At 40.5% G+C, this 57,671-nt stretch carries 52 protein-coding genes (2 of these 52 cut by a window edge); 25 read left to right on the top strand and 27 right to left on the bottom strand.

Annotated elements, in window-relative coordinates:
- The 3 genes from J4E76_RS08375 to J4E76_RS08365 form a co-directional block, all read left to right on the top strand.
- A protein-coding gene (locus J4E76_RS08375; protein WP_208503061.1) for an ATP-binding protein crosses the window boundary here: on the top strand, window positions 1–2,043 show its 3' portion. It extends 1,641 nt beyond the left edge of the window; only the last 2,043 of its 3,684 coding nucleotides appear in the window; the start codon falls outside the window, past its left edge; it ends in the stop codon at window positions 2,041–2,043.
- 2 nt (window positions 2,044–2,045) lie between these two features.
- Window positions 2,046–5,495, top strand: a complete 3,450-nt coding sequence (locus tag J4E76_RS08370) for a hypothetical protein (RefSeq protein ID WP_208503059.1) — start codon at window positions 2,046–2,048, stop codon at window positions 5,493–5,495.
- Between the two features lie 87 nt (window positions 5,496–5,582).
- Window positions 5,583–6,479: a sulfurtransferase gene (locus tag J4E76_RS08365; RefSeq protein ID WP_208503057.1), complete on the top strand. Its 897-nt coding sequence runs from the start codon at window positions 5,583–5,585 to the stop codon at window positions 6,477–6,479.
- Window position 6,480: 1 nt separating this feature from the next.
- On the opposite strand, the gene J4E76_RS08360 is transcribed toward J4E76_RS08365, so the two are convergent.
- Both J4E76_RS08360 and J4E76_RS08355 read right to left on the bottom strand, forming a co-directional pair.
- Window positions 6,481–7,233 (bottom strand): ABC transporter ATP-binding protein, encoded by a 753-nt coding sequence (locus tag J4E76_RS08360; RefSeq protein ID WP_208503055.1) that lies wholly within the window; start codon window positions 7,231–7,233, stop codon window positions 6,481–6,483.
- Window positions 7,233–7,964, bottom strand: a complete 732-nt coding sequence (locus J4E76_RS08355) for an ABC transporter permease (protein WP_208503053.1) — start codon at window positions 7,962–7,964, stop codon at window positions 7,233–7,235. Before J4E76_RS08355 ends, J4E76_RS08360 begins: the two co-directional genes overlap by 1 nt.
- Window positions 7,965–8,123: 159 nt before the next feature.
- Between J4E76_RS08355 and J4E76_RS08350 the strand changes: the two genes are divergently transcribed.
- The 4 genes from J4E76_RS08350 (at window position 8,124) to J4E76_RS08335 (ending at window position 11,471) form a co-directional block, all read left to right on the top strand.
- Window positions 8,124–8,831: an SDR family oxidoreductase gene (locus J4E76_RS08350; RefSeq protein WP_208503051.1), complete on the top strand. Its 708-nt coding sequence runs from the start codon at window positions 8,124–8,126 to the stop codon at window positions 8,829–8,831.
- Window positions 8,832–8,894: 63 nt separating this feature from the next.
- The gene (gene ispG, locus J4E76_RS08345) at window positions 8,895–10,862 is read left to right on the top strand and encodes a (E)-4-hydroxy-3-methylbut-2-enyl-diphosphate synthase (protein ID WP_208503049.1); all 1,968 of its coding nucleotides are present in this window, start codon (window positions 8,895–8,897) and stop codon (window positions 10,860–10,862) included.
- Window positions 10,863–10,865: 3 nt separating this feature from the next.
- Complete coding sequence (locus J4E76_RS08340) at window positions 10,866–11,093, top strand: DUF6728 family protein (protein ID WP_236017337.1); 228 nt, start codon at window positions 10,866–10,868, stop codon at window positions 11,091–11,093.
- Between the two features lie 24 nt (window positions 11,094–11,117).
- Window positions 11,118–11,471, top strand: coding sequence for an MmcQ/YjbR family DNA-binding protein (locus J4E76_RS08335; protein WP_208503047.1), 354 nt, complete (start codon window positions 11,118–11,120; stop codon window positions 11,469–11,471).
- Here J4E76_RS08335 and J4E76_RS08330 read toward each other — a convergent pair.
- The 7 genes from J4E76_RS08330 to J4E76_RS08300 form a co-directional block, all read right to left on the bottom strand.
- On the bottom strand, window positions 11,468–12,037 hold the full coding sequence (locus J4E76_RS08330) for a hypothetical protein (RefSeq protein WP_208503045.1): 570 nt from the start codon (window positions 12,035–12,037) through the stop codon (window positions 11,468–11,470). The genes J4E76_RS08335 and J4E76_RS08330 overlap by 4 nt on opposite strands.
- 22 nt (window positions 12,038–12,059) lie before the next feature.
- Entirely contained in the window at window positions 12,060–13,112 is a 1,053-nt protein-coding gene (locus J4E76_RS08325; RefSeq protein ID WP_208503043.1) for an aromatic ring-hydroxylating dioxygenase subunit alpha, read from the bottom strand.
- A gap of 48 nt (window positions 13,113–13,160) precedes the next feature.
- A complete protein-coding gene (locus J4E76_RS08320; protein WP_208503041.1) occupies window positions 13,161–13,727 on the bottom strand; it encodes a cysteine hydrolase family protein in 567 nt (188 codons plus the stop codon).
- 28 nt (window positions 13,728–13,755) lie between these two features.
- A complete protein-coding gene (locus J4E76_RS08315; protein ID WP_208503039.1) occupies window positions 13,756–15,012 on the bottom strand; it encodes an ectonucleotide pyrophosphatase/phosphodiesterase in 1,257 nt (418 codons plus the stop codon).
- A gap of 91 nt (window positions 15,013–15,103) precedes the next feature.
- Window positions 15,104–16,897: an acyl-CoA dehydrogenase gene (locus J4E76_RS08310; protein ID WP_208503037.1), complete on the bottom strand. Its 1,794-nt coding sequence runs from the start codon at window positions 16,895–16,897 to the stop codon at window positions 15,104–15,106.
- A 10-nt stretch (window positions 16,898–16,907) separates the two neighbouring features.
- Entirely contained in the window at window positions 16,908–18,362 is a 1,455-nt protein-coding gene (gene cls / locus J4E76_RS08305; RefSeq protein ID WP_208503035.1) for a cardiolipin synthase, read from the bottom strand.
- A 13-nt stretch (window positions 18,363–18,375) separates the two neighbouring features.
- Complete coding sequence (locus J4E76_RS08300) at window positions 18,376–19,509, bottom strand: lycopene cyclase family protein (protein ID WP_208503033.1); 1,134 nt, start codon at window positions 19,507–19,509, stop codon at window positions 18,376–18,378.
- 151 nt (window positions 19,510–19,660) lie between these two features.
- Between J4E76_RS08300 and J4E76_RS08295 the strand changes: the two genes are divergently transcribed.
- From J4E76_RS08295 to J4E76_RS08285, 3 genes are all read left to right on the top strand, one after another.
- On the top strand, window positions 19,661–20,509 hold the full coding sequence (locus J4E76_RS08295) for a hypothetical protein (protein ID WP_208503031.1): 849 nt from the start codon (window positions 19,661–19,663) through the stop codon (window positions 20,507–20,509).
- 241 nt (window positions 20,510–20,750) lie between these two features.
- A complete protein-coding gene (locus J4E76_RS08290; RefSeq protein ID WP_208503029.1) occupies window positions 20,751–22,046 on the top strand; it encodes a hypothetical protein in 1,296 nt (431 codons plus the stop codon).
- 115 nt (window positions 22,047–22,161) lie between these two features.
- Window positions 22,162–23,067, top strand: a complete 906-nt coding sequence (locus J4E76_RS08285) for a hypothetical protein (protein ID WP_208503028.1) — start codon at window positions 22,162–22,164, stop codon at window positions 23,065–23,067.
- Window positions 23,068–23,126: 59 nt separating this feature from the next.
- Here J4E76_RS08285 and leuS read toward each other — a convergent pair whose 3' ends face one another.
- Complete coding sequence (leuS, locus tag J4E76_RS08280; protein WP_208503026.1) at window positions 23,127–25,910, bottom strand: leucine--tRNA ligase; 2,784 nt, start codon at window positions 25,908–25,910, stop codon at window positions 23,127–23,129.
- Between the two features lie 129 nt (window positions 25,911–26,039).
- On the opposite strand from leuS, the gene J4E76_RS08275 reads away from it, so the two are divergent.
- The gene (locus J4E76_RS08275; protein WP_208503024.1) at window positions 26,040–26,294 is read left to right on the top strand and encodes a hypothetical protein; all 255 of its coding nucleotides are present in this window, start codon (window positions 26,040–26,042) and stop codon (window positions 26,292–26,294) included.
- 35 nt (window positions 26,295–26,329) lie between these two features.
- Here J4E76_RS08275 and J4E76_RS08270 read toward each other — a convergent pair whose 3' ends face one another.
- Together J4E76_RS08270 and J4E76_RS08265 are read right to left on the bottom strand one after the other, a co-directional pair.
- Window positions 26,330–26,695 (bottom strand): VOC family protein, encoded by a 366-nt coding sequence (locus J4E76_RS08270; RefSeq protein ID WP_208503023.1) that lies wholly within the window; start codon window positions 26,693–26,695, stop codon window positions 26,330–26,332.
- A gap of 119 nt (window positions 26,696–26,814) precedes the next feature.
- Complete coding sequence (locus J4E76_RS08265) at window positions 26,815–27,489, bottom strand: hypothetical protein (RefSeq protein ID WP_208503022.1); 675 nt, start codon at window positions 27,487–27,489, stop codon at window positions 26,815–26,817.
- A 212-nt stretch (window positions 27,490–27,701) separates the two neighbouring features.
- Between J4E76_RS08265 and J4E76_RS08260 the strand changes: the two genes are divergently transcribed.
- Window positions 27,702–28,406, top strand: a complete 705-nt coding sequence (locus J4E76_RS08260) for a DUF4197 domain-containing protein (RefSeq protein ID WP_208503020.1) — start codon at window positions 27,702–27,704, stop codon at window positions 28,404–28,406.
- 57 nt (window positions 28,407–28,463) lie between these two features.
- On the opposite strand, the gene J4E76_RS08255 is transcribed toward J4E76_RS08260, so the two are convergent.
- The 3 genes from J4E76_RS08255 to J4E76_RS08245 form a co-directional block, all read right to left on the bottom strand.
- Complete coding sequence (locus tag J4E76_RS08255; protein ID WP_208503018.1) at window positions 28,464–29,099, bottom strand: peroxiredoxin; 636 nt, start codon at window positions 29,097–29,099, stop codon at window positions 28,464–28,466.
- A gap of 131 nt (window positions 29,100–29,230) precedes the next feature.
- Entirely contained in the window at window positions 29,231–29,815 is a 585-nt protein-coding gene (locus J4E76_RS08250) for a hypothetical protein (RefSeq protein WP_208503016.1), read from the bottom strand.
- Window positions 29,816–29,819: 4 nt separating this feature from the next.
- The gene (locus J4E76_RS08245; protein WP_208503014.1) at window positions 29,820–30,200 is read right to left on the bottom strand and encodes a GtrA family protein; all 381 of its coding nucleotides are present in this window, start codon (window positions 30,198–30,200) and stop codon (window positions 29,820–29,822) included.
- Between the two features lie 96 nt (window positions 30,201–30,296).
- Here J4E76_RS08245 and J4E76_RS08240 point away from each other — a divergent pair, with 96 nt between their 5' ends.
- Window positions 30,297–32,003, top strand: a complete 1,707-nt coding sequence (locus J4E76_RS08240) for a glycosyltransferase family 39 protein (RefSeq protein ID WP_208503012.1) — start codon at window positions 30,297–30,299, stop codon at window positions 32,001–32,003.
- On the opposite strand, the gene J4E76_RS08235 is transcribed toward J4E76_RS08240, so the two are convergent.
- From J4E76_RS08235 to J4E76_RS08220, 4 genes are read right to left on the bottom strand one after another with little or no spacing between them, the layout of a single operon-like run.
- Entirely contained in the window at window positions 32,000–32,383 is a 384-nt protein-coding gene (locus J4E76_RS08235; RefSeq protein ID WP_208503011.1) for an SdpI family protein, read from the bottom strand. The two genes, J4E76_RS08240 and J4E76_RS08235, sit on opposite strands and share 4 nt — an antisense overlap.
- A 1-nt stretch (window position 32,384) precedes the next feature.
- Window positions 32,385–32,555, bottom strand: coding sequence for an Arc family DNA-binding protein (locus J4E76_RS08230; protein WP_208503009.1), 171 nt, complete (start codon window positions 32,553–32,555; stop codon window positions 32,385–32,387).
- A 1-nt stretch (window position 32,556) separates the two neighbouring features.
- A complete protein-coding gene (locus J4E76_RS08225; protein WP_208503007.1) occupies window positions 32,557–32,703 on the bottom strand; it encodes a hypothetical protein in 147 nt (48 codons plus the stop codon).
- 4 nt (window positions 32,704–32,707) lie between these two features.
- Entirely contained in the window at window positions 32,708–33,562 is an 855-nt protein-coding gene (locus J4E76_RS08220) for an SPFH domain-containing protein (RefSeq protein ID WP_208503005.1), read from the bottom strand.
- A gap of 118 nt (window positions 33,563–33,680) precedes the next feature.
- On the opposite strand from J4E76_RS08220, the gene J4E76_RS08215 reads away from it, so the two are divergent.
- The 6 genes from J4E76_RS08215 (at window position 33,681) to J4E76_RS08190 (ending at window position 41,854) form a co-directional block, all read left to right on the top strand.
- Window positions 33,681–34,778, top strand: coding sequence for an alanine racemase (locus tag J4E76_RS08215; protein ID WP_208503002.1), 1,098 nt, complete (start codon window positions 33,681–33,683; stop codon window positions 34,776–34,778).
- Window positions 34,779–35,070: 292 nt separating this feature from the next.
- Window positions 35,071–37,491, top strand: a complete 2,421-nt coding sequence (locus tag J4E76_RS08210; RefSeq protein WP_208503001.1) for an ABC transporter permease — start codon at window positions 35,071–35,073, stop codon at window positions 37,489–37,491.
- A gap of 113 nt (window positions 37,492–37,604) precedes the next feature.
- Window positions 37,605–38,606, top strand: a complete 1,002-nt coding sequence (locus J4E76_RS08205) for an endonuclease/exonuclease/phosphatase family protein (RefSeq protein WP_208502999.1) — start codon at window positions 37,605–37,607, stop codon at window positions 38,604–38,606.
- 24 nt (window positions 38,607–38,630) lie between these two features.
- Window positions 38,631–38,828, top strand: coding sequence for a PspC domain-containing protein (locus tag J4E76_RS08200; protein ID WP_208502997.1), 198 nt, complete (start codon window positions 38,631–38,633; stop codon window positions 38,826–38,828).
- A gap of 37 nt (window positions 38,829–38,865) precedes the next feature.
- Window positions 38,866–40,485, top strand: a complete 1,620-nt coding sequence (locus J4E76_RS08195; RefSeq protein ID WP_208502996.1) for a hypothetical protein — start codon at window positions 38,866–38,868, stop codon at window positions 40,483–40,485.
- Window position 40,486: 1 nt separating this feature from the next.
- A complete protein-coding gene (locus tag J4E76_RS08190) occupies window positions 40,487–41,854 on the top strand; it encodes a DUF5723 family protein (protein ID WP_208502994.1) in 1,368 nt (455 codons plus the stop codon).
- Here the strand turns inward: J4E76_RS08190 and J4E76_RS08185 are convergent.
- Window positions 41,835–44,159 (bottom strand): RND family transporter, encoded by a 2,325-nt coding sequence (locus J4E76_RS08185; protein ID WP_208502992.1) that lies wholly within the window; start codon window positions 44,157–44,159, stop codon window positions 41,835–41,837. The genes J4E76_RS08190 and J4E76_RS08185 overlap by 20 nt on opposite strands.
- Before the next feature lie 29 nt (window positions 44,160–44,188).
- On the opposite strand from J4E76_RS08185, the gene J4E76_RS08180 reads away from it, so the two are divergent.
- Window positions 44,189–44,983 carry a thymidylate synthase gene (locus tag J4E76_RS08180; protein ID WP_208502990.1) on the top strand — a complete coding sequence of 265 codons (795 nt, stop codon included), beginning with the start codon at window positions 44,189–44,191 and terminating at the stop codon, window positions 44,981–44,983.
- On the opposite strand, the gene J4E76_RS08175 is transcribed toward J4E76_RS08180, so the two are convergent.
- On the bottom strand, window positions 44,961–45,785 hold the full coding sequence (locus tag J4E76_RS08175; protein ID WP_208502988.1) for an aminotransferase class IV: 825 nt from the start codon (window positions 45,783–45,785) through the stop codon (window positions 44,961–44,963). The two genes, J4E76_RS08180 and J4E76_RS08175, sit on opposite strands and share 23 nt — an antisense overlap.
- Before the next feature lie 83 nt (window positions 45,786–45,868).
- Between J4E76_RS08175 and sdaAB the strand changes: the two genes are divergently transcribed.
- The 3 genes from sdaAB to J4E76_RS08160 are packed head-to-tail and all read left to right on the top strand — an operon-like array spanning window position 45,869 to window position 49,400.
- A complete protein-coding gene (gene sdaAB, locus J4E76_RS08170; RefSeq protein ID WP_208502987.1) occupies window positions 45,869–46,546 on the top strand; it encodes an L-serine ammonia-lyase, iron-sulfur-dependent subunit beta in 678 nt (225 codons plus the stop codon).
- 9 nt (window positions 46,547–46,555) lie between these two features.
- Window positions 46,556–48,010: a TolC family protein gene (locus J4E76_RS08165; protein WP_208502985.1), complete on the top strand. Its 1,455-nt coding sequence runs from the start codon at window positions 46,556–46,558 to the stop codon at window positions 48,008–48,010.
- 4 nt (window positions 48,011–48,014) lie between these two features.
- Window positions 48,015–49,400 (top strand): efflux RND transporter periplasmic adaptor subunit, encoded by a 1,386-nt coding sequence (locus J4E76_RS08160; RefSeq protein ID WP_208502983.1) that lies wholly within the window; start codon window positions 48,015–48,017, stop codon window positions 49,398–49,400.
- 45 nt (window positions 49,401–49,445) lie between these two features.
- On the opposite strand, the gene J4E76_RS08155 is transcribed toward J4E76_RS08160, so the two are convergent.
- Genes J4E76_RS08155 through J4E76_RS08145 form a run of 3 tightly spaced genes read right to left on the bottom strand, consistent with a single transcriptional unit; the run spans window position 49,446 to window position 52,787 of the window.
- The gene (locus J4E76_RS08155; RefSeq protein WP_208502980.1) at window positions 49,446–50,015 is read right to left on the bottom strand and encodes a Maf family nucleotide pyrophosphatase; all 570 of its coding nucleotides are present in this window, start codon (window positions 50,013–50,015) and stop codon (window positions 49,446–49,448) included.
- Complete coding sequence (locus J4E76_RS08150) at window positions 49,981–51,288, bottom strand: DUF1015 domain-containing protein (protein WP_208502978.1); 1,308 nt, start codon at window positions 51,286–51,288, stop codon at window positions 49,981–49,983. Before J4E76_RS08150 ends, J4E76_RS08155 begins: the two co-directional genes overlap by 35 nt.
- A 2-nt stretch (window positions 51,289–51,290) precedes the next feature.
- Entirely contained in the window at window positions 51,291–52,787 is a 1,497-nt protein-coding gene (locus J4E76_RS08145) for an acetyl/propionyl/methylcrotonyl-CoA carboxylase subunit alpha (RefSeq protein ID WP_208502976.1), read from the bottom strand.
- 162 nt (window positions 52,788–52,949) lie between these two features.
- On the opposite strand from J4E76_RS08145, the gene J4E76_RS08140 reads away from it, so the two are divergent.
- Window positions 52,950–54,200: a pyridoxal phosphate-dependent aminotransferase family protein gene (locus J4E76_RS08140; RefSeq protein WP_208502975.1), complete on the top strand. Its 1,251-nt coding sequence runs from the start codon at window positions 52,950–52,952 to the stop codon at window positions 54,198–54,200.
- A gap of 98 nt (window positions 54,201–54,298) precedes the next feature.
- On the top strand, window positions 54,299–54,472 hold the full coding sequence (locus J4E76_RS08135; RefSeq protein ID WP_208502973.1) for a histone H1: 174 nt from the start codon (window positions 54,299–54,301) through the stop codon (window positions 54,470–54,472).
- Between the two features lie 56 nt (window positions 54,473–54,528).
- On the opposite strand, the gene dapA is transcribed toward J4E76_RS08135, so the two are convergent.
- The 3 genes in view from dapA to ligA are tightly spaced (each overlapping or abutting the next) and all read right to left on the bottom strand, a layout consistent with a single transcriptional unit that may run on beyond the window.
- Window positions 54,529–55,392, bottom strand: a complete 864-nt coding sequence (gene dapA, locus J4E76_RS08130) for a 4-hydroxy-tetrahydrodipicolinate synthase (RefSeq protein WP_208502971.1) — start codon at window positions 55,390–55,392, stop codon at window positions 54,529–54,531.
- Window positions 55,392–55,904: a hypothetical protein gene (locus J4E76_RS08125; RefSeq protein WP_208502970.1), complete on the bottom strand. Its 513-nt coding sequence runs from the start codon at window positions 55,902–55,904 to the stop codon at window positions 55,392–55,394. The genes dapA and J4E76_RS08125 overlap by 1 nt, the downstream gene beginning before the upstream one ends.
- On the bottom strand, window positions 55,904–57,671 hold the 3' portion of the coding sequence (gene ligA, locus J4E76_RS08120; RefSeq protein WP_208502967.1) for an NAD-dependent DNA ligase LigA. The gene runs 284 nt beyond the window's last position; the window shows 1,768 of its 2,052 coding nt (coding positions 285–2,052); its start codon lies off the right edge, out of view — the gene reads right to left on this strand; it ends in the stop codon at window positions 55,904–55,906. The genes J4E76_RS08125 and ligA overlap by 1 nt, the downstream gene beginning before the upstream one ends.

Here is a 57,671-nt window from a genome sequence, read left to right as displayed (position 1 = left end):
GAAATACTACTATTCAATGGAGCCGGTAGACCTATTAATAGTAATACCTCCATTGACTATGAGGGATTGAGAGAAACCTATGCTAAGGCATCAAATGCTACTGAGTTTGATGGGCTCTATTTCTACAGAGAAGATTATCCGGTACAGCTAAACCAATACTACTTGTTCAATGAAATTCAGCGATATAATACAACTGTTGGCTATGTTCTAGTGAGGCTAGACAGGAAAGAGCAGCTGAACAATAGCATTCTACCGAGATTGTTACTGGATGATAATTTTGAGGAGAATGAGCTACACTTTGACTATGCGGTGTTCAATCAGGGCGTACTTGAGTCAGTAACTGGAGACTTTAATTACCAGAGGAGCTTTAATGTGAGCTTGTTGTCAGATTCGCTTTTATATCAAAATGGAATTTTTGTTCAGGGCCACCATCATTTAGGCATTCCAGGTACAGGTGAAAATCAGGTTTACGTGATTAGTAACAGGCTTTACCCGCCAAAGTATCTGATCACCAACTTCGCGATTTTCTTTCTGTTTATGGTGGCCGCTATCATTCTGATTTTTGGCGTGAGTGCCATGTTTTATAACCTTCAAAAGACCAGTACCACACTTTCTGCCAAGATTCAAATACTACTCAACTTTGCCTTCTTCCTTCCACTGATCATTGTGAGTATAGTAGTACTGAGATTGGTCAACCGAACGGTAGAAGAAAAAATTGATACCCAATACCTGTCTATTACAGAAAGCGCAGCAGCAAATCTTGCCAACCAACTGCAAGACTTTTTGGAAGGCCAAAATGAAAACAATGAAAGTCTGGAAGATAGGATCACTGAGATTAGTTTATATGCCCAGGCCGATATCAACCTTTTCAATACAAATGGCAGACTGATAGCGACAAATCAGCGATTGATTTTTGAGAATGAAATACTAGCCCCATTCGCCAACCCGAGTGCTATGGCGAACATTGTGGAGGCGGGAAACAAGGAACAACTGAGCATTGAAAGGGTAGGTGAACTGGCCTACCGATCTACATTCTATGGCATTAGGTCTAATGAAGACAACCGTCTTCTAGGAATTCTGACAATGCCTTTTTTCGATTCAGAAGAGCAGTTAAAGGCAGAACAACGCGACATACTCTCGAACATTCTCAATGCCTTTACTTTCATATTCGTGATCTTCGTGGTGCTCTCTTTCCTGGCCTCAAGAATATTGACCTACCCATTTAAGTATTTGACCCAAAAGATTAAATCGACTACACTTTCTACTTTGAATGAGCCACTAGAATGGCAAGCCAATGATGAAATAGGTCTAATGGTAAGAGAGTACAACAAGATGCTCCTCAACCTTGAGAAAAGTAAGAAGGCACTGGCCTTGAGTGAAAAAGAAAGCGCATGGCGTGAAATGGCGCAGCAGGTGGCACATGAGATTAAGAATCCATTGACACCAATGAAATTGAAGCTGCAACATTTGAAAAGAGTATTGAGTGAAGCTCCGGATGTCGGGACCGAGTTCAATATGCCGATCGATAGCTTACTTAATCAAGTTGAAACGCTAAGCGATATCGCCACCTCGTTTTCATCTTTCGCCAAAATGCCGATACCTATCAGTGAGCGTCTTGACTTAGTAGAAGAATTACGAAAGTCGGTAAGGTTATTCAAGGGGAATAAAGCAGAAATAAAAACAAATATTCCAAAGCAGCCGGTATGGGTTATGGGAGATACCAAATTATTGGGAAGGATCTTTAATAATTTAATTCTAAATGCTGAACAATCTCTTGGTGAAGAAAGATCAGGTGAGCTTTCCATTGAGCTCTTAGTCACTCATAATAAAGCGCGAATTAGCTTTCAAGATAATGGTAATGGTATCCCTGAAGACATCAAGGAAAAGATATTTATCCCTAAATTTAGTACAAAGGAAGAAGGTTCTGGTATTGGATTAGCCATTGCCAAACGTGGGGTAGAACATGCCGGTGGGAGTATTTGGTTTGACTCAACTCTTGGGAAGGGAACAACCTTCTACCTGGAGTTTCCGCTAACCGATTGATTGTGCTTCGTGGTTCACTTGTTTTCTTGGTCACACTTATGCTTAGTGTCTCACTAAAGGCACAGACTGAAGAAGTATGCAAATGGGTATCTGAGTTTGACAGTGAGGTTATTCTTGATTCTCTGACAGTTTATCCAGAGTCGGTTAGGATCACAAAACCCAATTCGAAAATTCAATTCGAGTTTAATCTCAACACCAATAGTATCTTAATTCCTAAACAAGGAGTTGACTCCGTTCTCGTATGCTATCGCACATTGCCCTTTGACCTGCATACGCCTAAAGCGAATAGAACTTTAGATATTTATGATTCTACTGCTCTTTTCAAAGATGCTGTCCTTTATCAAGAAGCACTGGCGCTACCTACACGAGAAGAGGTAATCTCTACAGAGAGCATCACCAAAACAGGAAGCATTACCCGAGGAGTGTCCTTTGGTAACCGCCAAGATGTATTTGTTAATTCTACACTGAATTTGCAAATGGAAGGACAACTAACCGAGAGTGTAAACTTACGTGCTGTTATAACCGATCGCAATGTCCCTTTTCAACCTGAAGGGAACACACAACAACTACAAGACTTCGATAATGTATTCATAGAACTTTATAACGATAAGTTTTCATTGAAGGCAGGAGATGTAGTACTGAGAAATCAAGAGTCGAATTTCCTACGATATTATAAGAATGTTCAAGGAGCGCAATTCAAGGTCGACTATGATTTGCCCAATGGTTTTAAAGCACAGACGTCACTGGCGGCCTCTGTGGCCAAGGGTAGGTTTGCATCCACGACTATCGATCCGATTGAAGGTGTTTTAGGACCTTACAGGGTGAGAGGTCCTCAAAATGAGAGATTCTTGATCATTCTCGCAGGCTCGGAAAAAGTGTTTATTGATGGCGAGCAGAAGACCAGAGGCTTTGAGAATGACTATATCATTGACTATAATTTAGGAGAGATTACTTTCACGAATAAGGTGCTGATTACTCAGTTTACGCGTATCAGAGTTGATTTCGAATTCTCAGATCAGAACTATACGCGATCGATTTTTCAGGCGAGTCACTACCAACAGAATGATAAGCTCAACTTTTCGCTCAACTACTATAGCGAAAAGGATAATAGAAATCAGCCTTTGGCTTTTGACTTGAGCAACGAAGAAAAGCGTATTCTCGCGGATGCCGGGGATAACTTGGACCAAGCATTCACAAGTCGAGTCGATAGCATAGGGTTTACGCCCGATTTGATTCTTTATCGCAGAACGGTCGGAAGTGACGCCAACAACCAGACTTATGATATTTTTCAATACTCCACTAATCCAGATAGTGCCTTCTTTGACGTGCAATTCAGTGATGTGGGTTTTATGCGAGGAAATTATCGTTTGCTGAGCACCACTTCTAATGGTCGTATTTATGAATGGATACCACCGGTTAATGGTGTAGCCCAAGGTAACTTTGAGCCCATCTCTATACTTAACGCTCCCAACCAGAAGTCAATGTTTACTGTTGGTGGCTCTGCAAAGCTAAATAGTCATGATGTTGTAGAAGCAGAGATTGCATTGTCTCAAAATGATCTTAATCTTTTTTCAGAGGTAGACTCGGAGGATGATAATGGAACGGCTTTTAAATTGATTCACAGGACCACCGATCGTCAAGTCCAGTTTTTGCCCAAGTACCTCTTCAATTCGGAGCTTTCCTATGAGTACAACAGCGAATCTTTTTCGTTCATCGATCGATTGCGATATATAGAGTTCGATAGGGATTGGAGCTTCAATCCCAACGATTTTGCACAGAGTTTCTCAGAAAATATTCTCAACGCCAAGTTGAACCTGACCAAAGATCCATTGAATAGTTTCGATTATCGATTGGTAAGACGTAAGCGCGGAGAGGCAGTAGATGGGTTTCAACATTACTTTAATTTCTCCAAGCGGATAGGAAGGCTTCAGACCAGGCTTGATGCTTATTTAATGAATAATGATCAGGCCGTTTTGAGCTCCGAATGGAATCGACTGAAGTTTGATGTCTCCTATGGTAGTCGGTGGTTTATCCCTGGTTATCGATATCAACAAGATCGAAATGCGGTAAGAAGCCAATTGGACAACCTTGTTGTGAGTACGGCCATGAACTTCTCCGAGCACACTTTTTACTTGAAAAATGCAGACACCCTTAAGACGACTTATGGTATTGACTACCAGGTCAGGGAAGATCGACTACCTGTAAATGGTGTGTTGCTGGACAACAATCAATCAGAGACTTGGAATGCCTTTTTCAGAACCAACTTTGATGATAATAATAGGCTCTCTTTGCTGTTTACCTATCGAAATCTTGAGAACCTCAACGAGAGCGGCATCGATAGAAATGACGAGACTATAATGGGACGTTTGGATTGGGTGGGTTCATTTTTTGATAGGATAGTACGTTCCGAGCTGAACTATAACCTTTCCAATAGCCGTGAGCTGAGAAGGGAGTTTATTTTTATTCTGGTAGCAACAGGTCAGGGTACACATACATGGCGTGACGATAATGGTGATGGTATTCAGGATCTCAACGAATTTTATCTGGCCATAAACCCTGATGAGAAGAACTATGCAAAGATCTTTGTGCCAACCGATACTTTTGAAGAGGCCTTTAATACCATTATTTCATATCGTTTTAACCTCAACTTCCCAAGAGTATGGAATCGTGAAACAGGGTTTAAGAAGTTCATTTCTCACTTTTCTAACAATACCGCATGGTCTCTAAATTCTAAAATCATTGATGATGACTTGGGGAGTAGGCTATTGCCAACCAACGTTCCAGACTCTGTGGTTTTAGGTTTGAATGAGAGTGTTCGTTCGACTTTATTCTTTAACCGATCCAATACCAAGTTTGGAGCCGATATTGGCATCGCTCAGATTCAAAATAAGCAACTGCTTCTCAATGGTTTTGAAAGAAGGGCTAATCGAGATATCAGAACACACTTGCGATGGAATATTAATAAGTCGCTTAATCTCGACATCAACTACATTGATGGGAACAGAAGTAATTCGTCTGATGTATTGGAGCCAAGAAATTATCAAATCGAACAGACAACCTTTCAACCATCTATCACCTGGCAGCCTTTCAGGACTTTCCGATTTACTGGTAAGCTTTCGCAAAAGGAGAAACAGAACGTATTCTCAGAGGGCAATGGAGAGTCTGCCATGCTGAGAGAATTAGAAATCAGTATGCGCTTTGCAAAAGCTGCTAAGACTACCCTAACGAGTGGTTTTCGCTTAGTAAATATTGACTTTGTAGGTACCGAGAATACGCCTACCGGCTATGAACTTTTAGAAGCGTTGAGACCAGGTCAAAACTTTACCTGGAATGTCAATTGGCAACAAAAGCTTGGGAAAGGCCTACAGTTGGTGTTAAGGTATGACGGCAGAAAATCAGCAGATAATAGTGCTGTTCATCTTGGTAGAGTACAGGTTAGTGCGCTGTTCTAACAAGTGTTAATAAAAGGTTAAAGGGTGAATTTGGTCAGCCAGTTGTCTAGTCATCACGTATCTTAGTACTGATCAAACCACTTTTTTATGAAGATTCGAGTAACACTTTCCGTTCTGCTTTTGTGCTTTTCATTTACTGATAGCTATAGCCAGAAAAAATCATCTGAAATTTTTGTGGATCAGCAATGGTTCCAAAATCATCAGTCTGATGACAACTTGGTCATATTGCATGTGGCAGATCCAAAATCATATGAAGAAGGACATATTGAAGGGGCGATTTCAATAATTCCGCCAGAGTATACGGTTGTCAGAGATGGACTTTATTGGGAGTTACCCGAGGTAAGTAAAATGGATTCTACCCTAAGGTCGAAAGGTGTTAACAACGATTCTCAACTCGTTCTTTATTATGGGGGCGGTGATCATGCTGCTACTCTTAGATTGTTTTTTACACTAGACTATTTTGGACTTGCTGATCGGGTTAGGATTCTGGATGGAGGTCTTAAGGGTTGGAAGGCAAATAACCTTGCCCTTTCAACTGATAAGCCAACAATTATAGAAACTGCCCCTGGTAAGCTTAAGCTTAAGACAAAGAAGAAAGTCAAGGTAGACAAGAAGTATGCGCGTAAATCTGCTGGAAAGGACAAAATCAATCTGATTGATGCAAGAAGAGATGTCTTCTACAACGGTACAGAAACTGGTCAGTACAAGCGTGGAGGTCATATCATGGGAGCGAGTAATATATGCTGGTTGGATGTAGTCGATGAGAATATGTTTCTGAAAGACAAGACGGTTTTAGCCCAAATGTATGCTACCCAAGGAGTCAAAAAAGGAGAGCAGGTTGTGGCCTATTGCCATGTGGGTTTAAGAGCATCTACCATCTATACCATTGCCAAGTATTTGGGCTTTGATGCAAGACTTTACGATGGATCTTTTAATGAATGGGATACGTTGCCGGATGAGTATAAGGTAGAAAACGGAAAGTAATCTATCCTAAGGACTTAATTTTTCTCATCATCTTATTAGCGAAGACGAAGTCATCTAACTCCTGAACTCCGGAGTGGATGATGTCGTCATTTGTACCTTCCCATAACTTTTTACTATTGGAAATAAATAGAATGTATTCGCCAATCTCCATTACCGAGTTCATATCGTGAGTAACAATAATTGTAGTGATTTTATACTCATCGGTGATCTCTTGGAGTAATTGATCAATCTTGATTGATGTTTGAGGGTCAAGACCCGAATTAGGCTCATCACAGAAGAGGTACTTAGAGTTGTTCACAATTGCTCGGGCAATACCCACACGTTTTTGCATGCCCCCACTTATCTCAGAAGGCATTTTTTTGTTAGTGTTTTCGAGCTTAACTCTCTTTAGTATGAAATTGACTCGATCCAGTTTTTCATCTTCTGGCATGTCGGTCAACACATCCAGTGGAAACTTAACGTTCTGCTCGACATTCTTCGAATCGAAGAGCGCGCCTCCTTGAAAAAGCATTCCTATCTCTCTCCGGATATCCGTTTTCGTATCCCGATCGGCACCGATGAAGTTTCTTCCGTTATAAAGTACTTCACCACTATCTGGGGTAAAAAGGCCAACTATATTTTTGAGCATTACACTCTTGCCAGATCCACTGGCTCCTATGATAAGGCTGGTTTTTCCCTGCTCAAATACACCATTGATGTCTTGAATGACTGTCTTATCAGCAAAGGATTTCGTAAGATTTTTTACTTCAATCATCAGACAAGGAGTAGTTGAGCTAATATAAAATCACTTAACAAAATTGCGATACAGCTTACAGTTACCGCGCGTGTACTTGACTGTCCCACTTCTAAGGCTCCACCTTTGGTGAAGAATCCCATGTATGCTGAAATGGAGGATACAAGAAAGGCGAATACCACTGATTTGATCAAAGCGAAGTAAACACTGAAGGTGTTGAACTCAAGCTTCAAACCAATAAAATAATCAGCTGGAGCCAATACCCCACCAAACTTAGCCGCTAAGAAACCACCAGAGATCGCCAATGTTCCGGCAAGTATTACTAGGAACGGATACATGAATAATGTGGCTACTATCTTCGGGAGCACTAAGTAAGAAACGGAGTTAATACCCATTACTTCGAGAGCATCGATTTGTTCAGTGATTCTCATTGTACCCAGGTTACCAGCAATACTTGACCCCACCTTACCAGCGAAAATAATTCCTGTGATAGTCGGTGCCAATTCCAATATGGTCAAATCTCTTACTACCAATCCAATGACATTGTCTGGGATTAGTGGGTTGACTAGATTGTAGGCAGTCTGTAAGGTAGATACAGCACCCATAAACACGGATACTATCGAAACCAGAACGATACTATTGATTCCGATTAGGATACATTCATCCAAAATCAATTTGGCATAAGTCCTGAAAGATTCAGGGTTCTTAAAAAGTGCGCCAAGAAATAAAACGTATTCTCCGAGTTTTCTCATTAATCTAATTTCTTCCTGTTGGAATCAATCAACGGTAAAATAGTAAAACTTGCCCTAAGACTGCCTTGAAATTTATTAAAAAGGATTTAGTGCCTTTGTATATAAAGCAACGAACCTTTTAACGAGAAGGCATTAACTTTAGGTGATAAAAAGAAAAATATGCGCAAACTGGCAGTGATTAGTAGTGGTACCAAAGGCATTGGGAGAGCGACAGTAGAGAAGTTTCATAGGGAAGGTTATGATATAGCCACTTGTGCAAGAAGTGAAGAGGATTTGCTAACACTTAAGGCTGAATTGGAGGGAAAGAATGGGCCAGGAAAGGTTTATATGAAATCAGCTGACATGTCTGATAAGAGGCAATTAGAGGCGTTTGCAGACTTTGTTAAAGCTCACAATCAGCCCGTAGATGTTCTATTAAACAATACAGGAGTTTTCGTTCCAGGTTCGGTTCATGAAGAGGATGAGGGTAACCTTGAACAAATGATTGAAACCAACCTTTACAGTGCCTACTATCTCACACGAGCCTTTATACGTGATATGAAGAAAAGGAAAGAGGGGCATGTCTTTACCACCGGTTCCATTGCGGGTATTCAATCTTATGCGAATGGAGGAAGTTATTCTATCTCTAAGTTTGCTTTGCACGGATTTACAAAAGCCCTGAGAGAAGAGATGAAAGAGTTTGGTGTTCGAGTGACGTCAATCCTTGCTGGCGCAACATATACTGCTAGTTGGGAAGGGATAGAATTACCCGAAGATCGATTTATGAAGGCCACTGATGTCGCAGACGCTATTTATGGGGCACATGCACTATCTAAAAATACAGTAGTAGAAGAGATAATACTTAGACCACAGTTGGGAGACATTTAGAGAGTCGACTTATTTGCAACAAATTCCCTCATTTCAGGTTAACTTTGAAGCAATCAGAAAGCCATGAATTCTAGTGTAGCCTCGGTCAAAAAATACTGCAATAGCTTAGTCAAATATAGCCGTAGAAAGTCGATTCCAGTTAAGGTTGGCGATGTGACCATCGGTGGTGACAATCCCATTGTTGTACAATCTATGACCACCATAGATACCATGGATACCATGGGTTCGGTTGAACAAACCATTCGGATGGTTGATGCTGGTTGCGAGCTTGTCCGAATTACAGCCCCAAGCCTAAAGGAAGCAGAGAACCTCAGGCATATCAAGGCTGAATTAAGAAAGAGGGGATATGATGTTCCGCTGGTGGCTGATATTCACTTTACGCCTAACGCTGCCGAATTAGCAGCGCAGATCGTTGAAAAGGTGAGGGTCAACCCAGGCAATTACGCTGATAAAAAGAGATTTGAGAACATCGAGTATACCGATGAGACCTATGAAGCAGAGCTTGATCGAATTAGAGCACGCTTTACTCCCCTAGTCGAACTTTGCAAAACACATGGTACTGCCATGAGAATCGGCACCAACCATGGCTCCCTTTCCGATCGGATTATGAGCCGCTATGGCGATACAGCCCTTGGAATGGTTGAGTCTGCTCTGGAGTTTCTAAGGATTTGCGAAGACCTAGACTTTGACCAGATTGTTATCTCTATGAAGTCGAGCAATGCCCAGGTAATGGTAGAAGCTTATCGACTTTTGGTTCAGAAATTAGATGAGGAGGGCTTAAAGCCCTATCCCTTGCACTTGGGAGTGACCGAGGCTGGTGAGGCCGAAGATGGTAGGATTAAATCGGCCGTGGGTATTGGCACCTTGCTAGAAGATGGTTTGGGTGATACAGTAAGAGTTTCCTTGACAGAAGAACCGGAGTTTGAAGCGCCAGTGGCTCAAAAGCTAGTGGATCAGTATACCAGTCGTGAAGGACATGATGTCATTGCCGAGATTGATGAAAACCCTATTGATCCATTTGCCTATCATCGCAGACAGTCAAGAGAGGTCATTAATATTGGAAATACCAATGTTCCAAGGGTGATGGCTGATTTCAGTCAGTTGGAAGAGGTATCTGTAAAGAGTTTAAAGACTATAGGTCATTTCTATCTCCCAGAACCCGACAAATGGACCATGAATGATCAAGGTGCCGATTATGTCTATTCTGGCAATAGGGCCATCTCATTTATGCTTCCAAACGGAATTAGAGAGGTGATCGATTACCCAGCATGGGAACAACTCGAAGACAAAAAGAATCGTCATCCATTGTATACCCTCGAACAGTTACAAACTGCCGAGACTTGTGATGACTCATTGAATTTTTTAAAACTTGAAGATCATCAGTTAGATACTGAAACAATGTCTGTTCTTGAGGCAGATAATCTTGTGGTGATTCTCAATACTCAAAATAGGCATGCAATGCCTGCGCTGAGGAGGTTCTTTTTTGAACTTGAAAAGCGAAAGTTACAAGTGCCTGTCATCATTGAAAGGCAGTACGAGATAGAAGATGAAGAGACTTTCCTTATCCAGGCATCAACGGATGTTGGAGGCTTGTTGGTCGATGGCTTTGGTGATGGTGTGATGCTCAGTGCTTGTAAAGGTGATGGGCTTGATGTGCTAAAACTTAAGAACGAAACCGCATTTGGTATTTTACAGGCAGGAAGGACTAGAATGACAAAGACAGAGTACATTTCCTGTCCTAGCTGTGGAAGAACGCTTTTCGACCTTCAAGAAACTACTGCCATGATCAGAAAGCGTACCGATCACTTGAAAGGCGTGAAAATTGGCATCATGGGATGCATCGTAAATGGGCCTGGAGAAATGGCGGATGCGGATTTTGGTTATGTCGGTTCAGGGAAAGGAAAAATCACCCTTTATAAGGGGCAAGATGTTGTGAAAAGAGGAGTGCCATCTGAGCAGGCGGTTGATGAATTGATTGAGATCATTCGTCAGGATGGCAAGTGGATGGAACCACAAACTATAGAAGGATAAGTTATGTCAGAAGAGAAGAAGAATACTGAAGAAAATGAAAGAGTGAAGTTGTCTGCTAAAGAGGCATTTGACTTTGGTCCGCTGCTTGGTTATTTCTTTCGCAAGAAGGACCCAAACCGCCCGACTAACTTCAATTTGAAGATGATGCATGGTGTGAATAAAATTTCAATCATCATGTTTCTTATCGCTTTGACCGTGATAATCGCCCGCGCCATTTCGCGAAGCATGTAGTTTATAATTCGATTTTTTTGACTTATGTATATCGATGAATTTAGAGACTATTGCCTGTCAAAACCAGGTGTAACCGAAGACACGCCATTCGGGCCAGATACTTTGGTAATGAAAGTGATGAACAAAGTTTTTGCAATCACAGGGATTGTGGAGTATGAGTTTATCAATTTGAAGTGTAATCCGGAAAGGGCAGTAGAATTAAGAGAAGAGTTCGAAGGTATTCGACCAGGGTGGCATATGAATAAGGTGCACTGGAACTCTGTTTTTACAGATGGATCTGTACCGGAAAACCTGATGCGAGAATTGATCGACCATTCTTATGAGCTGATTGTGGCCAGCCTACCAAAAAAACTCAAGGAAGAACTTAAAAATCTCTAAGGAATCAACTTCACCACATAGTTGTGTAAGGAATAGTTATCATAACTATTGACACTTAACTCTATCCAGCCCAGATACCTAGTTGAACCAATATCTATTCGGACAGCAATGAATCTATTCTGTAGACCATTCCACAAACCTGTTACCGTTTGACCAGAGACTTCTGCTAAAGGTAGTGTGGAGGCATTAACCCAAGTTTCTGAAGTAGCTGTCACTATATCGCCACTATTTAGGGCCTTAATATCCCCATTACCATCTACCGAAACCCGAACATCTACAGATTCTGTATTTAGTGTGAGTCCCTTATTCCCATTGAATTCTTCATAAGCGCTCAAGACAATATCAGCAGTCTGATCAAAGTTGATGTCCAGTTGACGAGGTGTTATATGAACCTGATCGAGTGATAAGACAATGGGGCTGGTCAAACCCAGAGATACAATATTAGCACTGCTGTCGTCACCCATTATCAATTGACGTTGTTCTTCGGTGATTCCTCCATCATCATCGCCACAGGAAACAATGGAGAACATCAATAAAGTGAGTAGTAGGATTTTGTTGCGTTTCATATTTAGGGTTTCAATCAACTAACTAGGTCTGCCAGTAAAGAGTTTGAGCCTCAATTGGGTTTTCAAATGGAGTTTTTTCCTCTTGGCATTTTTCATATCGAGCCCGGATGGCATTATACCATTTCGCCTGCATGTCAGGATCTCCCATTAGCATAAGTGGAGGATTGTTATTAAGCCCTTCTTTAAGTTTCTTGAATACGTCAACATCTTGTTGTATGAAAGTATCTGCAAACTTGTGGAAAATAGGTCTCAGCACCTTGAACCAACTGATATCAGTGTATATGAACTGGGTGAGTTCAGTAGTGTTCTCGTTAACCGGTGTCAGTGTGGTCATTATTAAAATGACTTTTTCGCCTACGGTGAGGTGTTCAATTCTAATGCCTGGTATTTGAAAGCTAATTTCCGTTGTCTGCTCTTTCTTAAGGATTTTATAAGCAGCTGAGTTTTTAGAAGGGGTATGCCGAACCATTTTGAAGCCGAGATGGCTTGGTGCAAATTTTTTCTCCTTCAGCTTGAGGTTATCGCTTTTTCTAAAAAACCATGACTGATGTACAAATGGAACGTGAGCTGGGTCTATCAAGCCTATAACCGAATGATCTAGACTACAGTCCATGGGCTTGGCTGTAACCAAGTCGAACGATTTATCCTTATCCAAAGGGAAATGGGGAAAGAGACTTTCGTCAATGTCTTCAGGCTTCCTCATATCACGAGGCAAATAGATCAATACAAGGCCGTGAACTTCTCTAATAGGGTAGTAGGGTGCCCTGACTTTGCTTACATCCAGCTTAGAGTTTGGAGGAAGTGCTGGGATTTTTGTGCAGGTTCCATCGGTTTTGAAGCGCCATCCATGATAACAACATTGAATTTCGCAGCCGTCAAACTTTCCATAAGTAAGTGGAATTCCTCGATGTGGGCACTGATTTCTAAGGGCGAAAGCTTTGCCGTTTTCATCCCGACCTAAAAGGATTTTCTCACTATCGATTTCCTTTTCGATGGTCTTGCCTTTTTTTAGGACACTTCCATGACAGGCCACATACCAAATATTGCGGAGGTTATTCGACTTGCTTGCTTTCATTCTGCAACAAACATAATGAATAAGATGCTTATTGGTATATGATTAAAATCAGAGTATTTCTAGCAAGGCATTTTTATCCAGAACTGTAGCGAATTCTTCATTCAGACTTGCGAGAGCTGTTTGATGGACTAACTCTGCTTCAAAAACCTCACCATTAAGACCTTTTCTGTCAAAGGTGGCTGTTGCATCTGATATCAAATAAACATCGAAACCGAAATTACCAGCCATGCGAGTAGTGGTAGACACACAATGGTTGGTAGTAAGCCCAGCGATCACAAGTGTATCAATTTTTTGATTCTCTAGTCTCTCCTTAAGGTCTGTGCCTATAAACCCTGAATTCACATGTTTAATTATTAGCGGCTCTCCATCGATTGGTTTGAACTCATCGAGCATTTGAAAACCTGGCTTGCTCTCATGGAGTTCGGATGCTGGATCTGTCGAACTGTGGATTACATGGAAGACAGGTAAGTTTTTTGCTCTCCAAGTTTGCAGCAGAGCATGGGCTACCTTTTCAGCTTCAGGGTTATTGCGGTTACCTCCCCAGTGTTCGGTGTGTTCCCAACCTTTTTGAAGGTCGATAAGAATTAAGGCGGTGTTTTTTTCTATGAGGCTCATATTGATTTTTGAGTCCCAAAAATAACAGCTAGTCTTTAATGATTGACTCTAATACCTTTAAGTCTCCGTCAATTTCTGGCAGTTGTGTAATTCCCAAGACCTTAGCAATCATAGGATATACGTGGATATTACGAAACTTACCGATTGTTAAACCTGATTTGAAGTTTGGACCATAGGCATAAAAGATGGCACCCATGTCATCTGTCTCATCTGGGTCAAATCCATGCTCTCCACGGAATTCTTGATTGGTGATAGCTCTTTGTTTTCTTGCTGAGGAGCTTAGATAGTGCCCTGGATTGATTTTAATAAATAGATCACCCACGCGATCATGAGTGCCATAGTTCCAATGTGCAGGCATCTCAGACTTGAAAAATACTTCAAAGTTGTCACTGTCATTCCTTGCTTTTAATTGCTTAGCAATTTGCTCAAGGTAAGCTCTGTCATCAGAATAGAAATGACCATGTGCGCCATTGCTCACGAATCGAAATTTTTCTTTATCGAAATCCTTAAGAAGGTCTGAAACGGTGAGGTAAGATTCTTCCTTAGGTGTGATTTCGTTCATGCCGTGATCTGAAGTAATGATCACATTGACTGGCAGGTCAACAGTTTTAAGCTTTTCCATTAGTAACCCAATAAGTCTGTCTGCCTCTAACACTACTTGCTTGGTTTCATCAGCATTTGGACCAGTTGCATGGCCCTGGCTGTCTACTAGGGAAAAATAAAGGGTTGTAAAGTGAGGACGCTCTGCCTCAGGAAGGTTCAACCAATCGATAGCAGCATTGATTCTTGTCTCGTTAGCTACATTATCATCATAAATGTGATAGTAATCAGGATAGCTTCCCGTAACAGGAGTTTCAGACCCAACCCAAAAATAGGAAGCGGATTTCATTCCGTTCTGCTGTACCAACTGCCATAAAGGAGTGCCTCCATAAAAGGCCGTGTTCTCCACGGCAGATCTATCTCTGATGCTATACTGGATATCTAAATTACGGTCATAGAAAGAATTATCTACCAAGCCGTGATGATCAGGGTAAAGTCCGGTGACGATCGTATAATGGTTTGGAAATGTTTTACTCGGATAGGATGGAAGCATTGCCTCAGCACTCACTCCTTGACTAATAAGTCTTTTGAGGTTTGGTGCATCAAACTTTTCGACATAGTCATGCCTGAAGCCATCCAACGATATGAGAATGACATAGGGCGCAGTCACTTTATCCTGAGTTTTGGCCACAGAGACAAAGCCAATCACTGCCACAAGAAGGATTAACTCAAAATGCTTTTTCACCACGCGATGTTTCGAAAGTAAAGGTAGTATGAAGGATATGCCCATGTGATTTTATAACTGTTAAGCTTCTATTAATAAACGTAGAGAATTGTTAATCCAAGTAATCGAGATTGAAATCCAAAGTTAGTGCCAACTGGTTCATCAAAGTCTTAGCCAAGCCTTTGGTACGACTCATTTCATATTTGTAGAAGAACTTCATGGCATGAATTTTCCCCTCCATTGCGGCTTTTTCATTTTGATCCTGACTTAATTCTTCATGTGCGGCATTGGCAATTTTTAGCCATTGCCATCCGATGATTACGGTTCCAAACAAGTCCATAAAGACAGTGGCGTCAGACAAGTATCTTTCAAAGTCACCTTTTTTGACGATTGGTGCAAGTTCTGTTAATACCTGCTGGATCATTTTTAGGTTTTGTTCTAGCTCTGTGGCGTAAGTATGAAATGCCTCAATCTGTGATGCTGTGTCAATGGTTTCCGTGATCTCTTCCGCTAACCACTGCAAGACCTTACCATTTTTCAGATTAACCTTTCTACCCAATAGATCGAGCGATTGGATACCAGTGGTACCTTCATAAATAGAGATAATGCGGATATCTCGGTAATACTGCTGAAGAATAAAGTCCTGACAAAATCCATAACCACCCAGTACCTGAAGCCCTTGACTTACAGATTCAAGCCCCTTTTCGGCAGGGTATGTCTTGACAATTGGAGTCAGCAGTTCGAGCAACAGATGGTATCGTTCCTTGGCTTCGCCTTCGGCCAATTGTTCCTGGTCTAGATAATGTGAAGCCTGCAAAACTAAGCTTAATGATCCTTCAACTATGGCCTTTTGATGAAGAAGCATCCTTTTCACATCGGGATGATTGATAATTAAGGTCTGGTCTTGTTGCAGGTCCTTGTTGCCAGTAGCGGTGAGTTTTCTGCCCTGAGGGCGCTCTTTTGCATATTGTAAGGAGGCATAGTAAGCTGCAGAAGCTATGCCAGCACCCATTCTGCCTGTAGCTATCCTAGCTTCGTTCATCAACTGGAACATGTAGCTAAGACCTCGATGCTCTTCACCTACTAACCATGCTTCTGAATTTTCGAATGCTAGATGAGACGTGCAATATCCTCTTTGTCCAAGTTTTTCGAATTCACCAGCAGTGATGACATGATTGTCCTCGAGTTGCCCTTTTACAAGTTTGTATTTCGGCACTACAAATAGGGATACTCCCTTGGTTCCTTCTGGAGCGCCATCGATTCTTCCTAAGAGCAGGTGGATGATGTTATCGGCAAATTGATGATCTCCTGAAGAGATAAATATTTTCTGACCATTAATTAGATAACTCCCATTGGCCGTTGGCGAAGCACTTGTGGTAATATCTGACAGTGAGCTCCCTGCTTGTGGTTCTGTTAAGCACATAGATCCGGTCCACTCCATACTGAGCATCTTGGAGAGGTATTGATCTTTCAAGGCTTGACTACCAAAGGTGGCGATCAGGTTGGCAGCACCTGTCGTTAGTCCCAAATAACCGGTTACATGGTTGTTGGCGGCCTCCATGATATAGTAGGCAGCATGGAAGAGCGTGTTGGGCATCTGTAAACCACCATCTTCTTCATTGAAAATTGAAGCAATGAGTCCGAGATCTCTCGCTTGTTGAAAGATGCGTTCGAATTGAGGGTGAATAGTAATCTTTCCGTCCTTAAAGAATGAAGGCTTCTCATCCATCTCCTTGATGTAGGGAAACAGCTCCGCATCACTGAGTGATTCAATGGAATCTAAAAACATATCCACAGCCGTACTATCATAGGCTGAGAACCGCCCCTTACCTAAAACACTATCCGTCTCATGAACCTGATGGATTAGGAATTTGAGCGTTTCTAAATTGGTATATTGATTTTGCATGTGCTTTCAATTAAAGTAAAGGTGCTAAAAGTCTACAGACGGACTCTTTCAATTTCTGTCTAAGACCACGCTTTCGCCAGTCTTCAAGGGTTATTTGGATGCATTCCAACTTGTCTTCTTCAAACTGATCATGAAGAGTTTCTACCAGATCCTCATCGTACAAGTAAGTATTTACTTCATGATTCAAGTCAAAACTCCTGTAATCCATGTTGGCAGTGCCTACTGAGGCAAAAGTCTTGTCTATCATGATCACTTTAGAGTGAAGGAATCCTTTTTGATAGTAGTAAATGTGAATACCTGCTTCCAAAAGCTCTTCTATAAAAGAAAGCGAAGCGGCTTGTACAATCCAAGAGTCCGACTCATAAGGAATCATTAGTTCAACTCGTACGTCACTCTTCGATACGGTTGTAATTGCATCAAGGATGCTTTCCGTAGGTATAAAATATGGAGTGGCGATTCTTACTACTGATCGCGCTGAAGTAATAGCAATTAGGAATGAATCCATTATACTGGCTAGTTCCCAGTCTGGACCACTTGCATTAATCTGTACACAATGACCTCCAGAATTTGAGAATTCCGGGAAGTACTTCTGCTGGTTTTCTAGTTCGTGCTGAATAACAAACTGCCAGTTTAAAAAGAAGAGGAACTGTAATGTTTTAACCGCTTCACCTTCAATCATAAGGTGGGTGTCGCGCCAGTATTCAGGATGACTTCCGTTGTTGATGTATCGGTCGCTTACATTGATGCCCCCGGTGAAGCCGATTTTCCCATCAACAATGAGTATTTTTCTGTGATCTCGATAGTTAATCTTACTTGTAAAGGACGGGAAGAGGACCGGCATAAATTCAACCAACTGAATCCCACTTGCCTTCAACCTTTTGAAGAAACTCTTTTTCAGAGCTAGAGACCCCACGCCATCTACCAACATTCGCACTTCCACGCCTTCTTGTGCTTTCTGAATTAGGGCTTCAGCCAGTTCGGCACCTATGGCATCGTCTTCGAAAATATAGTATTCTAGGTGTATATGGTCTTTGGCATTTTTCAATGCCTTCATCATGACTGGAAATTTTTCTTCCCCATTCCTCAATACCGTCACCTTATTATTAAAGGTGAGAGGAGATAAATCGTTTTTCAAAAAACGAATCAGCTTCTCGAATTGACCATAAGGTCTGATCACATCAGGGCCTAATTTTGTCTCTTGGTCAAGATGTTCTTGAGCATATAGCGGTCCGAAAGCCTGATTTATTAAACCTCGCTTGGCAAAGACCTTTCTTTTTCTTTGATGCTGCCCAAAGAAGAAATAAATCAGCACTCCAACGATTGGTAGTAATAATAAAAGCAGTAGGTAGGAGTGTGTTTTGAGTGGGTTTCTATTCTCCAGCAGTAGGTTGATCACCACAAAAAAGATGATGACGTAGTACAGCGGAAGTATGTATGGTGAGATGATTTCCCAAACGCCAAGCATACCTAAAGATAGCCTACTTCAACATAGATTTTATAAATGCTGTACCAAAATCCAGAATTGGTGTGGAAGACATAATCTTGAGTTCTTCCTTGAGGGATGTTTCCTCATCGAGAAATTTGAAAAAGGCTTTCGCACCATTTTTCTTAAACATAGGTGTGAAAACCTCGTCTCCTGTGTATTTACCAGAAGCCAATACATTCAATAAGGTAGCGTCATACTTTTTGAATCTGGCTTTTTGAAAAGGCAAATCCTTCAAAGGGTCAATTCCTTTAGACAGATTGTCGACCATCTTAGTAATGATCTTCTGCCCGCGCAGAAAGGTATAGCCGGTGGAAGGTTTTGCGAAGCCACCATTGATGCCTATCCTGATCACGTTTTCACTGACTCTCATTTGAAAACTGTAGTCTGTCATAGGGATAACGCCAAACTCTTCTTCCTTGACCTTATAATTGGTTATGCCTAGCCTTTTGACGTAAGTCTCCAGTCGATCTGTGTATTGATCTTCTTTTAGTAGTGATTTACTAAACACAGTATATTCTACCAATGCATTGTGTGCATCGAAGGGTAGTACATAACCAAAACGACAATCACCCTCCTGATCAATGCTGAAGTCCATGTAGGTGCAGGCATCAGGGTTGAATGCTGGAGATTCGGACGTGATGAAATAGCCCTTAAAGTGCTGTAAAAGGGTAGTGACTGGTTTTTGCTGGAGTTCCTGATGATTGAAAGTACTGTCGAAGACAATACTGCCTAGATACTCATTCTGATCTGTAATTACCTTGCCACTTGATTCTATGGACTGGATTTCTTCTTTTACCCAAGTAATCCGATCGTCTTGAGATAAAGACTTCTTGATGTATTCATAGAAATCAATACCCTGAATCAACTTATATGAGTAAGGATCGATTTCGTAAGTCTCGTTAAAACCAGTCCCAAAAAAAGAGGCGTGCTTCCATGATTTATGGACCAAATGCTCAAAGAGGTTCTCGTTTTTTTCCCAGAAGCACCACGTTCTATCGTTTTTTGACTTATCTTCCCTATCAATAATCAGGATTGACTTATCAAAATTCTGCTTATTCTTCGACACATAAGCCAGGGTAAGCCCAGCGGCACCCGCTCCGGCAACTATATAATCGTATTGCTTCATTAGTCAATAAACTTACAATGATTATCAATCATTTCAGTTTGTATGGGTGATAACCATATTGGTTAATGCTATGTTAAATAAATCTTCAGGTCGATTTTAATTAATCGTTTTGAAAACTTAGTAATATTGTGCCCCCTTTGGGGGAAATCGAATGAACAAAACAATCTTCATAAGTCTACTGGCTATATGCCTGTTGTCTTCGTGTACAGTACAAACGATGTGCCCAGCATATCAGTCCGCTTTTGTCTTTGACCAAAAGGAACAAGACGGACTCTATTCACTATTTACTGTCTTCGAAGGTGATACGGTACCTAAAAGGCCACTTGGTTTTCGCTACAAGGCGGATGGCGATACGCTTATGGAGAAATTCATCAACGGGACCAAGGGAAGAGGCTTTAGAGTTCAGAGTGGTCGGATTCACTCTTTTGAAAAAGCTGGTTTCACCTATGAAAACAGGAGGAAAGAGAAACTCTGGGCCAAAGTATTTAATGGTAGGGAAAAACCAGTACTGGAAAACCCATACCTCTTTGATCGTATCGTTAAAAAGCGTCCATTCTATAAATTGGATAACCTAGAGTCTAAGTTGATTCATTTTAATCGTACCGAATATGATTCTTTGGTCAAAGCAATATTAAATAGTTCGGATACAACAACTCATACCAGGTTGATGGAGGAGATGATGGTCCTACCACCTGCCATTCAAGTACAGTATGCCCCGATTCTCCGAGGTGGTTTTAACGTAGAACAAGAGGCTTACAATAAAAGATTTCAGGAGTACTTCTTAAAAATTGAAGAAGCCAAAATCGAAGACTTGTCTGACACCACCGGTTTGATGGACTTTGGATATGATACATTGGCAACGGATACGGTTGCTAAAAAGAAAGGACTCTTCGGTCTATTCAAAAAGAAAAACAAGCCACCTAAGCCTAAGAAAGAGCGTAAGAAGAAGGCCAAAGATGAGAATAATGAAGGCTTGATTCCGGATGAAAAAACTCAATAAGATACTTTACAAGATCAAAGACTGGATAACAGTTTTTTAGACATCTGATTTCTTTTTCAAATAAACTCTCCATAAAAATGGTTGATTGTCAATAGGCTAGTGTGAAATCACTTTAGTTATCTAAGAAGGCCTTCGGTTTATAATAGATGTTTTTTTATGAGTGGTTGGTATAAGCCTATTTTTATGAGGCTACTTATGTAGAAGTAAATTATATTTGAAGATATTGAATAATATTTAGAATATGTCCACTATAACACGAATTTTCATTCTCTTATTTTTATTAACTAATGTGTTTGTTTCCAGCGCTTTAGCTCAAAAATTTGAGTTTAAACCAGGCGTTCTTTTCCCTAAGGAAGGTGCTCCAATAAGCGGTTTAGTTAAGTATGATTATAAAAGTAGTACTTCTGTAAGGGTTGAGTTTAAGGAATCTGAATCAGGAGAAGTTCGCGAGTTCGCGCCAGATGATATTCAGGGATTTGAATTTGAGAATAATTCATTTGTGTCCAAAGAAGCGGTACTCAACAGTGCAATTGGTAAGGGCAGTGTTTTTGATGGGCTCCCAGATTCAAATGATGAGAAGGTTTGGGTGTTTCTTCAAAAACTAGTGGGTGGATCCAAAACGTTATATGTACATACTGATGAGCTAGGCATAACAAGGTTTTTTATTGATCGCGAAGGCGAGACAGAGTTATTAAACTATGGCCTATATAGTGGCCTTAATGTGAAGAATGAAATCGTTAGGAGTTCAATTAATGATTATAGAGATCAGTTAGAATCATACCTCACTGACTGTCCGAAAATCACCTCGCTTCTGCAAAAGGCAAACTACAATCAGAAGCGGTTAGTATCTATTTTTAAAGAATACACAACATGTGCTGAGAATACTGAAATTTCTTTTTTTAATGCAGCCTTTAGAAAGAAACCAGAGCTTTCTTTTCTAGTCGGGATGACATTGAATGAAATCAGTTTTTCTGATGGTACAAATAATCAATCCTCACCTGATGCGTCAATTCTCGCATTGAAGTATGACCCTACACCAGGGATTGCAATTGGCATTGGGCTGAATCTTGATCTTGTGAGAAGTGGAAGTCTATCACTTGAGTCTTCTCTATTATACACCACGTTTAGCTCCGATGGAGAAAGCACAACAACAACAGCGCTCGCTACAACCATGCTCACTTCTTCGATTAAGTATACTTCTATACGATTCAATTTTTTACCAAGATTTAACATGCAATTAGGTAAGGTTAAACTGTTTATTAAGGGAGGTTTCTCAATAGGATCTCTATCCGTTGATGAAGACGAATTAATGATAAGAACTATTACCAGCTCCAGAGATTTTGAACGAACTACCAGATTAGTCGATCCGGATCAATTTTTCAGTTCATATGCGGCCAGAGTGATGGGGTTGGGTGTAACAATTCGAGAAAAGTTAACCTTTGAGACTCGACTTGAGTTAAGTGGTAGTTTACATGGAGTGCGTGATTTGGCATCTGATACAAAAAGATATTATTTCCTATTGGGATATAATCTTTGATAGGACTAGATGGACCTCGGTAACATTAGGTCTGTGTCGAGCAGGATTGAAATTTTTTTTTAAATAGGGTAGGGTATTTCAATGGGTTACGGATTCATCTGTAAACATTGAAGCCATGAAATTTACAAAGCACTTACTATTCTTATTTTTTGCGCTATTGAGCGTTTCTATTGTCAGTTGTGATAGAGAGGATGAGGACGATGAATATCCTAATGATCAGGCTGACCAAACCAAGAGTTCTGGCCTAGTTGCCAGGTACTCAGTATCTGGAAATACCCTCTCCCTAATCGAAAGTGGTCCGGCAGCTAGTGGTTTTTATAACCAAACAAGGCAAAACGAATTCTGGAACTTCTTTACCAATCTAATCCCTTCGGATGCCCGTCAGGTAATGAAAGAACTCGAGCTGTTTGCAGATCCTGATGATGGAACTGCGGCATACGTATCCCCAATTAATGATAATGATTTGAGTCTTTGGATAATGGGGCATAACCTCGATTTTATCTGGGATGATAATAACCAGTTTGTTCCTGGCGAGAGCGCTTATACATCTATACATGAAATTGCTCACCTGCTCACTTTAGATAATAATCAGGTAAATGTTGGCAATAGTGGCTGTAGCAGTTTTCATACGGGTGAGGGCTGTAGTAACACAGATTCTTATATCAATCAGTTCTATAATCAGTTTTGGGCGGATATCTATGGAGAACTTCAAAGTATTGATCAACAGGATTTTGGAGCCCTATTCGCGTTTTACAATAAGTATCAAGACAGGTTTGTTACTGAATATGCCGCAACAAATCCGGGAGAAGATATAGCTGAATCATTTGCGACCTATGTCTTGGCCGATGCGCCATCTGAGAAAGATATTGTCAATCGGAAAATGAGCTTTTTTGACGGCTTTCCTGAACTAGTCAACTTGAAAGCTAGAATTAAGGGAAATATCAATTTCACAATAAGCCTACCTGGTATCAGAGGTGAGCGATCAAAAAGATTTATGGCCAGAGTTGGCTCAGGAATATAGTAGTGCGTTCTTTTGGTTGAATGAAAAAGCGAGCTTGTACGGAGCTCGCTTTTACTATTTTAAACTACTAGGTTAACAATCTTTTTAGGCACAACGATCACTTTTTTAGGCGTTTTGCCTTCAAGCCATTTCTGTACGTTTTCATTCGCCAAAGCAGCGGCTTCTATCTCATCTTTACCCAAATCAGCACCTAATTGAATCTTAGCACGCATCTTACCATTGACCATCACTGGGTACTCAATAGAGTCTTCTACTAAGTAAGCTGGATCAAAGGTTGGATAATCGGCATTGATGATGCTCTCTTCATGTCCAAGCAAGGACCAAAGCTCTTCGGTAATGTGAGGAGCGTAAGGAGAAATGATCACGATCAGGTCTTTGAGAATGCTTTCGTTATTGCATTTCAAAGCCGACAACTCATTCACACAGATCATAAAAGTACTGACCGAAGTATTGAAGGAATAACGTTCAATATCTTCTTGTGCCTTTTTGATGGCCTTGTGCAATGACTTTAACTCATCTTTAGAAGGCTCGGCATCTGATAGGTTCAAATTGCCTTGCTCATCGTGGAAAAGTCGCCAGAGCTTACGTAAGAACTTATTGACACCATCAATGCCATTGGTGTTCCAAGGCTTGAATTGTTCCAAAGGACCCAAGAACATCTCGTATAGCCTTAAGGTGTCAGCTCCGTATCGCTCAATGATCTCGTCAGGGTTAACGACATTGTATTTGGATTTAGACATCTTCTCGACTTCCCAGCCACAGATGTATTTTCCATCCTCTAGAATGAATTCGGCATCAGCTAAATCTGGTCTCCATTTTTTGAAGCCTTCGGTGTCCAATACATCATTTCGACAAAGGCTTACGTCTACATGAATAGCTGTAGTCTCGTATTCTTTTCTCAATCCGAAAGACACGAATTTATTCTCTCCTTTGACTCGGTAGACAAAATTCGATCGCCCTTGGATCATTCCCTGGTTGATCAACTTTTTGAAGGGCTCTTCTTGATTGACAAAGCCCAAATCGAACAAAATCTTATTCCAGAATCGTGAGTAGAGGAGGTGACCCGTAGCATGTTCTGATCCACCAATGTATAGGTCTACATTTTCCCAGTACTCTTGTACTTCTTTGTCAATTAATGCGTCTTCATTGTGTGCATCCATATATCGATACCAATACCAACTAGATCCTGCCCAGCCTGGCATTGTACTTAGTTCTAGTGGATATGATTTATCATCACCCTTAGGTGAGTAAGTAAAGTTCTCTGCTCTGCCCAATGGTGGATCACCATCTTCGGTAGGTAAGTACTTGTCAATTTCTGGTAGGATAACGGGCAGGTCTTTCTCGTTTACCAAGTATGGAGTATCATCTTTGAAGTAAACAGGTACAGGTTCTCCCCAATAGCGCTGACGTGCGAAGATAGCATCTCTAATACGGTAATTGATCTTCCCTTTACCTACACCTTTTTCCTCAGCGAATTCGATCGCTTTTGAGATCGCGTCTTTGCAAGAAAGGCCATCCAAAAATCCAGAATTGATCATCACGCCATCTTTGGTGGCGTCAGCTTTCTCACTGATGTCAGCGCCTTTGATCACGGGAACGATCGGTAAGTCAAAGTGCTTGGCGAAGTCATAATCTCTTTGGTCACCGCAAGGTACAGCCATCACGGCACCAGTTCCATAGCCGGCCAATACATAATCAGCTACCCAAATCGGCACCTTTTCTCCATTGAATGGGTTGGTCGCGTAGCTTCCGGTAAAAACACCCGAAATGGACTTGACATCTGTCATGCGATCACGTTCAGACCTATTGGAGGCTTGCTCAACATATTGTTCAACAGCTTCCTTCTGCTCTGGAGTAGTCAAGGCCTTTGTTAAATCGCTTTCGGGGGCTAATGACAAGAATGTCACTCCGAAAATTGTATCGATTCTGGTCGTGAAGACTTCTATCTCGATATCCGAGTTTTCTACCTGAAACCTTAATTCTGCACCAATGGACTTTCCAATCCAATTGCGCTGCATTTCTTTCAAGGGCTCTGACCAATCAATGGTTTCCAGGCCTTGAAGCAATCTTTCGGCATAAGCAGTAATGCGCATGCTCCATTGTTTCATGTTCTTTCTAACTACAGGAAAACCACCTCTTTCGGAGAAGCCATCTTTCACTTCGTCATTTGACAAAACGGTTCCCAACTCTGGACACCAGTTTACTGCCGTTTCTGAGAGGTAAGTCAGCCTATATTTAAGCAACATATATTGTTGCTCTTGTTCAGTCCAATTATTCCATTTGTCTGCAGAGAATTCCCGGATATCGTCATCACAAGCTGCGTTGATTCCAGCATTGCCAGACGTTGAGAATCTTTCTATTAATGTGTCAATGTGCTCTGCTTTAGAGGTGTCGTGGTTGTACCAGCTGTTAAAGATTTGCATGAAGATCCACTGTGTCCACTTGTAATAAGATGGATCGCAAGTCTGTACTTCTTTGTCCCAGTCAAAAGCAAAACCAATATTCTTCAGTTGCTCTTTGTAGCGAGCAATATTTTCTTTGGTAGTAATTGCAGGATGCTGCCCCGTTTGAATAGCATATTGCTCAGCAGGGAGGCCAAAAGCATCAAAGCCCATTGGGTGCAATACATTGAAACCTTGGTTTCTTTTGAAGCGAGAAACAATATCACTGGCAATGTAGCCCAACGGATGCCCCACATGTAAACCAGCTCCTGATGGATATGGGAACATATCCAGTGCGTAGAACTTAGGTTTTGAGGTGTCCTTGTTTGCTTTAAAAGTCTCTTTTGCCGTCCAATATGCCTGCCACTTAGGCTCTATTTCACGATGATTGTATTCAGCCATTACCGCTTAACCGATTTTCTTGTTTAAAGTCTGCAAAAATAGTGTTTTTAGTGCCTTTAGAAATGATTTTTGGTAATTATCATCTGATTTACTGCCAAGCGATTATCTTTGGCAGATTAACAAGTATCTATGTTCGGACTGTTTAAAAAGAAACCCAAGGAAAAGCCACTTCCCAAATTACTTGACTTAAATAACAACCCAATAGTGGAGGGAGCTGTTGTAAAGTCACTTCGTTATGAACTGGGAGAATGTACCGTAGAACTTGAAGGACAAGAATATTTCTATGTCTCTAAGAAATCAGGCGAGCGTGTGAGTTATACCCGAATGGTAGATGCCATTACCGAAAACCAAAAGGTGATGCTGGTCACTGAGGCTGATAAGTAGGTCTATTCAATTCTTCCGACTGAGAATTACTCAGTTTAATTAAACTGACCAAAATGCCAGAGTATTCCAGAAGGGTCATGCAGGAAGCACTCTTTACCCCAGCTTTCAACCCTTATTGGAGTGAGTTTAACTTTCTCGTACTTCTCATCAAGTCCTAATTCAGTGAGTTCTTTCCAATATCTGTCGACATCGTCCACCTCCAAAAAGAGCATGGTATTGTCTACCCAGTCCCGGACATAGGCTTTTTGTAAATAGAAGGCGAGGGTATCAGTAACACGGAAAAGCGACATGTTATGGGCTATTACCGATTCTTCGAACCCTAACTCCTTATAAAAGGCTCTTGATTCGTCAAAATTCTTTGCTCCAATAAAGGCTCTGATGGACTTAGCAACGTGTTTCATGGGCTTTGTTTACTCTGCAAGTAAAGGGTTTGGTTTGTAAAATGACCTTGATTGAAATCAAGAAATAGGCTCGCTTCTGGTCTAACGGTTATTGCTTAGCTGAATATGTGAGATATAGGCTAGTTGTTCTTTAAGATGGTACTGACTATTCTATCAGAATTACTTTGAAGCGTAGCTATGGTTTCTTCACCTTCATAATTAAGGTAGTATGCCATCCATATTAGTCGTTCTTGTATTACCATTCCATTCATGGTCATGGCTAAGGAATAAGGTTCTTGTCCTTCAGGCTGGTATTTTGTTATCATCACATAGGTGAAAGAGTTCTCACTAGTATAGTATGACTTAATAACTATTGGCACTCCAATTTCGATTCCCTGGCTTATTTTGTCTACCTCTTTTTCCATTGTGTCCCAGTTTTTTGTGAAAAAGTTATCTGATAAGACAGCATACATCTCTTTGAGAGATTCTTTATTCGCCTTATAATTCATCAACTGTTTTGTTCCGTATATCTTGAAGTAATCATCGAACTCAAATTGCCCGAGTTCATTTGCCCTTTGATAGGTTTCGTCATTTAGGTAGAAACCAAGTACTGTGTTTGCTGGTACTTCAGTTCCGTCAGCAAGTTCTTTTACTAAGGGGATCGAATAGGCTTCTTGATATCCTTCGATCTTAGCTAGGCATAAATTGACATCTCCAAACTTGGTGTGCCTATCACAATTATTTTCTTGGCATTGGGCAAATATTGTGTTGGCAAATAGCAAAAACGTGGTCAGGAGGAGCTTCAGTTGGGTCATGGGTTCAAGGTAATTTTTAATTCGAATTTCTATGGCAATTGGGGTAGTTGATCCTATAAAGATCATTTAGTTAAAAGTAATATATTATTTCATGGCCTCATGATCAATGAGACCTGTGGATGTATGCTTCATTGTCATGTTTACAAAAAATAACACTTACTTCATGAGCTTTTTGCCCTCAATTGCGTTACCTATTTGAAAAGCACATCAACATGAAAAAACTATCTATACTCTTCTCCTTTGTTTTACTGTTTAGTTGTTCTGCAGAAGCTCAACTTCTGAAAAAGGCCAAAGGTCTTCTGGGTGGAAAGGGTGGATTTACAAAAGAGGAGGCTGCCGATGCCCTAAAAGAGGCTTTTATTCAAGGCACAGGGAAAGGAGTAGATCTGCTTTCTCAATTAGATGGTTACTATGGTAATCCAGAGATCAAGATACCAATACCACCTGATGCTAAGAATGTTGAGAGTAAGTTGAGAGCGATTGGGTTAGGAAATGAGGTAGATAAGGCCATTGAGTCCTTAAACCGTGCAGCTGAGGATGCGGCTGTTGAAGCTAAAGACATCTTTGTAGCAGCGATTAAGGGCCTAACCATAAACGATGCGCTTAACATAGTAAGTGGTAAGCAAGATGCCGGTACTCAGTTTTTAAAAGGTCAAACCACTGATGACTTAACCTCTAAATTCAGTCCTATTATCAAATCTTCATTGGACAAGGTAAACGCCACTAAGTATTGGAGTGATGTTATGACTAAGTACAACAAATTACCTTTGGTCAGGAAAGTGGAAACAGATTTGACAGCCTATGTTACTCAACAAGCAATTGATGGGCTGTTTGTGATGATTGCTAAGGAAGAGCTTAACATTAGACAGAATCCGGCAGCGAGAACTTCTGAACTATTGAAGAAGGTATTTAAATAAGAATCTAGGAACTAGAAAAAAGGCCTTTCCTATTGATTGGGAAAGGCCTTTTTTGTCCTACTTATTAGGCTGAGGGGTAGTCCTCAAATATGGCTTAATCACCTTATGTCCTTTCGGAAATCTTTCAGGGATGTCTTCTGTAGGAATAGACGGTGCGACTACAACATCTTCACCATCTTGCCAATCAGCTGGTGTTGCAACACTGTAGTTTGCTGTCAATTGCAATGAATCGATCACTCTCAATAATTCATCAAAGTTTCTACCGGTAGAAGCAGGGTAAGTAAGTGTCAACTTTACCTTCTTATCTGGTCCAATGATAAATACCGACCTAACAGTTAAAGTATTATCTGCATTTGGATGAATCATGTCATACAGGTTTGCAACGTTTCTGTCGGCATCTGCAATAATCGGAAAGTTCACAGTAGTGTTTTGTGTCTCATTAATGTCATTGATCCACCCTTTATGAGAAGCTAACCCGTCTACAGATACTGCTAATACTTTTACATTTTTTGCGGCAAAGCGATCTTTCAATTGTGCTGTTCTACCCAATTCAGTAGTGCATACGGGTGTATAATCAGCAGGGTGTGAGAATAGCATTCCCCAGTCATCACCAAGCCACTCGTGAAAATTGATGGTGCCCTCTGTAGTCTCGGCCTTAAAGTCCGGAGCTATATCACCTAGTCTAATACTCATAGTGTTTTGTTTATGGTTTAAATATGAACTGATAACGATCCAAATTTTTTAATGGTTCGGCTATTCAGGTCTAAAAAGAAGATACTTGGAATTATTTTTTAAATGGCTCGTGGCAATGACGAAAGTCTCTTTCAGTTTCTAGCTGCCTGAGAAGATCGCTTGGAACCTAATTTATAAGCGAAAGAGAAACCAATTAAAGATATACCACCTTCTCCCACAGGTTCGCCACTTGTCACTACGTTTAATTCATATCCGAACGCAGCAATCAAGCCTAGCTTCATCTTGTCGTTTAGTAGAAAGTCATAACCAATACCAGCGGTAGGCTGTACTACACTGATATCCGTATTGCCAGATATGGAAGGCTGGTCATCTCTCCAGTCAATGTCGAGAAACCACATACTTGCTCTTCCTTCAATGAACCAACCTGAAAGACCCGTTTTGAAATATCGTTTGTAGGCCAATGTAAACCCTGGTCCACCACCTTCTTCATTGTCATGTTTCCCGAAGTCTTTTCTCTTGGCCATATTATACCCAAGTTTCCCCATGAGCACTGATCTAGTAGAAATTTTCCATGCAGACCTAAGGTTCACAATAGTGCCTGCAGGGTAACGCTGAACCCCAATGCCTACCGTCTCTAAACCTCTTGACCTTACAGTTTGAGCAAATGCTAGTGTGGACATAAAAATACATGCCAGAATGATCAGTGGTCTTCTCATATGGCTAGATGAAGGTGAAATTATAATTGGCTATGAAGTTCCAAAGAACGACTACTGCAATGGCGATCAGCTTTGCCCAATAGAAATTCATGTCCTTCTTGTTGATCAATAGATAGATGATGAAAGTGTTAATGCCAAGTCCAATGAGAGCGAAACTCAAGTATTTGGAGTATTGGATCAATTCATCAGGATTCTGATCATTGAAAGTCCAGAACTTATTGAAAAAGAAATTCGAGGTGGCCGCACAGAGAAAACCGACTCCATTCGCTACGTACTTATTGACCTTTAAGCGTTCTTTACCCAAAAAAGTAATGCCATAGTCAATGGCCATACCGGAAAGACCGACAAGGCAAAACCGAAAAAATTTAAAGCCTAATTCAAGCATTAGATGCGTTCGCGAATAAATGGTGTTGTGCAAATATGCTGAACTATTTTGATTTCTTGAAAAGCCTTACTTTTGTGTCCTTACTGAAACACAAAAATGTCCCTCAATCAGCAATCAACCAACCATCAATCCAACAAGCTCTTTTATACTTTTTTAGCAGTCTGGTTTGTTATCGGCTTAATCCAAAATTATTTCACAGAGGTTAATGGAGAGGAGGCCTACTACTGGTTATTCTCACAATACCTAGATTGGGGTTATCTAGATCACCCGCCCATGGTTGGTGTAGTGACAGCACCTGGCTATTGGCTTATGCCAAATCCACTAGGGTTGAGGTTAGGGGTGCTCATCATTAACATACTCACTATGTTGGTGGTGTGGAAGACCACTGAAAAGCGAGATACGAAACTTCTGATATGGATTTTTGTCGCAATGCTTTCCGTGCATGTTGGTTCCTATATGGTAAAGACGGATGTGCCTTTAATACTCGGTGTGGCACTATTCTACTACTTCTATAAGCAGTATTTGAAAGAGGATAGTTTGAAGACTGTGGCCTTTTTGGCCCTGTCCATTGCCTTGATTTTGATGAGTAAACATCATGGAATTTTGGTGGTGTTCTTTACAGTACTATCCAATGTGAAATTACTCACCAGAAAGACTTTCTGGATGACCGTTGTGTTTACGGTTCTGCTGATGCTGCCTCATACTTATTGGCAGTATATGAACGATTTTGCGACTATAAAATTCCACCTGTACAACCGAATCGATATGGGCTTTAGTTGGGAAAATATAGCCTACTATCTCGGAGTTCAGCCTCTAGTCTTTGGTCCGCTGGTGGGTGTGTCTCTGCTGGCTGCTAGTTATAAAAACAAGACAGGTTCTGATTTCAATAGGGCTTTGAAGTTTACAATTGTCGGTGTGTTGATCTTCTTCTTAGTATCGACTTTCAAAGTGGAGTTTCATAAGCATTGGACAAGTGTGTTGTCTGTTCCTTTCATGTTATTGGGGCATGAATATATTAGTAAGAATGAAGGTTGGAAGAAGTTATTGATCAGACTTTCAATTGTGTCTATTATCATTGTCATTCCAGCCCGTATTTACTTAGCGTATGATTTCTTTCCTAAAAAATGGACTGAAGGTTGGGATGTGCTCCACAATTGGGACACTTGGGCTAATGAGATTCAAGAATTGAGCGGAGGCTTGCCCATCATGTTCAATAACCACTATGAGAGATCTTCACGCTATGCCTACTTGACTAAGGATATTGTCCACTGCTATAATACATTCGACTATAGAGAGACACATCACGATTTACTTCCCCTAGAAGAGAACCTTCAGGGTAAGACAGTATTCCAAATCAACAGGTTTAGAGATACAATTAATTATGATGACTATTTCACTGAAATAAGGAAAGGGATTCACTATAGGACCATTGAGAATTTTAGAAGCTATCGTAATGTTTGGATCGAAATTGAGGATGGTGAGAAGCACTATGATTTCAAATCTGGTGAGCAAGTCGATTTAAACCTGATATTGATTAATAAATACAAGCGAGAGGTCAATTTTGCCGATGCTGGCGACCGACAAGTAGTATTGAATGTTCATTATCTCAAAGGGTTAAAGCCCGTTGGAAAGCAGCAGCTTACCGTACTTACAGGAAAGATGCAGGAAGGGCAGGAGCAAACCCACAGTGTGAGCTTGATGATCCCAGATCTCGAAGGTGATTTTGATATTCGTTTTTCTATTCAAGTTGGAGAAATAGAGCCTCCAATTAATAGTCGTAAGGTAAAAGTTACTATAGACTAAAACCTGTCCTTTATTTGAGAGATGGATTTAGGTTTGCCTTCTCTATCAAATCGCTGAGCGAGTTGGTACTCAGTCAATCCCATCACCACAAACATGCTGAGTGTTACAGCACCTAAGACTACATAAATTGAAATCATGGCATCTAGGACAAAATAGGCAAATATTTGAAGTGTTATAGTGACAATTGATGTCCACATCATCAAATTACCAGCATATTCGTTAGAAAAGTCCCAGGCCTCTTGACTCTTCATTGATCGCTTGGTACGATAGCCCATCATACCGTTGGGTTTCTCAGGTCTGACTAGCTTTCCGAGTGTTCCGATTAATATGGATGAAAAAGCCAGTATAGAATGCACCATTATTAATTCTGAATTTGACATGTCACTCCTCGTTTTTTCTGTTTTTCTTAAGCCTTCCTGTTTCTTTCAGAGCCTTATTTACGATCCATTCCATTTGCCCATTGGTACTACGAAACTCATCTGCAGCCCATTTTTCGACTGCAGATAAGAGTTCTGGATCAAGGCGTAGTACAAATGGTTTTTTCTTGGCCATACTAATATTTGTCCTTAGCTAAGACCAGGTGAGCTCCTTGACTCATGTTGGTAATTACTCGCCAACCTTGGGCGGATAACTCGTTCAGTCTTTTTTCGAATTTCTCGACCCCTTCAAAAGGGCCTTTGGTTATAAGCTTGTATTGCATGATTCTAATGATTTAAAGTGCCTGCATTTACAATAGGTGAGGCAGACTTGTCTGAACATAAAACGACCATCAAGTTACTAACCATTGCCGCTTTTTTCTCCTCATCAAGATCAACAATCTCTTTCTTGTTTAATTCTTCAAGTGCACTTTCAACCATGCCCACAGCGCCTTCTACTATTTTGAAACGGGCGGCAACAATGGCTGTTGCTTGCTGACGCTGTAGCATAGCACTAGCGATTTCTTCGGCATAGGCTAGGTAACCAATACGAGCTTCTATCACTTTGATACCGGCTATCGCTAATCGTTCGGTCAACTCTTCTTCCAAATCATGATTGACCTCTTCCATTCCCGACCTAAGGGTTATTTCAGAGTCATCCTCAAAATTGTCATAAGCAAAAGTATTGGCAAGCTTTCTAACAGCAGCATCTGACTGCACTCGAACAAAGTGCTCATAGTCATTTACATCAAAAGCAGCTTTGAATGTATCTTCTACCTGCCAAACGAGAATAACACTGATCATGATTGGGTTACCTAATTTGTCGTTTACCTTGACACGCTCACTGTCAAAGTTGTGGGCTCTTAGTGATACCTTCTTTTTGACATAGAAAGGGTTTACCCAGTAGAAGCCATTTTGCTTGACCGAACCCTTATAATTACCAAAAAAGATCATGACCCTTGATCTGTTCGGTTGAATGACGAAAAATCCAGGCAGAAGAATGAAAAACAACAAAAACAGCAAGCCGTATTCGCCATTCCGTGTCATTGCTAAACCGGTAATGGTACCAGCGAATATTAAAAGAACTAATGCAAGCATGCCAAATCCTGACATTGGCTTAAAGGATGTTTCGTGTTTCTGCATAATTAGAAATTTATAATGATATTAAAATGATATCATATCAAATATACGCTGATCTTCTGAAAAGGTTTTATGGTCATTGCTTTCTTTATAGTTTTTAAGACTAATGTTACCTTCGGGCATGATTGAAAATATCACCCGCCCAACACTCCTGTTAGACCTTAAAAAGATGGAGTCGAATATTGATTCAATGATTGAAAAGGCCGATCGGTTGAATGTCAAACTCGTACCTCACTTTAAGACGCATCAGTCCAAAGAAGTTGCTCAATACTTTAGAAAAAAGGGTTTAAGATCAATTACTGTTTCTTCGGTGCTGATGGCAGAATACTTTGTGAAGCATGGCTGGCAAGATATTACAGTAGCCTTTCCTTTTAATAGACTGGAGGTAGGAGTAATCAACGGTTTCATTAGTCAAGGGGTAAATGTGAAGCTTTTGATTACAGATGTGGATACGGTGTCCTTTTTGGGTAAAGAGCTAGTGGGGGCAGTCGATTTGTTTATTGAGCTAGATGCCGGCTACCATCGGTCAGGGGTCAATACTAACCATATAGATGAAATCAGGGCAATTGCTAGTGAAATGGCAAAGTCAGATAATACCAAGTTTTACGGATTATACTGTCACCCTGGGAATACCTATCATGAAGACTCAATTGATCGCATTAAGTCACTTTGGAGAGATGCTATTGAGAAAGTCAATGAAGTGCGACTCAACCTGACAGATTTAGGTAAGGATGTTGTAATCCGGATGGGGGATACGCCAGGCTGTGCTGTGGTGGAGGACATGAAAGGTGTGGATGAGATTGGTCCGGGCAATTTTGTGTTCTACGATTTGGTGATGAATTACCTCAATGTCTGCGATGAATCTAATATAGCCGTGGCTGTAGCTTGCCCCATTGTAGCAAAAAACGATGAGAGAAAAGAGATTGTAATTCATGGTGGTGCAGTGCATTTCTCCAAAGACCACTTGTTTGATGAAAGCGAGCAAAAGTTTTTCGGTGAGATGGTAATTCTTCAAGAAGACGGTTGGTCAAACATAGTTCCAGGAGCCAAACTCGTTTCTATTTCTCAAGAACATGGAATTTTAAGTGTATCGGATCGGCTTTTTGATACGCTCAAGGTAGGTGATGTGATTGGTATACTCCCCATTCATTCTTGTCTGACAGCCAATTTGATGAACGAGTACGTCACTTTGTCTGGGCAGAAATTCGAACATATGTAAGTGCTTTCATTTCTCTGTTAACTTTTTCCTATACGTGTCGTCCTTGCACAAAAGGAAGGTGATATGTGTCTCCTTATTATTGAAGTTGATCCTTGTTATTCTTGAGAAATCTGATTTAGACTTACTAATTTTTTCTGGAACCTGCAACATTCCAATGGTACTTCTAATCTAATGAACCATCGAACTGTGTTTTCGATCATTTACCGATCGATAGCGATGGTTTACCGATATAGCTTTTTAATAAGGTGATACTTCTAACAGTTTTGTAACACAACGGTCAAACTCAAAAACAATGATTAAAAACTATCTAAAGGTTGCGTTCAGAAACCTTCTGCGTAACAAATTCTATTCAATCTTGAACATTAGCGGCTTAGCAATTGGTATTGCCTGCTGCTTATTGATTGTCTTGTTTGTAACTGACGAACTTAGTTATGACAGATATTATGACAACTCAGAAAACACCTATCGACTGACAATGGCAGGGGCCTTAAATGGCTCAGCATTCGATTTAGCCGTGGTGGGTGATGTAGTTGGTAAAACATTGGTGGAAGATTTTCCTGAAGTGATCGAATATGTCCGCTTCAGACAAAATGGCTCTCCATTCATCCGGTCGGGAGAGAATATTTTTAAAGAAGAAAAGTACGTTTGGGCTGATCAGTCAGTCATCGACATCTTTGATCTTGTTATCGTTAGTGGCGACCCTAGCACTGCCTTGTCAGCTCCTAAATCTTTAATGATGAGCGAAACGGCTGCCAAAAAGTACTTTGGTGATCAGGAAGCAATAGGACAACAGGTAGAATTCGGACAGGCGAAGGATTATCGTGTTACCGCAGTTTACAAAGATATACCTTCAAATACACACTTCGATTTTGATGTGATTGGCTCACTATTGACGCTTGACGAGTCACGCCAGAATATGTGGATGAATATGAACTTCCAGACGTATGTGGTATTGACTCCAGGTGCCGATTTGGCTAAAATGGCTGCACAGTTCCCAGATATGCTTAAAAAGTATATTGGTCCTGAAGTAAAGAAGTTCTTAAATATAGAATGGGAAGAGATGGAACAGGCTGGGTCTTCTTTAGCTTTTGCCTTACAGCCTGTGGTTGATATTCACTTGACATCGGATTTACAGGGAGAACTAGACGCCAATAGTGACAAGAGCTATGTTTATATTTTCTCGGCTATTGCATTCTTCATTCTCCTAATCGCTTGTATCAACTTTATGAATCTAGCTACCGCGCGATCGGCACACAGGGCTAAGGAAGTTGGTGTAAGAAAGGTTTTAGGCTCTGTTAAGTCACAGTTGATTTATCAGTTCTTGGCTGAATCTATTTTGATCAGTTTTATTTCATTCGTACTAGCAGTTGGAATTGCTTACCTCGCACTGCCATTCTTTAACGATCTTTCAGCAAAGCAATTGGTTATCCCTTTTGAAAATCCACTTTTCTTGGGTTCTATATTCGCAGGTGTTTTATTAGTTGGCTTTTTGGCGGGAAGTTATCCAGCCTTTTTCCTATCTGCTTTCAAGCCAGTTACGGTTTTAAAGGGCTCTTTAAGTAATGGGATGAAGAGCGGTGCTTTGAGAAGTGTGCTTGTTGTTATTCAGTTTTGTACTTCTATCTTTTTAGTAATTGGTACACTGGTAATTCTTAATCAACTAGAGTTCATTCAGAATAAGAATTTAGGGTTTGATAGAGATCAGGTTTTGATTGTTAATGATGCTTATTTGGCGCGAGGTAATACGGCAGCACTAAAGACTAAGATAGAGTCATTTCCTGAGGTCAAATCAGCTTCTTTGAGCGGCTTTTTGCCTACTCCTTCAAATAATAATATGAACCTCTATTTCAATGGTGTAGTACCAAGTGAGGGTACTCAGGTTATTATGAGCAGTTGGACTGTGGACTATGAGTATTTAGAAACTCTTGGAATCGATTTAATCGAAGGTCGAAACTTCTCTAGAGACTTTGCAACGGATTCTACCGCTATCATTATAAATGAAGCTGCTTTGAAAGAACTTGAAATAGAAGGAGATCCACTAGGTAAGATCATTGGAACCTTCGTAAGTAACGAGGGCGATATACAAGGATTTACCATTGTGGGAATAGTCAAAGACTTCCACTACCAAACTCTTAAATCTAAAATAGGGCCCTTAGCACTGCAATTGGGTAATAGCACTGGACTTTTGAACCTCAAGGTTAATACTCGCGATTATGCTGGTCTGCTCGGTAAACTCGAGTCGAGTTGGATGGAGCTGGCTCCAAATCAACCTTTCGAGACATCATTTCTGGATGACAGGTTTAATAGAATGTATGACGCGGAACAAAGACTTGGAAAAATCTTCGGTGTTTTTGCTACGCTGACCATAGTAGTGGCTTGTCTAGGGTTATTCGGTTTAGCTGCTTATACAGCTGAAAATAGAATTAAAGAAGTGGGCATTCGAAAAGTGCTTGGAGCAAGTGTTGGGCAAATAGTATTCTTGCTATCACGAGACATGGGCAAGCTGGTTCTTATTGCCTTTATATTTGGAGCACCGTTGGCATGGTATGCTATGAACAATTGGTTGCAGGGGTTTGAATATAGAACCTCTATTGGCTGGACAATATTCGCAATGACCGCTCTCGGTTCATTATTTATCGCATTGATTACAATGAGTTATCAATCTTTAAAAGCTGCTGTGAGCAACCCAGTGAAGTCACTAAGGACAGAATAAGGTTAATTGAACAAAGTCGAAAAGAGCGATTCTTAAAAGGGTTGCTCTTTTTTATTTTAAGTGGCAGACGAATTTTGCATTAAAATTGTTAGAATAGTGTTTTGACCTACTAAATGAAATCATTCTTTAAGTTACCTGTCCTTATATGGATATTTATTACACTGCTAGTTTATGCCAGTGTCCTTATATCTCCATTGACTTTCCGGTATTCGGGGGTGGTCTCTTTTGGTATACCTTTCATTATCCTGCTTAACTCAATTTTTTTGATTCTGGCAATCATCTTTAAATCTAAACTAGGTTGGGTTCCTTTTTTGCTGCTCATCTGTGGCTGGCCATTTGTAAACATTGCAGTGTCGCTAGTGGGTAATGATGATTTGAATCAACCTGGGATAAAAATCCTTAGTTATAATGTTAAGTGGTTTGTAGATGCTAGAGAGAACAATTTCAGTGAGGTTATGGATTGGATTGAAGAGGTTGATGCTGATATATTGTGCTTTCAAGAGTTTAGCCCTACTAAGGGAATAGCAAAGGGGATTCTTGATAAAGGTTACCGTCTTTCAATGGATGAGAGGCAATTCAATAATGCCATTTTTTCAAGATACCCAATTATTAATGACGGCCTCATTCTAGAATCTAATTCCATTAATAATATTCGATTTGCTGATCTAGTAATTAAGGAAGATACGATTAGGGTTTATGGAGTGCACTTGCAATCTATGGGGATTGACCCCAATAAGATTCAGGATAAGGAGGGGATTCAGAGCGAGTATGATGACGTCAAATCAAAGTTCCTCTTCTCTAGTACTTCAAGGACTGAACAAATTAAAGTCTTGCTACAGCACATTGAAGAAACCAACTATCCAGTAGTTATAGCAGGTGACTTTAATGATGTCCCATTCAGCTATAATTATTTTCAATTTAGAAGACGTTTCGCCAATTCTTTTGAGGAAAAGGGGAGGGGTTTGGGGGTGACTTTCAATCGAAATATTCCATATCTACGCATTGACAATCAATTTTTTTCTAAAGAATTCAAGATCAAAGCTTTCAAGACCTTCGATGATATTTATTATTCTGATCATTTTCCGCTAATAGGTATTTATGAGTTAAGTGATTAACTTGGTGCTTTGAATGGGTTTTTTATGGCTGGGAATAACAGTAAACTTACTAGATCAGGTGCGGATAAAGTGGTGGCAGGTGTGTGTGGTGGCTTGGCAGAGTGGCTTGGCTGGGATGTTACCTTGGTAAGGCTCATTTATGTGTTAATTTCAATTTTTAGTGCCGGCTTTCCTGGATTTATTGTTTACGTAATCCTTTGGGTTATTATGCCGGCAGAGTAATGGACACCTTACAAATCTGCAATTAGAACTAAACCAAATGAAACGATTTTTACTCGCGTGCTTAGTCTGTTTGACTATAGCAGCGGTGCCTTCATGTGACTTAAAGTACTTTGAAAGCACCGAATTCGGAGACATAGTTTTCGATCCATCTCTCGCAATTCCGGTTGGAACTATTACTTACACTGTTGCTGAACTCTTTGAAGAGTTGAACGATGGAGGAGCTGTAATAGCACCGAACGGTGAAGATGTTGTTACTCTAACTTACACTGAGACCTTACAGTCCCAGAGTGCTTCAGGCTTCCTAACTGTATTGGATCAAAGTTTTGGATCTAGTCTAGTTTCGGGAACTGACCTTTCAAACCCTCCAGTGGAAACAACGATCTCCATCTCAGAGCTTTATGAGTTTGATTTAACTCAAACTGCTGATGAAGATTATGACAGCATAATTTTTAACGCGGGAAGTTTTGATTTCAATGCGAGTTCCAACATCGGTGCCGATGTGGACTTCACAGCGACATTTATATCGCTTGAAAATGCTACTGGACCGATCGTGATCACGGGTAGTCTACCTTCAGGTGGGGCCAATTTTGTACAATCAGAGTCTCTGGTTAATGGTAAGGGACTATTTCATTTAGATGATCAGGGTAATCCGGCATCTAGTAAATTCTTAGTCAGAATAGCATATAATATCACTGTTGGACCAACCAACAGCATTACGGCTGATCAACAAGTGTCATTTACCATAGGTATCAATAATACTTCATTTCAAACCGTATATGGAAATGTTGGTAACCAATCGCTGACTGTAGGGCAACAGGACATTAGCCTCGATTTCTTTAGCACATTTGATTCGGGAGATATCACATTTGCTGATCCGACAGTAAGGTTCATCTTCGATAACAGTTTCGGTTTTCCTTTAGGTATCGATTTTCAACAGATAACGGCTGTGAGTGGGACAGGTACAAATATTCCGTTGCAAGGTACCGTTGTTGACAATCTTCAGGTAGTCAATGCTCCGAGTGTCAGTCAACAGGGACAAGTTGTGAGAACAGAAATAGAGGTCACTGCGAATAATTCGAATATTGATGCCTTACTTTCCTCAAAACCGACTCGTTTTTTGGTTGATGTAGGTGCTGAATCAAACCCTGCTACAGCACCAGCCTCGTATAATTTCATTGATGATTCGAACTTGCTAGATGTATCGGTTGAGATTGAAATTCCTCTAGAATTAAACATTAACGGGCTGATCGCAGAAGAGGTAGTAGACTTTAGCAATGGGGATGACCTAGCGGAAGCGAAGAGATTGTTGTTTAGGGTAATTGCAGAGAATGAGTTGCCACTAGGCGGACTTGTCGAATTGCAATTTAGAGATGGATCAGGCGCTGTTATCTACACCGTGGATGAACGACCGGCATTTACAGCTGCTGCTGTCGGTGTGGACGGTCGAACCAATGAGGTTGCCATGTCAACGGTTGATATTCTTATTCCTGAAGAAGGTATTAGAATCATCGAGAATGCTGCAAGTATTAATGTAGTCGCCACCCTGACTACTACGGATGCACAGAATGCAACAGCCGTAAAGTTTTTCAATGATTATGAATTGCGTTTCAAACTAGCAGTTCAAGCAGATGTAGAAGTAAACTCAAACGGTAACTAAGATGAAGAAACTGTTAACTATCGCGCTATTAGTTTTGGGTTTTACAAGTGCTAATGCCCAAGGCTATTTGTCTTTCTACCAGTTGAGAGACATCGTACCTCAGACATCAGGAATTCAACCTGCTTTTATTCCTGACAACTCATTGACCATAAGTATGCCAGCAATGAATTTTGGTGTTATGCTACAAGGGGATTTAGAGTTACAACAGTTGCTCTCAAGGCCTGCTGGCCAGACGGATTTGACTGTTGATTTTGACCTTTTACATGAAGCCGCTCAGGAAGAGAACTTTCTAAATCTTGATGTGACAGTTAACTTGTTTCATCTGGGAATAAAAACGAAGCATGGAGCCTTCTCGCTTTTCGCAAATGCCAGAGCAACGTTTGACTTCGCTTATGGACAAGGATTAACAGATTTTCTCGCCAACGGTAACGCAAATTCCATTGGTGAGACTATTGATTTCTCGGACACACAGATTAGGGCAGAAGCATACCAAGAAATTGGTATTGGATACGCCAGGAAGTTCCTAGGAGAACGATTGACTGTTGGAGCAAGAGCTAAACTTGTAACTGGTATTTTTCATGCCTCCTTGGCTGATGGAGCAAGTGGGACTTTGACCACTGCGGCAGATGATTTTTCTTGGCAAATTGCAATCCAAAATGGTACTGCTAATACCGCTGGTTTGGATCTCCTTTTCAATTCCGATGACTATGCTGATGATGCGCTCACTACCTATGCACTCAATAATGAGAATAAGACGGTGGCATTCGACTTTGGTGCCAAATTTAAGCCTTTAAAATGGCTGGAAGTTGAGGCTTCTGTCAATGATATTGGTTCAATTGATTGGAAGGAGCAAGTCAGGAATTATAACACAGCAGATACGGTTGCAACTTTCTCTGGTCTTGATCTTGAGGGGCTTCAAGATTCGGGTGAAGTTTTCAAGGATAGCCTTGAAAATAAGTTTCGCTCTAATGAAACCAGATCGGCTTTTTCAACTAGCCTGCCAACTAGAGTTTATTTAACTGCCTCAGCGTATTTGACAGAAAGAGACAGGTTTTCGTTAACCTATTTTCAATCTAGTGCACTTAATAACTTGCCTGCCAACTATGCCTTGGCTTTTAATCACAGGTTCGACAAGTTTGTGATAGGTGTTTTAGGAACTCATAGAAGATCGAATAACGAGACTAATATCGGTGCCAATCTAGGTACGAATATTGGTCCTCTTCAACTCTACATGGCCCTAGATAATGTGCTGGTTCTGAATAAGCCAGAACAATATTCTAAGGCTGATTTCAGGTTTGGTTTGAACCTAATGTTCGGATATAAAAAGTGGAGAAAGAAGTCTGAGGTAGCTAACCTTGACGAACTCTAATTCGCTTTTCGATGCCCATTATAATAATGGGTAGTAGGGTCAAATCGAGTACTAGTGCAATTATCGCAGTGATTACAATAAAAAAGCCCAGATAATAGGGAGAAGATAGTCCTGACGAAAGAAATAAGGCAAAGCCAGCACATAAGATTATGCTTGTAATTAGTATACTCTTTCCAGTGCTGGCTATGCTGTTTTTAAGGGCCCAGGTGACTGTACTAAACCTCTCTCTCTCCAGGTAATAACGGGCTAACAAATGAATACTGTCATCAACTGCCACTCCAAAGGCAACAGTAAATATGATTGCCGTTGATATGTTGAGCTCAATTTGAAAGTAACCCATCAATCCAAAGAGTATTAGGATGGGTAGCAAATTTGGTATCAAAGAGTAAAGGACTATTCTCCAGCTTCTAAAGAATATCAAAAGGAAGACTGATACACTGGCTACAGCCAGACTTAAGCCTTTTATAAGAGATTGCGAAATGTATGTGTCCGTTTTGTCAATTAGGTAAGAAGTACCCGTGAGTCGAGCTGTTAAGACCTCTGAATCGACAATCTCTGTCAAGAAATCTTGGAGTGATTTGTTTAGAATTCTTGCTTGTGCACTTCCTATATCTGTTGATCTTCCAACTATTCTTAAGAAGCCTTTCTTATCACTTTCAAAAACAGATTTTAGTGACTTTAGTTTAGGAGAATTATACAAGCGTTTGACTTTAGATAAGTCCTTTGAACTAGGTAATATATAGTGACTTTGTGCTGCACCATAAAGTCCTGAATTTAAGGACTTAATGAGGGTTAAAGGTGACTCAATCTGATCTACACCATACATCTGACTAGCATATTGTTCGATAGACTCAAGTGTTTCCAAAACTCGCAGGTCGAACAAGTCATGGGCTCCATTTAACTGAATGCCAATTTCAAATGGCTTAAACCCGTCATAATTCTTGTCAAAGTATTTGACTTCTTTCAACTCTGGTTCATCTTTTTGAAAACCAACGATAATGGATGTGTTGAGTTCTAATTCCCTAATTCCGAAGATTAGTAGAATACTCAAGATTGTTATCGACCAAATTACTTTTTGACGATTTCTCAATATGAACAAAAACCATAGGTCCAAAATCCTTTTCCAAGAAGTTTTAACCTTAACTCTCGTTTCTACCGGCTGAGGAAAAAAATAAAGTATGGCGGGTAGCAACAAGAAGGTGACGAAGAACGCAAACATTACTCCTACGGCCGTATATAGTCCAAAGTCTTGGATGGGGCGGATAGGAATCACATATAGGCTTATAAAGCCAATAGCGGTAGTGATAGAAGTAAGGCATGTGGCTTTACCTATAAAGACGATAGTGGATTTAAGAGATCGGGCTTTTGAGATTTTGGAGCGTATATATTGATCGTACTTGTGTACAAAATGAATGACATCTGATAGAGCTACGATTAGAAGAATAGGTGGAATAATGACGGTCAAGACATCTATTGACTTTCCTGTCAGAGAAATAAAACCCATTGTCCAGATTACACTAATCATTATTGTGAGCAGTGGGATCACTACCCCCTTCAAAGACTTGAATAATAAGAGTAATACAAGGGTGACGAATACCAGCCCAAGAAGAAGCAACTGCAATAGCTCTCCCTCTAACTTCTTAGTAAAATCATGTTGCATTTGAATTTTTCCAGATACCAAGTAATCACCTTGATGCATTGAAGTCAGATATTTCCTGAGTGCGATCAAAAAGGCGTCAGACTGTTTATTGTTGTCAAATGCCTCATGCCTCAAAACGAACATCATAGAATGGTCGTCCCTTCCGAAAAACTTCCCATCTAAACCATTCCTGACTATAGACTGTTGATCAATGTCTTTACGAGGGTCGATTAATTTGATAGTATTGATGCCCAGCGGTGTTATTTGGACTTTCTGTTGATCAAATGCGCTTTGGATATCAATGACTTCTGACCAAGTCTCAAGTGATCTAATCGTTTGATCTACTGTTTTTAAAAAGATAGATTTTGTAGGGTCATCAGTCGTTAGTACAACGAAGAGAAAGTCATTGAACTCTCCAAATTCCTCACTTAAAGATTGATAGTAGGATAGATCCTCATCACCTTTAGGAAAGAAGCTATCGAAGTCATAGTCAAATTGAAGCTTGGGTATTTGAAGTCCAAGAAAAGCAGTGACCAGTGTTAAAATGAACAATCGGGTTAGAGACCTTCGCTTGGTTAGTGTTGCAAAGTTTTCGATCCATTTTGATGTACGAAAAACTTGGGATGAACGCTTCCCATTCGTGACATTTTGATTTAATTTGTTCATTGATTCAAATCTAAAAAATCGAAGACATTATGAAGCAGTATCACGACTTAATGAGTCATATTCTTGAAAATGGTGTAGAGAAGGGCGACAGGACAGGTACTGGTACGAAAAGTGTGTTTGGTTATCAAATGAGATTCAATTTGTCAGAGGGATTTCCCGTGATAACGACAAAAAAACTGCATCTAAAATCAATAATACATGAGTTGCTATGGTTTCTCCAGGGAGATACTAACATCAAGTATTTAAAGGATAATGGTGTAAGAATTTGGGATGAATGGGCAGATGACAAGGGTAACTTGGGGCCAGTTTATGGTTATCAATGGCGCAACTGGCCTGATGGTAATGGTGGTACTATTGATCAGATTACAAGATTAATTGACCAGATAAAGAATAATCCGAATAGTAGGCGATTGATTGTTAGTGCATGGAATGTTGCGGATGTGGATAATATGGCGCTTCCACCTTGTCATACGTTTTTTCAGTTTTATGTTGCAAACGGAAAACTGAGCTGTCAATTATATCAAAGAAGTGCTGATGTATTTTTGGGAGTTCCATTTAATATTGCATCATACTCGTTGCTCGTTTTGATGGTTGCTCAGGTTTGTGGTTTAGAGCCTGGTGAGTTTGTGCACACTTTCGGTGATGCTCATCTTTATTCTAACCATTTTGAGCAAGCCGAACTTCAGTTAACACGTGAATTCAGACCGCTGCCTACAATGAAGATGAATCCTGATGTAAAGGATATCTTTGATTTTAAGTTCGAAGATTTCGAATTAGTAGGTTACGACCCTCATCCACATATTAAGGCTGCTGTAGCTGTTTAATAATGGGGTCTAGAAGTTCCTCTGGGCTTCCGTAGGTAAGGGTATCAATTGTTTTAAAGTACTTAATTCCAGAAGCGTTAGTAGAGAATACTGAATCGGCATTTACCAGTGTCTCTTTGGTTTCAGAAACTTCCTGAAATTTAATATGACTTTTCAGGAATAGCTCTATCAAGGCATTCCTCATTATCCCTTCAATACATCCGCAGGATAGGCTTGGTGTAAAAACTGAATCTCCTTTTATCCAAAAGAGATTGGCAATGTGTGTTTCGGAAAGGTGCCCGTGAACGTCAGTCAGTATGATTTCACCTAGCTGCCGAGTATTTTTTTCTAAGCCTGCCAAGACATATATCAGGGCATTAGTGGTCTTAGCAAAAGAAATCGGAGAGTAATGGGTATGTATCTTTTTTGAGAACCCAGTTTTCTCTATATCCTCAAATATTGGTGCCTTGACAGGCTTTATCTCTATAAAAAAAGATGAATTTGAGAGTTCAGGAGTATATAGTCCTCCTGTGTCTCTCCATAGGACCACTTTAGTTCTGATATCACCGTATATGCCATTCAAGTCTTGTAGCTCTTTAACCATTTTGGTAAAAGAATCAAGCTCCAATGAGAGTGGAAAATCTATTCCTAGGACCTTGCATCCTCTTTTAAGTCTGAGCAAGTGTTTTTCAACTAAGTTAATTCTCTTAGCACCTGTAACAATTGTTTCGAAGAGCCCGTCTCCATAACAAAATGACCGATTGCTGGTTTTGATCAGGTAATCGGAAGTTTCAATAATTCGAGAGTTAAATATCGCTTTCATGGAGGGTATTAACCTTTCAAACATAATAGAAATTTGGCAACGACTTATTTCTCTAATATTGAAAACTTAATTTCGCATTCATAATGGCAGACCAGAGTAGTGTTTTTGATATGATAGGACCAGTAATGATCGGTCCTTCAAGTTCGCATACAGCTGGTGTTGTTAGAATTGGTCGTGTGGCAAGAAAGATTTTAGGTAAGCAACCTGAAGAAGCAAACATCACATTTTACAATTCTTTCGCCAGAACCTACGAAGGGCACGGAAGTGATAGGGCTATTATTGCAGGATTGCTTGATTTTCTGACTGATGATGCCAGAATTAAAACAGCCTTTGATGAGGCTGAAACTGCGAATTTCAATTTCAAATTTCGATCAGTTGGCAATGCATCAACTATGCACCCAAACACGGTTAGGGTTGTTGCTCAAGCTGGGGATAGAAAGATTGAGGTGGTAGGAGAAAGCCGCGGTGGAGGCGTGATTAAGATTACAGAGGTGAATGGTTTTAATGTTGGCTTCAATGCTGGCCTTACTACTATGATACTTTTGGCGAATGATAGAAAAGGAGCCATAGCATTTATCGCCACAGTACTGGCAAATGACGAGTGTAATATTGCTTCTATGTCAGTCAACAGGAAGGGTAAAAATGATAAGGCGTGTCACGTGATAGAGATGGACTCTAAACCACCGACCGTCACCGTAGATTATTTAAAACATTTGGATTGGATTAGAGAGGTCATATTTATTCCAGACATCGATTTTTAAAAATTAAACATGAAATTCAGACAAAAACTCTATTTCGGCCTGGTGCTCCTTTTTATGGGGAATCTGGCCTTCGGTCAAGACTCAAAAACAGAATGGACACTCGAAGAGTGTGTTAGCTATGCTTGGGAAAATAACTTGACCATTAGGAATAATCAACTTACACAGCTTCAGAATGAAATTGCGGTTAAACAATCCAAGTTTGCCCGTCTCCCAAATTTGAGTGCAGGCGGAAGTGTCGGTAAGTCATTTGGTAGAACAATTGACCCAGTATCCAACTCTTTCTTAAGTCAGGACATCCTGACCAGTGGATTGTCGGCAAGTTCAAACGTCACCTTGTATCAAGGAGGAATTCTCCTTAATACAATTAAGCAGAATGAATTGAACCTTCAAGCAAGCGAGTTCGATTTGCAAAAAGCTAAAAATGATATCGGCCTGACTGTGGCTACCAATTTTTTGAACGTACTGCTCAATAGAGAGCAATTGGAAAATGCAAAATTCCAATTAGAGGTTACAAAGAATCAGCTCGAAAGAACAAAGAAACTTGTCGCTGCCGGATCGCTTCCTTTGACTAACGAATTGGACCTAGAATCTCAAAATGCTTCTAATGAGGTCCAAGTAGTTAATGCCGAAAACAATCTGAATCTAGCTATGCTTAACTTGAAGCAGTCTATGCAGATGCCTGCCGATGAGACATTGAATATCGTTGCACCTGAATTGGCAGTTGATGATGTTGCAATGTCTTTAGAAACTCCATCAAATGTATATGAAGTAGCTGTTGAAAATCAGCCCGAGGTTAAAAGCGCAGATTTAGGTATCAAGAGTAATGATCTAGCCGAAAAAATTGCTCGTGGAGCTTTCCTGCCTTCATTGAGTGTAAGCGGTAGTATATCTACTAACTATTCAGATAGAGCTCGCCAATTACAGGGGAGTCAATTAGTGAACATTCCGGCTCGAGACATAGGCTTCGTTCAGGGCACAGGGGATAGAGTGTTTGTTGATGCATCTCAAGAAACGGTTCCTGTCTTTAGTGACTCCTACAGTACTATTGATCAATTCAACGACAACCTGGGACAGTCAGTCAGAGTAAACCTCAGTGTACCAATTTTCAGTAGACTTTCTAACACATCCAACTTGCAGCGTGCTAAGATTAATAAGCAACGTGCGGAGATTACAGCACAAAACGTAAAGAATCAATTAAGGCAATCCATTGAAACTGCTTATAACAATGCATTGGCAAGCCTTAAGTCTTATGAAGCTACTGGTAAAAGAGTGACTGCATTAGAAGAGTCTTTCAGGGCAACAGAGCAACGATATAACGTTGGCGATGTAAACTTTGTAGACTATCAGGTAGCGAGTAACAACTTATTTGCGGCTAGAACTGACTTAGTTCGTGCCAAGTACGAATACATTTTTAGAGTAAAGATTTTAGATTTTTATTTAGGTAACCCAATTACATTAGATTAAGAAGATGACTAAGAAGAAAAAAGGATCAAATAAGATCGTTTGGATATTACTTGTACTAGTAGTCCTAGTATTGGTGTTTGCCATTGTTGGAAAACAGGCTGGCGTTATTGGTGGAGAGAAAACCATCAAGGTGGAATTTGCCGAGGCAGGTCGTGTAACCATAGTTGAAAAAGTTACAGCCTCTGGTGTAGTTCAGCCAGTGACGGAAATTGCAATTAGTCCTGACGTTGCAGGGGAAATAATAGAATTGAACGTTGAAGAGGGCGATGATGTAGTGGAAGGTATGATCTTAGTGAAGATCCGACCTGACAACCTTCAATCTGCACTTGATAGAACTCGGGCTAACCTGAATCAACAGAGAGCGAATTTAGCATCTTCAAAGGCTAGTAAATTCAGAAGTGAGGCACAATTGAAACAAGCGGAATTGGCTTTCAAGAGGTCTGAACAGTTAAAAAAGGAGAACGTAATCTCTGAGGCTGATTATGAGACTGCGAAAGCTAATTACGAGGTTGCTAAATATAATCTTGATGCTGCTGAGCAGAGTGTCAAAGCGGCTGAGTTTATCATCAAGTCTAGCGAGGCAACAGTTGCTGAGGCAGAAGAGAATGTTCGATTGACAACTGTTAGAGCCCCAGCAACGGGTACTATTTCGAAACTCAATGTTGAGCAAGGTGAACGTGTGGTTGGTACACAGCAAATGGCTGGTACAGAAATGATGCGACTTGCAGACCTCAATCAAATGGAAGTTCAGGTAGACGTGAATGAGAATGATATCATTCGTGTAAATGAGGGAGATACTGCGATTATCGATGTAGATTCTTATACCTCGATGGACAAGAAGTTCAAAGGTGTGGTGACAGCAATAGCTAATACTGCTAACCCGAAAGCTTCAGCGGATGCGGTTACTGAGTTTAAAGTTGAAATTCGAATTTTGAATGACAGTTTTAATGATCTTCTCTCGGAAATTCAAGGGCCTTCACCGTTTCGTCCAGGTATGACGGCAAGTGTTGAGATAATCACTACTACCAAAACTAACGTTTTGTCTGTGCCTCTTGCTGCCGTAACGACTAGAAACCCTAAACTTGCTAAGGCAGAAGCTAATCGATTTGAAGATAACGATGATGATGAGCCAAGAGTAACTAATGCCAATGCTAAACCTGAAGAGAAAGCAGACATCAAAGAAGTAGTCTTTATTAACGATGGCGGAACAGCAAAGATGGTTGAAGTTAAGACTGGTATCAGTGACTATGACAACATTGAGATACTTTCAGGTCTTAATGAAGGTGATCAGGTGATTTCAGGTCCATTCTTTGTTGTATCGAAACGATTAAAGACTGGAGACTTGGTTGAAAAGATAGAAAGTAAGAAGCCTTTGGCTAGTACGAAATAAGAAAAGATTAAAAAAATAATGTAAAAAGGGGCAAGCGCCCCTTTTTTATTTGAATTGCCTTAGTTCTTTATACAATCTATTGAGTGGCAAACCCATAACATTATAATAATCACCTTCAATTTTATTGATGCCAATCATTCCAATCCATTCCTGAATACCGTAGGCCCCAGCCTTGTCAAATGGTTTGTACCTTTCAATATAGTAGGAGATCATTTCGTCACTTAGAGAGTCAAAGGTTACTGAAGTGATTTCTGTGAAGCTGACCTCTTTATTCTGAGTTCTGAGACACACACCTGTTGCTACCTGATGTGTTCTGCCTGATAACGCTTTTATCATTGATGTAGCCTCAGTCTTGTTCTTCGCTTTTCCCAATATCTCGGAATCAACGATAACCGTGGTATCGGAAGTAATTACCAAAACTTTTGATTTAAGCGTTCCAAACGCGTGAGACTTTTTGCGTGCCAGGTACTCGGCCACTTCTAAACAAGTCAAGTCAGGTGGGAAGGACTCATCAACTTCTTTGACACTGATCTCGAATTCTAAACCCAGACTTTTTAACAATTCTTGACGCCTTGGAGACTTAGAAGCCAGGATCAAATGGTAGTTCAAATTCATCATTTTTGATTGATCCAAATAGGTAACCGCAAATCACTTTAGGGTAGAAATACGTAGATTTTTGAGGAAGTGTATGACCAGAGTAGCAGACTTTTTTTACCATCTCCATGGAAATGTCCTGAGTGATAATAGCGAATTGAGCTTCTCCTCTAATCGTTTTTGTTAGGCAGTTGGCAAAGTTTCTTTCGAAAGTAATATTCCTCGAGTTTCGTTGATCCTTACCTAGAATGCCAAGACCTTTTTCGATTATGAAATAGTGCATAACAGTGAGGTCTAACTTTTTAATCACATTGGGAAAAGACCACTCAATATGGTCAATGACCTCAGGTTTTAATCGAACCTTATAGGCCTCATCACCAAATAGAAGCCCAAATGCCCAAGGTTTGCCCAATATGATTTCCGTTACATCATTGGGGTTCTCCAACGGTTTGATAATGAAGTTTGGTTCTAACTTCTTAAAAAACTCGGCCTTATCGAAATTTTCAAGGTCACTGATGAGTCGATGAGTTGGTAGTATCCTTAAGTCATCTGCTTCTCCATTGGTGAGATACATCATATGGTAGTTGTACCCCTCTTTACCAGTATTGGCTTCTTCGTTAGCGATTAATTCTTTCCTGTAAATGATAGAGCTTTCCAGTCTGTGGTGTCCATCAGCCAGAATTACTTTTTCTCTTCCAAGTTTGTCAATAAACTTTTGAATAATGCTTTTATCATGAATGACGGAGAGTACATCTCGAACTCCTTGATAATCCTCGGTCTCATATATTGGATTCAGCATGCTCTCATCCATGTATTGCTCGAGCTCAAAGGCCGGATCAAAGTATAGCCCATGAGTTGGGCTAACGTTGAGCTCTGTTGCCTTCAATACTTCCACTCTGTCCGAAACCGAGTGGGGCATTGTATTCTCATGGCGTAAAATTTCAGAGTCAGGTTGGCCCCAATCTGTGGCTTCAATAAAGCTTACAAATCCCTTCCTTGTATAGTCTTTGTTACTACCCGGTAATGAGAAATGTTGATAATAGACATAAATTCCGGGCAGGGGATCTTGTTCAATGATTCCATCAGCTTTCCATTTTTCTATTGTACCATGGGCATCGTCCGGTGTTTCTCCGTGTAATGGTACACTCAGATGGATGCTGTTATGAGGGTTCTGATAGAGAGCATCTCTTTGCTGCTGAGAGATAACATCAAACAATGGAGAGGTTAATTGTCCAATGGATGATGATAATTCGTTGTTGTATCGCCAAGCGCGAAATGGAAGGATATTAGCCATTGTTATTGTCTAGCCCTTAGTTTCCATTTACTGATATGTCCATTGTCATCTTTGACCTCATTTCCGTTGGACTTTTCGTTTAATATGTGGGCAGCTAAAGCGATAGCGAGTTCCTCTTTTTCTGAATCATTGTCGTCCAGCACACCTGGAGTAAAATACTTGTCTACAAACTTGGTGTCAAAGTTTCCGCTAATAAATGCTTCATGTCTGAGTGCAAAATCACAGAAATCTAGTGTAGTTGCTACTCCGGTGATTTGATATTCATTAATGGCTCTTAACATTCTAAGTCGAGCTTGCTCTCTGTTTGCTCCATGAGTAATTAACTTAGAAATCATAGGGTCGTAGTAGATGGGGATTTCCATACCTTGCTCATATCCATCATCAACGCGAACTCCTGGTCCTTGTGGTAATGTATAAGTATTCAATGTACCTGTGTCAGGAAGGAAATTCTCTCTAGGATTCTCAGCATAAACCCGAACTTCCATTGAATGGCCATGGATTTTAAGGTCTCCTTGCTTGAAACTAATTTCTTTTCCCTCTGCTATATAGATTTGTTCTTTAACTAGATCTATGCCTGTAATTTCCTCTGTTACGGGATGTTCTACTTGAAGCCTTGTATTCATTTCTAAGAAGAAAAAGTCAAGATTCTCATCCATAATGAATTCCACTGTGCCTGCGCCATAATAACCGCAGGCTTTTGCCACACCAACGGCAGCTTCTCCCATCTGTTTTCTCTTCTCAGGTGTGATCACCGCAGACGGTGCTTCTTCAATAACTTTTTGATGCCTTCTTTGAATGGAACATTCTCTTTCGAACAAATAAAGAATGTTGTCATGCTGATCTCCCAAAATCTGAATCTCGATGTGTCTTGGTGAGCCTATATACTTTTCTACAAAAACAGATGGGTCTCCAAAAGCGGATTGAGCCTCACTCATTGCCCGTTGCATTTGACTCTCGAGCTCATCAGCGTGCTCTACAACGCGCATTCCCTTTCCGCCACCACCTGCACTAGCTTTTATCAGGACAGGATAACCAACTTGCTCTGCAATGGATTTTGCCTCTACCACTTCTGTGACTGCATGGTTGACTCCTGGTACCATTGGAATGTCATAGTCAGAAACAGCGTTCTTAGCCGCTAGTTTATCACCCATAACCTCAATGGCATGAGTCGATGGCCCTATGAAAATGATGCCATTCTCTTCCACCTGCTTGGCAAAACTTGCATTCTCCGAAAGGAAGCCGTATCCGGGGTGAATAGCATCCACATTTAGTTCTTTGCATACATCAATCACCTTAGCTGTATTGAGGTAGGATTCAGATGAAGCTGGTGGGCCAACGTTTACTGCTTCATCGGCATAAGCTACATGAGGAGAGGTACTGTCTGCATCGCTATAGATGGCTACAGTCTTGATTCCCATTTCTTTAGCAGTTCGCATTACACGAATGGCAATTTCTCCGCGGTTGGCAATAAGGATTTTAGTGATCTTTTTTGAGGACATTTATCTCGTTATTAAGGATGCAATGCTAATTAATAATAATCGCAATCAGAACCAATGAATGTGTTATATGTACTCTAATTTTTGATAAATGGTGTATATAGTGTTACCTTCGCATCTTGTTTTAGCAGGTCTAAGACATCTAATATTTAAAGACAAAAGAAGTTGGATTTATTTGAAAAGCTACTGACTAATCAAGGCCCTTTGGGAAAACACTCTGATGTTTCCGAAGGATACTTCATGTTTCCAAAACTGGAAGGTGAAATTGCGCCTCGTATGAAGTTCATGGGTAAGGAAGTGTTGACCTGGAGTTTGAACAATTATTTAGGACTTGGAAACCACCCAGAAGTAAGAAAGGCTGATGCACAAGCCGCGGCTGATTGGGGTATGGCATATCCTATGGGAGCCAGAATGATGTCTGGTAATACCAAGTATCATGAACAATTGGAGCAGGAACTTGCCGATTTTGTAAGCAAGGAGGCTGGCCTTTTGTTGAATTATGGTTACCAAGGCGTACTTTCTATTATAGATGCAGTGGTAGATCGTAAAGACGTGATAGTTTATGATGCGGAATCTCATGCCTGTATCATTGATGGCGTTAGATTACACATGGGTAAACGTTTCGTTTTCCCTCATAACGATATTGAGAACTTAGAGAAGCAGCTTGAAAGAGCTACCAAACTGACCCAAGAAACTGGCGGTGGAATCCTAGTGATTACAGAAGGTGTGTTTGGAATGTCGGGTAACTTAGGTAAGCTCAAGGAGATTGCTGCTCTAAAAGAAAAATTCCAATTCAGGCTATTTGTCGATGATGCTCACGGTTTTGGAACTGTCGGTGCCACTGGTGCTGGAGCAGGTGAGGAGCTGGGTTGTCAAGACGAGATTGATATTTATTTCTCAACATTTGCTAAATCAATGGCTGCAATTGGCGCCTTTGTAGCAGGTAATAAGGAGATTGTCAAATTCCTGAAGTACAATTTGCGTTCTCAGATTTTTGCCAAGTCTTTACCAATGCCTTTTGTAATTGGTGGATTAAAGAGGCTTGAAATGCTAAGAGATAATCCTGAGCATAAGAACAAGCTTTGGACTATTGTTAGGGCTCTTCAAAGTGGCCTCAAGGAAAAAGGTTTTAGCATTGGCACTACTCAGTCTCCTGTTACTCCAGTAGTACTTAATGGTACAGTAGGGGAGGCAGCAGCACTAAGTAAGGACCTTCGTGAGAACTTCGGCATCTTCTGTTCAGTTGTGATTTACCCAGTTGTACCTAAAGGCACAATAATATTGCGTTTAATCCCAACAGCGTCCCATTCTTTGGCAGATGTCGAAGAAACAATTGAAGCTTTCGAAGCTATTAAAGGAAAGTTGGAGAGCGAAGAATACAAAAAAGAAGAAGTGGCGTTAGCTTTTGGCGAGTAAAATCAAAAAAAAGTGCCTCCACTGTTGATAATAGAACATTTTGCTTTATATTGCTGGCAGTTAGACATTATTATCAACAACCTTAAAACACGATAAATATGAGTCAATTTAGCAAAGTTCAAGATTTAGTAAATTCTTTAGAAGGCGATTTCGAAAAGTTCTATGACAAAGGAAATCAAGCTGCTGGTACTAGAGTAAGAAAAGGTATGCAAGACCTTAAAAACCTAGCACAAGAAATTAGAATTGATGTTCAAAACATCAAGAACAGCTAAGAAACTAAAATCCAGATAAATGAGGCCCCGACTTGTCGGGGCCTTTTTTATGCCCTTTAGGGTAGTAATTCGGCTATTTGAGCTTTCAAAGAAGTTGAAGCTTCCAATAATGGAAGCCGAACTTGATTACCGCAAACTCCTTTTTGATTCAGAACTTCTTTTACCCCAACCGGATTACTTTCTATGTACATCAGGTCATTGATCTTATCAAACGAAGTCGTTATTTCTCTTGATTTTTCAAAATCACCCTTCAATGCCGTTCGGGCTATTTCGCTAAACTCTTGTGGAAATCCGTTAGCAAGCACAGAGATTACTCCTATACCTCCAAGTTCTACCAAGTCTGTGGTCAATAAATCGTCTCCGGAAGTCAAAAAGAAATCAGAACTCATACTGTTGATTACTTTGCGGCATTGATCTAAATCTCCGGAAGCATCTTTTGTTCCTATAATATTTTTATGCTTTGACAAAGCAAGTGTTGTTTCAGCAGAGAGATTGGACATGGTTCTGCCTGGAACATTGTACAATATGATTGGCAGTGGAGATCTGTCAGCTAGGTACTTATAGTGTGCTATAATTCCAGCTTGGCTTGGTTTGTTATAATAAGGGCTTACCGATAAAATGGCATCAACACCATCTAAGTCTGCGTTGGCTATTTCTTCAGCGACTTTCAGCGTATTGTTACCACCAATACCATAAACAATAGGTAGTTTTTTGGGATTATGCTCCTTAACAAATTGCAGAATTTGAGACTTCTCCTGTGGAGTGGTAGTTGCAGATTCTCCAGTAGTGCCGAGAACAACGAAGTAATCAACCGCTTGTCCGGTGAATTCAAGGACATTTGCCAAGCCTTCAAAATCTACTGAACCATCTGAATGAAAGGGTGTAACTAATGCCACACCTGTACCCTGAAATTTTTCCATTATCGTAACGCTCTTACGTATTTTAACATTTGTTCGGCAAAATTAGAAATGCCCGAACTTTTATTGATACCGATCATCAACTCATAGTAATTGGTGTGTTGTTCATCGTGAACCCCAATGCGGCACTTAGCTTTTGTTTGTACCAGTATGCTCTTAAGGATTTCGTTTGATTCAAAGTCAAAATGAAATAGGTAGTCGAAGGGGAAATTGACAAAGTTCTGCACTTCTGGAGAGTTCAATTTACCCAGATTTGACAAAACGGAAGCGTCAAATGTCGGGTTGTCAGTGATGATGGTTTCTTTAGAAGGATTGAAGCAGAGGATCTCTACCTTTTTACCCAAGCCCATTTCCTCAATAAAGAATTTTAGAGCTTCTTCTTTCTTATTGTCTGAGCATGTATACAAGACGCCAATAAGTCCTGCCTGCTCAAAGGGGACCAAGTTTGACGATGGCTTTTTCCGCTTGTTAGGGTTATTGAAGAAGCTTAATATTTTCTTTCCAATTACTGACATTAGGTATCGAGGAGTGCTAAGAATTCGGTTTCAGAAATAATGTTTACGTTAAGTTTAGTGGCTTTTTCCAATTTAGCTGGTCCCATTTTGTCACCAGCGACTAGATAGTCCAATTTGCTACTTATGGAAGATACAATCTTCCCTCCATTGGCCTTAATCTTCTCTTTTAATTCGTCTCTATTGAATTGCAAGAAAACCCCGCTAATGACAAACGTTTGATCCCTCAAATTCGATCCCTCACTTACGATTTCTTTTTTGACAATCTCAAAATTAAGGCCAGCAGCTTTCAACTTATTAATCTGTTCAATACTGTCAGGGTTGTCAAAAAACTGTACTACACTTTCTGCAATTCGGCCTCCAATTTCTGGTACCTCAATAAGGGTTTCTAGATCAGCCTCTGAGAGCCGGTCAATGGATTCGAAGTGTTCCGCAAGCTTTTCGGCCACGGTCTGACCTACAAAGCGAATGCCCAAGCCAAATAGTACTCTTTCAAACGGAACAGCCTTTGACGCTTCAATAGCACTGATGATGTTCTGAGCTGATTTTTCTCTCAGGCTTCTAAGACTGTAGTCTCCCTTCTTTTCGGAATAAGTCTTGAATTCTAAGCCATTCAGTTGTTCATAGGTCAAAGAATAGAGGTCAGCATAATTTTTAATCAATCCATGATCCAGTAGACCTCTGATAGTTTCAGATCCTAAACTGTCAATATCCATGGCTTTTCGCTGAATAAAATGCTCAATTCTTCCCTGAATTTGAGGAGGGCAACCCGTCACGTTGGGGCAATAATGATTTGCTTCACCCTCTGATCTTACTAGTTCTGTATTACACTCCGGACAGTGGGTAATATAAGTGGTTGGTTCACTAAACAAGCTTCGTTGAGATAAATCGACTCCTGTAATTTTAGGAATGATTTCACCTCCCTTTTCTACCGAAACGGTGTCCCCAATTTGTATTCCCAGTCTCTCAATTTCATTGGCATTATGTAGCGAAGCTCTTTTTACCGTGGTTCCAGCCAATAGGACTGGCCTCAGATTGGCAACTGGCGTTACCGATCCCGTTCTGCCGACTTGATAAGAAATGCTTTCTAAAATTGTCGAAGCGCTTTCGGCTTTATACTTATATGATATGGCCCACCGAGGACTTTTTGCTGTAAAGCCAAGCTCATCTTGCTGATTAAGACTGTTTACTTTGATGACGACACCATCAGTCTCAGAAGGTAAGGTATGTCGTTTTTCTTCCCACTCAGTCACATATTCCAGGACCTCATTAATGTCTTTACATTTTCGGTAGGTAGGAGAAACATTAAATCCCCATTGCTCAATTTGATGAATTGCTTCTGAATGCGTGTTATACTCTAAACCATCACCCAATAGGTAATAGAGGTAGCAGTCTAATTTCCGACTTGCAACTACCGATGAGTCCTGCATTTTGAGTGTTCCAGAGGCAGCATTTCTTGGGTTGGCAAGCTTGTCTTCTCCAATGTCCTCCCGTTCTAGGTTAACACGCTCAAACTCGTGCTTAGGAAAGTAGACTTCTCCTCGAACTTCAAATTCATTAGGAACGTCTTGATCTATCTTTAGAGGAATAGAACGAATAGTTTTGGCGTTGGCAATGACATCATCTCCTTTTGTGCCATCCCCTCGGGTCACAGCTTTTTTAAGAATCCCATTTTCATAGATCAAGCTGAGGGCAACACCATCAAATTTCATTTCGCAGAAATACTCATATTCAGCACCATCTAGTCCTTTGGCTACTCGGTTGTCCCAC

Source organism: Roseivirga sp. E12 (genome assembly GCF_017592825.1).
Classification (GTDB): domain Bacteria; phylum Bacteroidota; class Bacteroidia; order Cytophagales; family Cyclobacteriaceae; genus Roseivirga.
Note: the sequence above shows the minus strand (reverse complement) of the source record. Positions and strands in the feature narration are given on the sequence as shown.

Bases quoted from the DNA above. Each gene is read 5' to 3' on its own strand.
- J4E76_RS08365 (WP_208503057.1), top strand. From the start codon at position 5,583: ATGAAGATTCGAGTAACACTTTCCGTTCTGCTTTTGTGCTTTTCATTT.
- J4E76_RS08360 (WP_208503055.1), bottom strand. From the start codon at position 7,233: ATGATTGAAGTAAAAAATCTTACGAAATCCTTTGCTGATAAGACAGTC.
- J4E76_RS08355 (WP_208503053.1), bottom strand. From the start codon at position 7,964: ATGAGAAAACTCGGAGAATACGTTTTATTTCTTGGCGCACTTTTTAAG.
- J4E76_RS08350 (WP_208503051.1), top strand. From the start codon at position 8,124: ATGCGCAAACTGGCAGTGATTAGTAGTGGTACCAAAGGCATTGGGAGA.
- ispG (WP_208503049.1), top strand. From the start codon at position 8,895: ATGAATTCTAGTGTAGCCTCGGTCAAAAAATACTGCAATAGCTTAGTC.
- J4E76_RS08340 (WP_236017337.1), top strand. From the start codon at position 10,866: ATGTCAGAAGAGAAGAAGAATACTGAAGAAAATGAAAGAGTGAAGTTG.
- J4E76_RS08335 (WP_208503047.1), top strand. From the start codon at position 11,118: ATGTATATCGATGAATTTAGAGACTATTGCCTGTCAAAACCAGGTGTA.
- J4E76_RS08330 (WP_208503045.1), bottom strand. From the start codon at position 12,037: ATGAAACGCAACAAAATCCTACTACTCACTTTATTGATGTTCTCCATT.
- J4E76_RS08325 (WP_208503043.1), bottom strand. From the start codon at position 13,112: ATGAAAGCAAGCAAGTCGAATAACCTCCGCAATATTTGGTATGTGGCC.
- J4E76_RS08320 (WP_208503041.1), bottom strand. From the start codon at position 13,727: ATGAGCCTCATAGAAAAAAACACCGCCTTAATTCTTATCGACCTTCAA.
- J4E76_RS08310 (WP_208503037.1), bottom strand. From the start codon at position 16,897: ATGCAAAATCAATATACCAATTTAGAAACGCTCAAATTCCTAATCCAT.
- cls (WP_208503035.1), bottom strand. From the start codon at position 18,362: ATGCTTGGCGTTTGGGAAATCATCTCACCATACATACTTCCGCTGTAC.
- J4E76_RS08300 (WP_208503033.1), bottom strand. From the start codon at position 19,509: ATGAAGCAATACGATTATATAGTTGCCGGAGCGGGTGCCGCTGGGCTT.
- J4E76_RS08295 (WP_208503031.1), top strand. From the start codon at position 19,661: ATGAACAAAACAATCTTCATAAGTCTACTGGCTATATGCCTGTTGTCT.
- J4E76_RS08290 (WP_208503029.1), top strand. From the start codon at position 20,751: ATGTCCACTATAACACGAATTTTCATTCTCTTATTTTTATTAACTAAT.
- J4E76_RS08285 (WP_208503028.1), top strand. From the start codon at position 22,162: ATGAAATTTACAAAGCACTTACTATTCTTATTTTTTGCGCTATTGAGC.
- leuS (WP_208503026.1), bottom strand. From the start codon at position 25,910: ATGGCTGAATACAATCATCGTGAAATAGAGCCTAAGTGGCAGGCATAT.
- J4E76_RS08275 (WP_208503024.1), top strand. From the start codon at position 26,040: ATGTTCGGACTGTTTAAAAAGAAACCCAAGGAAAAGCCACTTCCCAAA.
- J4E76_RS08270 (WP_208503023.1), bottom strand. From the start codon at position 26,695: ATGAAACACGTTGCTAAGTCCATCAGAGCCTTTATTGGAGCAAAGAAT.
- J4E76_RS08265 (WP_208503022.1), bottom strand. From the start codon at position 27,489: ATGACCCAACTGAAGCTCCTCCTGACCACGTTTTTGCTATTTGCCAAC.
- J4E76_RS08260 (WP_208503020.1), top strand. From the start codon at position 27,702: ATGAAAAAACTATCTATACTCTTCTCCTTTGTTTTACTGTTTAGTTGT.
- J4E76_RS08255 (WP_208503018.1), bottom strand. From the start codon at position 29,099: ATGAGTATTAGACTAGGTGATATAGCTCCGGACTTTAAGGCCGAGACT.
- J4E76_RS08250 (WP_208503016.1), bottom strand. From the start codon at position 29,815: ATGAGAAGACCACTGATCATTCTGGCATGTATTTTTATGTCCACACTA.
- J4E76_RS08245 (WP_208503014.1), bottom strand. From the start codon at position 30,200: ATGCTTGAATTAGGCTTTAAATTTTTTCGGTTTTGCCTTGTCGGTCTT.
- J4E76_RS08240 (WP_208503012.1), top strand. From the start codon at position 30,297: ATGTCCCTCAATCAGCAATCAACCAACCATCAATCCAACAAGCTCTTT.
- J4E76_RS08235 (WP_208503011.1), bottom strand. From the start codon at position 32,383: ATGTCAAATTCAGAATTAATAATGGTGCATTCTATACTGGCTTTTTCA.
- J4E76_RS08230 (WP_208503009.1), bottom strand. From the start codon at position 32,555: ATGGCCAAGAAAAAACCATTTGTACTACGCCTTGATCCAGAACTCTTA.
- J4E76_RS08225 (WP_208503007.1), bottom strand. From the start codon at position 32,703: ATGCAATACAAGCTTATAACCAAAGGCCCTTTTGAAGGGGTCGAGAAA.
- J4E76_RS08220 (WP_208503005.1), bottom strand. From the start codon at position 33,562: ATGCAGAAACACGAAACATCCTTTAAGCCAATGTCAGGATTTGGCATG.
- J4E76_RS08215 (WP_208503002.1), top strand. From the start codon at position 33,681: ATGATTGAAAATATCACCCGCCCAACACTCCTGTTAGACCTTAAAAAG.
- J4E76_RS08210 (WP_208503001.1), top strand. From the start codon at position 35,071: ATGATTAAAAACTATCTAAAGGTTGCGTTCAGAAACCTTCTGCGTAAC.
- J4E76_RS08205 (WP_208502999.1), top strand. From the start codon at position 37,605: ATGAAATCATTCTTTAAGTTACCTGTCCTTATATGGATATTTATTACA.
- J4E76_RS08200 (WP_208502997.1), top strand. From the start codon at position 38,631: ATGGCTGGGAATAACAGTAAACTTACTAGATCAGGTGCGGATAAAGTG.
- J4E76_RS08195 (WP_208502996.1), top strand. From the start codon at position 38,866: ATGAAACGATTTTTACTCGCGTGCTTAGTCTGTTTGACTATAGCAGCG.
- J4E76_RS08190 (WP_208502994.1), top strand. From the start codon at position 40,487: ATGAAGAAACTGTTAACTATCGCGCTATTAGTTTTGGGTTTTACAAGT.
- J4E76_RS08185 (WP_208502992.1), bottom strand. From the start codon at position 44,159: ATGAACAAATTAAATCAAAATGTCACGAATGGGAAGCGTTCATCCCAA.
- J4E76_RS08180 (WP_208502990.1), top strand. From the start codon at position 44,189: ATGAAGCAGTATCACGACTTAATGAGTCATATTCTTGAAAATGGTGTA.
- J4E76_RS08175 (WP_208502988.1), bottom strand. From the start codon at position 45,785: ATGAAAGCGATATTTAACTCTCGAATTATTGAAACTTCCGATTACCTG.
- sdaAB (WP_208502987.1), top strand. From the start codon at position 45,869: ATGGCAGACCAGAGTAGTGTTTTTGATATGATAGGACCAGTAATGATC.
- J4E76_RS08165 (WP_208502985.1), top strand. From the start codon at position 46,556: ATGAAATTCAGACAAAAACTCTATTTCGGCCTGGTGCTCCTTTTTATG.
- J4E76_RS08160 (WP_208502983.1), top strand. From the start codon at position 48,015: ATGACTAAGAAGAAAAAAGGATCAAATAAGATCGTTTGGATATTACTT.
- J4E76_RS08155 (WP_208502980.1), bottom strand. From the start codon at position 50,015: ATGAATTTGAACTACCATTTGATCCTGGCTTCTAAGTCTCCAAGGCGT.
- J4E76_RS08150 (WP_208502978.1), bottom strand. From the start codon at position 51,288: ATGGCTAATATCCTTCCATTTCGCGCTTGGCGATACAACAACGAATTA.
- J4E76_RS08145 (WP_208502976.1), bottom strand. From the start codon at position 52,787: ATGTCCTCAAAAAAGATCACTAAAATCCTTATTGCCAACCGCGGAGAA.
- J4E76_RS08135 (WP_208502973.1), top strand. From the start codon at position 54,299: ATGAGTCAATTTAGCAAAGTTCAAGATTTAGTAAATTCTTTAGAAGGC.
- dapA (WP_208502971.1), bottom strand. From the start codon at position 55,392: ATGGAAAAATTTCAGGGTACAGGTGTGGCATTAGTTACACCCTTTCAT.
- J4E76_RS08125 (WP_208502970.1), bottom strand. From the start codon at position 55,904: ATGTCAGTAATTGGAAAGAAAATATTAAGCTTCTTCAATAACCCTAAC.